Source organism: Methylorubrum thiocyanatum (assembly GCA_014138645.1).
In the GTDB taxonomy this organism is placed as follows: domain Bacteria; phylum Pseudomonadota; class Alphaproteobacteria; order Rhizobiales; family Beijerinckiaceae; genus Methylobacterium; species Methylobacterium thiocyanatum.
This window is the reverse complement of the sequence record JACJIB010000010.1, coordinates 1-54,119: the sequence shown is the minus strand read 5'-3', so window position 1 is coordinate 54,119 and position 54,119 is coordinate 1. Positions and strand designations below refer to the sequence as shown.

At 70.4% G+C, this 54,119-nt stretch carries 55 protein-coding genes and 1 riboswitch (1 of these 56 running past the window's edge); of the genes, 23 read left to right on the top strand and 32 right to left on the bottom strand.

The window, feature by feature from the left end; translation table 11 throughout:
* The 3 genes from flhB to HNR51_RS23535 form a co-directional block, all read left to right on the top strand.
* A protein-coding gene (gene flhB / locus HNR51_RS23545) for a flagellar biosynthesis protein FlhB (protein WP_012452550.1) crosses the window boundary here: on the top strand, nucleotides 1–1,020 show its 3' portion. 45 nt of this gene lie to the left of the window's left edge; 1,020 of the gene's 1,065 nt are visible here — the last part of the coding sequence; its start codon lies beyond the left edge, outside the window; it ends in the stop codon at nucleotides 1,018–1,020.
* Nucleotides 1,017–1,463, top strand: a complete 447-nt coding sequence (locus HNR51_RS23540; RefSeq protein ID WP_012452549.1) for a BspJ family T4SS effector nucleomodulin — start codon at nucleotides 1,017–1,019, stop codon at nucleotides 1,461–1,463. The genes flhB and HNR51_RS23540 overlap by 4 nt, the downstream gene beginning before the upstream one ends.
* A gap of 210 nt (nucleotides 1,464–1,673) precedes the next feature.
* On the top strand, nucleotides 1,674–2,372 hold the full coding sequence (locus tag HNR51_RS23535) for a response regulator transcription factor (RefSeq protein ID WP_012452548.1): 699 nt from the start codon (nucleotides 1,674–1,676) through the stop codon (nucleotides 2,370–2,372).
* 46 nt (nucleotides 2,373–2,418) lie between these two features.
* On the opposite strand, the gene HNR51_RS23530 is transcribed toward HNR51_RS23535, so the two are convergent.
* Genes HNR51_RS23530 through fliF form a run of 6 tightly spaced genes read right to left on the bottom strand, consistent with a single transcriptional unit; the run spans nucleotide 2,419 to nucleotide 10,014 of the window.
* Nucleotides 2,419–3,012, bottom strand: coding sequence for a transglycosylase SLT domain-containing protein (locus HNR51_RS23530; protein ID WP_182556545.1), 594 nt, complete (start codon nucleotides 3,010–3,012; stop codon nucleotides 2,419–2,421).
* Nucleotides 2,966–4,825: a flagellar hook-length control protein FliK gene (fliK, locus tag HNR51_RS23525; RefSeq protein ID WP_182556544.1), complete on the bottom strand. Its 1,860-nt coding sequence runs from the start codon at nucleotides 4,823–4,825 to the stop codon at nucleotides 2,966–2,968. Before fliK ends, HNR51_RS23530 begins: the two co-directional genes overlap by 47 nt.
* A gap of 39 nt (nucleotides 4,826–4,864) precedes the next feature.
* The gene (locus tag HNR51_RS23520) at nucleotides 4,865–6,154 is read right to left on the bottom strand and encodes a chemotaxis protein (RefSeq protein ID WP_182556543.1); all 1,290 of its coding nucleotides are present in this window, start codon (nucleotides 6,152–6,154) and stop codon (nucleotides 4,865–4,867) included.
* A complete protein-coding gene (locus tag HNR51_RS23515) occupies nucleotides 6,151–7,563 on the bottom strand; it encodes a MotB family protein (RefSeq protein ID WP_182556542.1) in 1,413 nt (470 codons plus the stop codon). The genes HNR51_RS23520 and HNR51_RS23515 overlap by 4 nt, the downstream gene beginning before the upstream one ends.
* Nucleotide 7,564: 1 nt before the next feature.
* Complete coding sequence (locus tag HNR51_RS23510; RefSeq protein WP_182556541.1) at nucleotides 7,565–8,302, bottom strand: hypothetical protein; 738 nt, start codon at nucleotides 8,300–8,302, stop codon at nucleotides 7,565–7,567.
* Nucleotides 8,302–10,014, bottom strand: coding sequence for a flagellar basal-body MS-ring/collar protein FliF (gene fliF / locus HNR51_RS23505; RefSeq protein ID WP_182556540.1), 1,713 nt, complete (start codon nucleotides 10,012–10,014; stop codon nucleotides 8,302–8,304). Before fliF ends, HNR51_RS23510 begins: the two co-directional genes overlap by 1 nt.
* 269 nt (nucleotides 10,015–10,283) lie before the next feature.
* Between fliF and HNR51_RS23500 the strand changes: the two genes are divergently transcribed.
* Together HNR51_RS23500 and HNR51_RS23495 are read left to right on the top strand one after the other, a co-directional pair.
* A complete protein-coding gene (locus HNR51_RS23500; RefSeq protein ID WP_012452541.1) occupies nucleotides 10,284–10,514 on the top strand; it encodes a hypothetical protein in 231 nt (76 codons plus the stop codon).
* Nucleotides 10,511–10,825, top strand: coding sequence for a type II toxin-antitoxin system RelE/ParE family toxin (locus HNR51_RS23495; protein ID WP_182556539.1), 315 nt, complete (start codon nucleotides 10,511–10,513; stop codon nucleotides 10,823–10,825). Before HNR51_RS23500 ends, HNR51_RS23495 begins: the two co-directional genes overlap by 4 nt.
* Here HNR51_RS23495 and fliP read toward each other — a convergent pair.
* From fliP to flgB, 10 genes are read right to left on the bottom strand one after another with little or no spacing between them, the layout of a single operon-like run.
* A complete protein-coding gene (gene fliP, locus HNR51_RS23490; protein WP_012452539.1) occupies nucleotides 10,814–11,575 on the bottom strand; it encodes a flagellar type III secretion system pore protein FliP in 762 nt (253 codons plus the stop codon). The two genes, HNR51_RS23495 and fliP, sit on opposite strands and share 12 nt — an antisense overlap.
* A gap of 8 nt (nucleotides 11,576–11,583) precedes the next feature.
* A complete protein-coding gene (locus HNR51_RS23485) occupies nucleotides 11,584–12,066 on the bottom strand; it encodes a flagellar basal body-associated FliL family protein (RefSeq protein WP_012452538.1) in 483 nt (160 codons plus the stop codon).
* Between the two features lie 11 nt (nucleotides 12,067–12,077).
* Nucleotides 12,078–12,788 (bottom strand): flagellar basal body L-ring protein FlgH, encoded by a 711-nt coding sequence (gene flgH / locus HNR51_RS23480; RefSeq protein ID WP_141950267.1) that lies wholly within the window; start codon nucleotides 12,786–12,788, stop codon nucleotides 12,078–12,080.
* Nucleotides 12,788–13,372, bottom strand: coding sequence for a MotE family protein (locus HNR51_RS23475; protein ID WP_182556538.1), 585 nt, complete (start codon nucleotides 13,370–13,372; stop codon nucleotides 12,788–12,790). Before HNR51_RS23475 ends, flgH begins: the two co-directional genes overlap by 1 nt.
* Nucleotides 13,369–14,502, bottom strand: coding sequence for a flagellar basal body P-ring protein FlgI (gene flgI, locus HNR51_RS23470; protein WP_182556537.1), 1,134 nt, complete (start codon nucleotides 14,500–14,502; stop codon nucleotides 13,369–13,371). The genes HNR51_RS23475 and flgI overlap by 4 nt, the downstream gene beginning before the upstream one ends.
* Complete coding sequence (gene flgA, locus HNR51_RS23465; RefSeq protein ID WP_012452534.1) at nucleotides 14,499–14,987, bottom strand: flagellar basal body P-ring formation chaperone FlgA; 489 nt, start codon at nucleotides 14,985–14,987, stop codon at nucleotides 14,499–14,501. The genes flgI and flgA overlap by 4 nt, the downstream gene beginning before the upstream one ends.
* 38 nt (nucleotides 14,988–15,025) lie before the next feature.
* Nucleotides 15,026–15,814, bottom strand: coding sequence for a flagellar basal-body rod protein FlgG (gene flgG, locus HNR51_RS23460; protein WP_012452533.1), 789 nt, complete (start codon nucleotides 15,812–15,814; stop codon nucleotides 15,026–15,028).
* Between the two features lie 26 nt (nucleotides 15,815–15,840).
* The gene (gene fliE, locus HNR51_RS23455) at nucleotides 15,841–16,194 is read right to left on the bottom strand and encodes a flagellar hook-basal body complex protein FliE (protein WP_012452532.1); all 354 of its coding nucleotides are present in this window, start codon (nucleotides 16,192–16,194) and stop codon (nucleotides 15,841–15,843) included.
* 11 nt (nucleotides 16,195–16,205) lie between these two features.
* Nucleotides 16,206–16,619: a flagellar basal body rod protein FlgC gene (gene flgC, locus HNR51_RS23450; RefSeq protein WP_182556626.1), complete on the bottom strand. Its 414-nt coding sequence runs from the start codon at nucleotides 16,617–16,619 to the stop codon at nucleotides 16,206–16,208.
* A complete protein-coding gene (gene flgB / locus HNR51_RS23445; RefSeq protein ID WP_012452530.1) occupies nucleotides 16,619–17,008 on the bottom strand; it encodes a flagellar basal body rod protein FlgB in 390 nt (129 codons plus the stop codon). The genes flgC and flgB overlap by 1 nt, the downstream gene beginning before the upstream one ends.
* Nucleotides 17,009–17,166: 158 nt before the next feature.
* On the opposite strand from flgB, the gene HNR51_RS23440 reads away from it, so the two are divergent.
* The gene (locus HNR51_RS23440; RefSeq protein ID WP_182556536.1) at nucleotides 17,167–19,833 is read left to right on the top strand and encodes a heparinase II/III domain-containing protein; all 2,667 of its coding nucleotides are present in this window, start codon (nucleotides 17,167–17,169) and stop codon (nucleotides 19,831–19,833) included.
* A 43-nt stretch (nucleotides 19,834–19,876) separates the two neighbouring features.
* Here the strand turns inward: HNR51_RS23440 and HNR51_RS23435 are convergent, their stop codons facing one another.
* Both HNR51_RS23435 and carA read right to left on the bottom strand, forming a co-directional pair.
* Complete coding sequence (locus tag HNR51_RS23435; RefSeq protein ID WP_012452526.1) at nucleotides 19,877–20,251, bottom strand: hypothetical protein; 375 nt, start codon at nucleotides 20,249–20,251, stop codon at nucleotides 19,877–19,879.
* A 141-nt stretch (nucleotides 20,252–20,392) separates the two neighbouring features.
* Nucleotides 20,393–21,643, bottom strand: coding sequence for a glutamine-hydrolyzing carbamoyl-phosphate synthase small subunit (gene carA, locus HNR51_RS23430; RefSeq protein ID WP_012452525.1), 1,251 nt, complete (start codon nucleotides 21,641–21,643; stop codon nucleotides 20,393–20,395).
* Between the two features lie 190 nt (nucleotides 21,644–21,833).
* On the opposite strand from carA, the gene HNR51_RS23425 reads away from it, so the two are divergent.
* Entirely contained in the window at nucleotides 21,834–22,292 is a 459-nt protein-coding gene (locus HNR51_RS23425; RefSeq protein WP_182556535.1) for a GatB/YqeY domain-containing protein, read from the top strand.
* Nucleotides 22,293–22,355: 63 nt separating this feature from the next.
* On the opposite strand, the gene HNR51_RS23420 is transcribed toward HNR51_RS23425, so the two are convergent.
* Nucleotides 22,356–23,522: an L-dopachrome tautomerase-related protein gene (locus tag HNR51_RS23420; protein ID WP_182556534.1), complete on the bottom strand. Its 1,167-nt coding sequence runs from the start codon at nucleotides 23,520–23,522 to the stop codon at nucleotides 22,356–22,358.
* An 11-nt stretch (nucleotides 23,523–23,533) separates the two neighbouring features.
* Nucleotides 23,534–24,505 (bottom strand): SMP-30/gluconolactonase/LRE family protein, encoded by a 972-nt coding sequence (locus HNR51_RS23415; RefSeq protein ID WP_182556533.1) that lies wholly within the window; start codon nucleotides 24,503–24,505, stop codon nucleotides 23,534–23,536.
* Between the two features lie 173 nt (nucleotides 24,506–24,678).
* Between HNR51_RS23415 and dnaG the strand changes: the two genes are divergently transcribed.
* Together dnaG and rpoD are read left to right on the top strand one after the other, a co-directional pair.
* Nucleotides 24,679–26,607 carry a DNA primase gene (gene dnaG / locus HNR51_RS23410; RefSeq protein WP_182556532.1) on the top strand — a complete coding sequence of 643 codons (1,929 nt, stop codon included), beginning with the start codon at nucleotides 24,679–24,681 and terminating at the stop codon, nucleotides 26,605–26,607.
* A gap of 206 nt (nucleotides 26,608–26,813) precedes the next feature.
* On the top strand, nucleotides 26,814–28,817 hold the full coding sequence (gene rpoD / locus HNR51_RS23405) for an RNA polymerase sigma factor RpoD (RefSeq protein WP_012452520.1): 2,004 nt from the start codon (nucleotides 26,814–26,816) through the stop codon (nucleotides 28,815–28,817).
* 44 nt (nucleotides 28,818–28,861) lie between these two features.
* On the opposite strand, the gene HNR51_RS23400 is transcribed toward rpoD, so the two are convergent.
* From HNR51_RS23400 to HNR51_RS23390, 3 genes are all read right to left on the bottom strand, one after another.
* A complete protein-coding gene (locus tag HNR51_RS23400) occupies nucleotides 28,862–30,211 on the bottom strand; it encodes an MFS transporter (RefSeq protein WP_182556531.1) in 1,350 nt (449 codons plus the stop codon).
* Nucleotides 30,212–30,216: 5 nt separating this feature from the next.
* On the bottom strand, nucleotides 30,217–31,227 hold the full coding sequence (locus tag HNR51_RS23395) for a helix-turn-helix domain-containing protein (RefSeq protein WP_182556530.1): 1,011 nt from the start codon (nucleotides 31,225–31,227) through the stop codon (nucleotides 30,217–30,219).
* A 198-nt stretch (nucleotides 31,228–31,425) separates the two neighbouring features.
* Nucleotides 31,426–31,794: a hypothetical protein gene (locus HNR51_RS23390; RefSeq protein ID WP_182556529.1), complete on the bottom strand. Its 369-nt coding sequence runs from the start codon at nucleotides 31,792–31,794 to the stop codon at nucleotides 31,426–31,428.
* Between the two features lie 306 nt (nucleotides 31,795–32,100).
* On the opposite strand from HNR51_RS23390, the gene HNR51_RS23385 reads away from it, so the two are divergent.
* Nucleotides 32,101–33,378 carry an adenylate/guanylate cyclase domain-containing protein gene (locus HNR51_RS23385; RefSeq protein WP_012452516.1) on the top strand — a complete coding sequence of 426 codons (1,278 nt, stop codon included), beginning with the start codon at nucleotides 32,101–32,103 and terminating at the stop codon, nucleotides 33,376–33,378.
* A 19-nt stretch (nucleotides 33,379–33,397) separates the two neighbouring features.
* Here HNR51_RS23385 and HNR51_RS23380 read toward each other — a convergent pair whose 3' ends face one another.
* Nucleotides 33,398–35,086, bottom strand: coding sequence for a methyl-accepting chemotaxis protein (locus tag HNR51_RS23380; RefSeq protein WP_182556528.1), 1,689 nt, complete (start codon nucleotides 35,084–35,086; stop codon nucleotides 33,398–33,400).
* A 241-nt stretch (nucleotides 35,087–35,327) separates the two neighbouring features.
* Nucleotides 35,328–35,450: riboswitch (TPP riboswitch) on the top strand.
* A 76-nt stretch (nucleotides 35,451–35,526) separates the two neighbouring features.
* Here HNR51_RS23380 and thiO point away from each other — a divergent pair.
* From thiO to HNR51_RS23350, 6 genes are all read left to right on the top strand, one after another.
* A complete protein-coding gene (gene thiO, locus HNR51_RS23375) occupies nucleotides 35,527–36,747 on the top strand; it encodes a glycine oxidase ThiO (protein ID WP_182556527.1) in 1,221 nt (406 codons plus the stop codon).
* Nucleotides 36,744–36,956, top strand: coding sequence for a sulfur carrier protein ThiS (gene thiS, locus HNR51_RS23370; RefSeq protein WP_012452513.1), 213 nt, complete (start codon nucleotides 36,744–36,746; stop codon nucleotides 36,954–36,956). The genes thiO and thiS overlap by 4 nt, the downstream gene beginning before the upstream one ends.
* A 4-nt stretch (nucleotides 36,957–36,960) precedes the next feature.
* Nucleotides 36,961–37,770 carry a thiazole synthase gene (locus HNR51_RS23365; protein ID WP_012452512.1) on the top strand — a complete coding sequence of 270 codons (810 nt, stop codon included), beginning with the start codon at nucleotides 36,961–36,963 and terminating at the stop codon, nucleotides 37,768–37,770.
* 9 nt (nucleotides 37,771–37,779) lie between these two features.
* Nucleotides 37,780–38,397, top strand: coding sequence for a thiamine phosphate synthase (locus tag HNR51_RS23360; RefSeq protein WP_182556526.1), 618 nt, complete (start codon nucleotides 37,780–37,782; stop codon nucleotides 38,395–38,397).
* Between the two features lie 131 nt (nucleotides 38,398–38,528).
* Nucleotides 38,529–39,323 (top strand): inositol monophosphatase family protein, encoded by a 795-nt coding sequence (locus tag HNR51_RS23355; RefSeq protein ID WP_012452510.1) that lies wholly within the window; start codon nucleotides 38,529–38,531, stop codon nucleotides 39,321–39,323.
* Nucleotides 39,324–39,400: 77 nt separating this feature from the next.
* Nucleotides 39,401–39,946 (top strand): adenine phosphoribosyltransferase, encoded by a 546-nt coding sequence (locus tag HNR51_RS23350; RefSeq protein ID WP_012452509.1) that lies wholly within the window; start codon nucleotides 39,401–39,403, stop codon nucleotides 39,944–39,946.
* A gap of 66 nt (nucleotides 39,947–40,012) precedes the next feature.
* Here HNR51_RS23350 and purQ read toward each other — a convergent pair whose 3' ends face one another.
* From purQ to HNR51_RS23325, 5 genes are all read right to left on the bottom strand, one after another.
* Nucleotides 40,013–40,693, bottom strand: coding sequence for a phosphoribosylformylglycinamidine synthase subunit PurQ (gene purQ, locus HNR51_RS23345; RefSeq protein ID WP_012452508.1), 681 nt, complete (start codon nucleotides 40,691–40,693; stop codon nucleotides 40,013–40,015).
* On the bottom strand, nucleotides 40,693–40,932 hold the full coding sequence (gene purS / locus HNR51_RS23340; RefSeq protein ID WP_012452507.1) for a phosphoribosylformylglycinamidine synthase subunit PurS: 240 nt from the start codon (nucleotides 40,930–40,932) through the stop codon (nucleotides 40,693–40,695). Before purS ends, purQ begins: the two co-directional genes overlap by 1 nt.
* Before the next feature lie 192 nt (nucleotides 40,933–41,124).
* Entirely contained in the window at nucleotides 41,125–41,349 is a 225-nt protein-coding gene (locus HNR51_RS23335) for a hypothetical protein (RefSeq protein WP_012452506.1), read from the bottom strand.
* Between the two features lie 186 nt (nucleotides 41,350–41,535).
* Nucleotides 41,536–42,138, bottom strand: coding sequence for an ActR/PrrA/RegA family redox response regulator transcription factor (locus tag HNR51_RS23330; RefSeq protein WP_012452505.1), 603 nt, complete (start codon nucleotides 42,136–42,138; stop codon nucleotides 41,536–41,538).
* A gap of 36 nt (nucleotides 42,139–42,174) precedes the next feature.
* Nucleotides 42,175–43,569: an ActS/PrrB/RegB family redox-sensitive histidine kinase gene (locus HNR51_RS23325; RefSeq protein ID WP_182556525.1), complete on the bottom strand. Its 1,395-nt coding sequence runs from the start codon at nucleotides 43,567–43,569 to the stop codon at nucleotides 42,175–42,177.
* A 158-nt stretch (nucleotides 43,570–43,727) separates the two neighbouring features.
* Here HNR51_RS23325 and HNR51_RS23320 point away from each other — a divergent pair, with 158 nt between their 5' ends.
* Nucleotides 43,728–44,972: a polyhydroxyalkanoate depolymerase gene (locus tag HNR51_RS23320; protein WP_012452503.1), complete on the top strand. Its 1,245-nt coding sequence runs from the start codon at nucleotides 43,728–43,730 to the stop codon at nucleotides 44,970–44,972.
* 79 nt (nucleotides 44,973–45,051) lie between these two features.
* Nucleotides 45,052–45,777 carry a M48 family metallopeptidase gene (locus HNR51_RS23315; RefSeq protein ID WP_012452502.1) on the top strand — a complete coding sequence of 242 codons (726 nt, stop codon included), beginning with the start codon at nucleotides 45,052–45,054 and terminating at the stop codon, nucleotides 45,775–45,777.
* A 114-nt stretch (nucleotides 45,778–45,891) separates the two neighbouring features.
* Here the strand turns inward: HNR51_RS23315 and HNR51_RS23310 are convergent, their stop codons facing one another.
* A complete protein-coding gene (locus HNR51_RS23310) occupies nucleotides 45,892–46,311 on the bottom strand; it encodes a hypothetical protein (RefSeq protein WP_012452501.1) in 420 nt (139 codons plus the stop codon).
* Nucleotides 46,312–46,557: 246 nt separating this feature from the next.
* On the opposite strand from HNR51_RS23310, the gene HNR51_RS23305 reads away from it, so the two are divergent.
* The 4 genes from HNR51_RS23305 to HNR51_RS23290 are packed head-to-tail and all read left to right on the top strand — an operon-like array spanning nucleotide 46,558 to nucleotide 51,591.
* Nucleotides 46,558–47,130: an invasion associated locus B family protein gene (locus HNR51_RS23305; RefSeq protein WP_182556524.1), complete on the top strand. Its 573-nt coding sequence runs from the start codon at nucleotides 46,558–46,560 to the stop codon at nucleotides 47,128–47,130.
* 58 nt (nucleotides 47,131–47,188) lie between these two features.
* Complete coding sequence (locus tag HNR51_RS23300; RefSeq protein WP_182556523.1) at nucleotides 47,189–47,830, top strand: hypothetical protein; 642 nt, start codon at nucleotides 47,189–47,191, stop codon at nucleotides 47,828–47,830.
* A 45-nt stretch (nucleotides 47,831–47,875) separates the two neighbouring features.
* Nucleotides 47,876–49,927: a glycosyltransferase family 2 protein gene (locus HNR51_RS23295; protein ID WP_182556624.1), complete on the top strand. Its 2,052-nt coding sequence runs from the start codon at nucleotides 47,876–47,878 to the stop codon at nucleotides 49,925–49,927.
* Entirely contained in the window at nucleotides 49,924–51,591 is a 1,668-nt protein-coding gene (locus HNR51_RS23290) for a glycosyltransferase family 2 protein (RefSeq protein WP_182556522.1), read from the top strand. Before HNR51_RS23295 ends, HNR51_RS23290 begins: the two co-directional genes overlap by 4 nt.
* A 6-nt stretch (nucleotides 51,592–51,597) precedes the next feature.
* Here the strand turns inward: HNR51_RS23290 and purC are convergent, their stop codons facing one another.
* Nucleotides 51,598–52,392: a phosphoribosylaminoimidazolesuccinocarboxamide synthase gene (gene purC, locus HNR51_RS23285; protein WP_012452496.1), complete on the bottom strand. Its 795-nt coding sequence runs from the start codon at nucleotides 52,390–52,392 to the stop codon at nucleotides 51,598–51,600.
* 190 nt (nucleotides 52,393–52,582) lie between these two features.
* Nucleotides 52,583–53,284: an endonuclease III gene (gene nth, locus HNR51_RS23280; RefSeq protein ID WP_182556623.1), complete on the bottom strand. Its 702-nt coding sequence runs from the start codon at nucleotides 53,282–53,284 to the stop codon at nucleotides 52,583–52,585.
* A 131-nt stretch (nucleotides 53,285–53,415) separates the two neighbouring features.
* On the opposite strand from nth, the gene HNR51_RS23275 reads away from it, so the two are divergent.
* Entirely contained in the window at nucleotides 53,416–53,937 is a 522-nt protein-coding gene (locus tag HNR51_RS23275) for a DUF2244 domain-containing protein (protein ID WP_182556521.1), read from the top strand.
* Nucleotides 53,938–54,119 lie beyond the last annotated feature (182 nt).

Genomic DNA, 54,119 nt, shown 5'->3' with positions numbered 1-54,119 from the left:
GAGCGGCGGGTGCGGGAGGCGATCGAGAAGGGCGACATCCCGTTCTCGCGCGAGGCACCGGTCTTCGCCTCGACGCTCGGGCTGCTGATCGCGCTGGCCCTGTTCGCGCGGGGGCAGGCGTCGCAGCTCGCGCGGGACTTCGCGCCGCTTCTCGACGATCCGCGCGGCTTCGCCCTGGAGACCGGCGGCGACGCGATGCTGCTGCTCAGCCGGGTGGCGCTGGCGGCGGGGCGCTTCCTCCTGCCGATCCTGCTCATTCTGGCGGTGTGCAGCCTCACGGCCTCGCTCCTCCAGAACCTGCCGCGCTTCGTCCTCGACCGGATCCAGCCGAAATGGTCGCGGGTCTCGCCGATGGCGGGCCTCTCGCGGATCTTCGGGACGTCGGGTCAGGTCGAGTTCCTGAAATCCCTCGTTAAATTCCTGTCGGTCAGTGTCGTCGCCCTTCTGCTCCTTCGCTCGGAGCGGACCAGAGCCGTGAACGCCATGTTCGTCGATCCGAGCCAACTGCCCGAACTGATCCTGACGGTCTCGATCCGCCTCGTCTCGGCGGTGGCCATCGCCACCATCGTGATCGTCGCGGGCGACCTCGTCTGGGCGCGGCTGCGCTGGCAGCGCTCGCTGCGGATGTCGCGCCAGGACATCAAGGACGAGCACAAGCAGACCGAGGGCGACCCCTCCGTCAAGGCGCGGCTGCGCTCGCTCGCCCAGGACCGCGCCCGCAACCGGATGCTCGCCAACGTCGATCGCGCCACCGTGGTGATCGCCAACCCGACCCATTTCGCGGTGGCCCTGCGCTACGAGCCCTCCGAGAATCCGGCCCCGCTCGTGCTCGCCAAGGGGCAGGACCTCATCGCGCTGCGTATCCGTGCGATCGCCGAGGAAAAAGGCATCGCGGTGATCGAAGACAAGCCTCTGGCAAGGTCGCTGTACGATGCTGTGCAGGTCGATCAAACGATACCGGCAGAATTTTATCGTGCCGTGGCGCAGATCCTTTTCTTCCTTTTCGCGAGAGCCCGATGACCCCTCAGGTCCAACGTTTCGCGCCAGGACCGTCCGCCGTCCCGCACACCTATGCGGCGGCTGAACAGATCTTTGCCGAAGCTTTGCGCGACTTCATCGCCGAGCTGTGCCTCGTCGATGGCGGCGTGCTGATCGGCTGGATCCGCGGCGAGCGGCACGGCAACATCGCCGACGTCGTCGCCTCCTCCGCCGAGCTGTACTTCAAGGAATCGGTGCTGACCTACGCCGACGCGGCCGATGTGTGCCTGGACTGGGGCCGCTCGATGCAGGTGGTCCTCGACCTCGAATTTTCCGCCGAGCCGATGACGGTGTTCTTCAAGCTGGTGCTCGACGAGGTGTTCGCCGGCGTCGCGATCCAGCGCATCGTCGCGGAGGAGACGGGCGCGCTCTCCCTCGAAGGCTTCGCCCACGCCCTCAGCCGAGCGCGCGTCGGGCATGCCTGACGCGGCGCGAAAGCCACGCGTCCACGGCAAAGTTCGTCACTGTCTGGAATTGTACACTTCGCCCGATTGATCCCCCCGCTCTTGCCCTACATCACGCGGATGAGGCGCTGCCGGGGGCGGCGGACGATGGTTTGCCCGGCGACGCCCAAAAGCTGCCCGGATCGCGGCGCAAGGCCGGGACGATCCGGCAGGGCCAGGGGATGGTCGTCGATGTATTTTCTGGTCGATCCGCGCGATACCGTGAACGCGGGTTACAAGGCCAGCTTCGAGCGCGAGGGGATCTCCTCCTTCGCGCTCATGCCTGACGAGTTCCTGAGCTGGCTCCGGACGGCCTCCCGCACCGACCTCGAAGCGATCCAGGGCTTTCTCCTCGGCGATTTCGAGGAGCGGGCCAAATGCGCGGGCGTGATCCGCAAGCAGTCCCGTGCGCCGATCATCGCGCTCGCCGACCTGCGCTCCCTCGAACAGACCGTCGAACTCCTGGAGGCCGGCATCGACGACGTGCTGCCCAAGCCCGTCCATGTCCGCGAGATCCTGGCCCGCTCCGAGGCGATCTGGCGCCGGGTCAACGGTGCCGTGGCGGGCGCCGAGGCGGCGGAGGAGACCGGCGGCGAGACGAGGGCGGACCGGCTGAAGGTCTTCCACGACGGGCGCGATCCCGAGATCGACGGCGTGCCGCTCTCCCTGCCGCGGCGGGAGCGGCACATCCTCGAATATCTCGTGCGCAACCGCGGGCGCCGGCTCACCAAGACCCAGGTCTTCAACGTGGTCTACGGCGTCTACAGCAACGGCGTCGAGGAGAGCGTGATCGAGGGCCATGTGAGCAAGCTGCGCAAGAAGCTCGCCGAGCGTCTCGGCCACGATCCGATCGAGGCCAAGCGCTACATGGGCTACACCTATATCGGCTGAACGGGCGCCCGCCCGCCAACGCTGACCCTGCCCGGGGGACGGCGCCCTACTGGCAGAACGCCTTCGCCCCCGGTGTCCAGTTGCCGAAGCCGCTGGCCACCATGTTGGTGATGACCCGGCAGACATAGATCTTCTGCGCCGGATTGTTGTTGGGGCCGGCATGGTAGCGCGCGACCGCCAGCGTCCAGCTCCCCTCGCGCTCCTTCAGCTCCTTCAGGAAGCGGGTGGCGTATTCGACGTTCTGGGCCGGGTCGATCATCGCCTCCAGCGAGGCGAATTTTTCCCGGTGATAGTGGTGGTTGATCTGCATGCAGCCGAGATCGACCAGCCGCACGCCCTCCCGCTGCGCCTGGGCGAGGCGCTGCATCACGTCGGCGGCGCTGGTGCCGAAATACGCTTTTCCCTGGATGTTCATGGCGTAGGGCTGGAGCGAGCCGCGATTGCCGCTCTCCGTCAGCCCGACGGCGTAGAGCATGCCGAGGGGCACGCCGTGCTTGGCGGCGGCCTGCGCCATCTGGCGCTCGCAGACGCGCGACGTGTCGCCGGGCGTCGCCGCCCCGGCCGTGCCGACGATCCCGCCGAGGATCAGCGCGCTAGAGATACAGGCTGTCGCGATCGCGCCCGCGCGTATCCGATTCATGATCCTGCTCCTCGGTGGATAGGGCGGCCGCGTCCGCGCGCGGGGACGGGCGCCGGCCCGATTGATCGGGCGTCGCCGCGCCCGGCTGTCTGTCAGGCTGCCCGCCCTGGGAGCCGAAGGCGGCGAACCCCTGACCGCGCGCGCCGGACTCGCCCGGCCCGGCGCTGCCTGCCTGGATCGTCACCGCCTCGGGCTCGTAGCCGGCCTCGCGCAGCAGGCCGGAGAGCAGGTCGCCCTCCTTGCGCAGGCGCTCGGCGGTCTCCTCGCGGCTGGTGCGCAGGCTCATCTCCAACCGGCCGTCCTGCAGCCGCATCCGCACCAGCACCGAGCCGAGTTCGGCCGGATGGAGCTGGAGCGTGAGGATCTTCAGCGGCCCGGCCTCGGCGGAGGTCGGGAGCGGCCGGGCCTGCGAAACGGGCGCGGCCGGCAACTGGGCGGCGACCGCGTCGACGATCTGGCGCAGCGGCGAGGCGGGCGGCGGAGCGGGCAGAGGCGCGGTCGCACTCGCCGCCGCGTTCGCCGCGGCCTGCGGGGTCGGATCGGCGTGCGGACGCTCCGGACGCGGCGCTTCGGTCGAATCGGTCCCGGCGCTCGCGCCGCGCGCGGCGTCGGCCTCGACCCGCGGCATCGTCGCGGCAGCCCGCTCCGAGGCCGGTTCGGACCGGGCGAGCCCGGCGGGACGCTCCGCCGGCTCCGGGCCGCGCCGGACCGGGCCCCCGTTGCCCGGTTGGACGACGGCGGCCGGTTCGGTGAGGTCCGCCGACGTGGCCGCCTCGGACGGGGGCAGGGCCGTCGGCGCCGCACCGGCCGGTTCGGCGGGATCGTCGCGCAGAGCGGTGCGCGTCCGGCCCGTGGCGCTGCGATGGGCATCGGCGGCTTGCATCGCGGCGGCAACGGCCGTCGGCTGAGCGGCCGGTTCGGCGGCATGGTTCGGTCCGAGAACGGGCGTCGCCGGCGGCACGGGGGACGCCGCGACCGGATCGCCGGGCGTCGGCGCGCGCGCTGTGTCGGCCGGTGCCGGTGATCCGCTCATGGAGGCCTGGGCGGTTGGGGCGAGCCCGCCGCGGATCGCGACCGGCCGGTCCGATCCGGAGGCCGGTTCGCGGAGGTCGCGTCCCGGCGCCGGGGCCGGCATCGCCCCGGCGCTTGGCGGAAGGAGCCCGTCCGGCTCACCCGCCCGCTCCTGCGTGGCCGTCTCAGCCCGAAGGGCCGTCGCCACCCGCAGGGGCGAGGACGTACCTGCGACGCTCCGGGCCGCCTCAGCGACCGCCTTGCCGCCGGCGTCCTCGGGTGCCGGAAAGGTTGGTCGCGCGGTCGATGCATCCGGTTCGCGCCCGGTGCCCGCCTCGGCCGAGGCAGCGGCCCCACGCGGCCGAACGGGCGCGAAATGGGTCTCCAGCCCGACCATCGACATCGGCACGGCCGCCTCCGGCGGGGCGGTGTCCGGACGCGATCCCGCCCGTGTGACCGCCCGCTGCACCATGGCTTCGAGCCCGGCATCCGGGCCGAGGGCCGCGCCGGGAGACGAGGTGGGTGCCACGGGACCCGCGAGCGCCATCAGCGCCTGCAGCGCCGAGCCGGAGGTGTCGCTGCCGGACGCGATGAGGGTGACGGCCGGCTCCGCAGGCGACGTCTCCGTGCCAGTCTCGGTCGTCTCAGGCGCCGCCGCGCCGCCCGGAGCCGTCCCGCTCTCGAACGCGTCGAGCATCGCGTCGAAGCCGGGGGTGGCGCCGGAGCGATTGTCCTCGCCCGCAGGCGCACGGCCGGACTCGGGCTTCGGCCGCGGCGAGGAGAGGATGTCGAGGGACCGCATCACGGGTCGATCGTCCGGTGGTTGGAGAGCGGGCAGGGTTCAGGGCGTGCCGGTGGTGGCGTCCATGGCGCGTTCGGCCCGGGCCAGGGCCTCCTGCGCCCGCAGGAGCGAGCCGGATTCGGGGATCGGCCGGCTCGGCGAGGGCGGCGGGGCCGGGGCGGTCGCGGCGACCGGAGAGGGCGTGCGGATCTGCCGGGCGGTCGAGAGCGCGGCGTCGAGCAGCTCCGCGTCCGGCGCGGCGAGATCGGCACGGTCGAGGCTGCGCAGGGTCTCGGTGCCCTCCTCGAACCGTCCGTCCGCCACGATCAGCGCCGCGCCGCGATAGAGCCGCGCCTGCGCCGCCGGCCGTGAGTCCGGCGCGGCGAGCCCCATCGCCCGCTCGGCGGCGAACAGGGCGGTTTCCCGGCGGCCCTGTTCGAGCCCGGCCCGCGCCACGAGCAGGTAGAGATCGCGCCGGCTCTCCGGCTCGATCTCGTCGAGCATCCGCTCCAGGCTGGCGATGCGGATGCGGTCGCTGTCGAAATCGAGTCGGGTGAGCGCCCCGGCGAACCGCTGGCGGAAATTGCCGGCATAGACCGAGCGGCGGAACCGGCGCAGGTACTGGATCGCCAGCGCCTCGAAGCGCCGCGCATCCCCGCCCTGGGCGACGACGAAGATCTGGCGGCGCAGCGCCCCCTCTTCCACAAGGGTGCCGGGCGCCAGGAGCCGGGCGAGATCCAGAAGTTCAAGCGATTTGGCCGGCGCCTCGCGCACCATCAGCGCCGATTGCGTCAGCGCGAGCTGCCCGGCCAAGCCGGCGGGCATGGTGCGAGGATCGATGCCGGCGAGCTTGGCCCGCGCCTCCCGTTCGCGCCCTTCCAGATAGGCAAGTGCCCCGAGCGCCAGCGGCTGTTCCGCCTCCGGCGCCTTGCCGGACTTGAGCAACACCCGCAGAGCCGCGGGTCCGCCGCCTGCCAGCGCGAAGGTGACGGCGGCGCGCACGTTCTCCGCCTCGGCCCAGGCCTCGGGGTCGAGCTCGATCAGCCTCTGCTCGATATGGCCGAGGAGCTGGCGCTGCGCGAGATGCGCCTGCGTCGAGCCGCGGGCGATGCGGTCCTGCAGGAGCTGGAGCGTGCGCGTCAGCTCGACCGGCAGGCCAAGCGCCTTCACCGGCAGCGGCTCGATCGGTTTGGCCGGGGCGCCATGGCCGCCATGGTCGTCGGCGGCATGGTTGTCCGCGGGCGGGGCGTGGCCGTCACCGTGATCGGCAGCGGTTGCCGGAGCGGTGAGGAGGGGAAGCGCGAGGAGAGCGGCTGCGAGGGCGCGAGGCCGAAAGTCCCAAGCGGTCATTCCGGCAGGCCCCGCAGCAGGATCTCGATGCGGCGGTTCTCGGCGGCCTTCGGGTCGGCGGCGATGCGCGGCTGGCGGTCGGCGTAGCCCTCGATCCGCTCGATGCGCGCCTCGTCGAGGCCGCCGCGCACGAGCATGTAGGAGGCCATCTGCGCCCGGGCCGAGGACAGGCGCCAGTTGTCGTAGGTCTCCGAGCGGAACGGGCGGCCGTCGGTATGGCCGCGCACGACGATGCGGCCGGGGCGGCTGTTGAGGATCTTGGCGATGCGCTCCAGCGCCTTGACCACTTTCGGCGTCGGCTCGGCGGAGCCGATCCCGAACATGCTGAAATTGATCTCGTCTGTGATGCTGATGAGGACGCCCTCGCCGGTGCGGCGCACCTCGAGATGGGGCGCGGGCGCGCTGTTGGGCAGCGACGGCACGGCCCGGGCGATCTCGGCCTTCAGGGCGGACAGCGCCGCGGTCTCGGCCGCCTTCGCAGGCTGATCGGCGCCGGCCGCCGGCTCCTTCACCGCAGGGACTTCCGCCTTGGCGAGGCGCTGCGGCTCCGGCTGGGTCGGCTTCCCCTCCGTCGGCAGCGCCTTGATCTCCGGTGCCCCCGTTTCCGGAACCGCATCTGCCGCGGGCTTGGTGGGCTCGACGGGGCTGGCAGGCTCGACGGATTTGGGCGCCTCCAGCGGCATCGGCTCGGCGGATGCGAGCTTCACGCCGGCCTGCCGCATGGCCTCGTGCAGGCTCTGCCGGGCGGTGGCCTTCGGGCTCTCCTTGGGCGGCTCCTTCGCCTTAGGGGGCGTGCCGGTCTGGGCACGCGCGTCGAGGCGCGCCTCGGCCGGGGCGGCTGCGACGGTGTCGAGGGCGCCGGGATTGTCGGTGCGCTGGCGCGGCAGGGCGGCGACCTGCCAGTAGAGCGGATCGAACGGATCGCGCCCGGTCTCGCCGCCGGCAACCCCCGGCTGGCCGGCTTCAAGCGCGGCGGCATCCGCGCTCGCGGCCTCCGGACCGGCCTCGGCTTCCGCGGCGAGCTTGGCGAGGACGGCGTAGGGATCCTGGAACAGCGCGGATTCGCGGGCGCGGCTGCCCGGCGCTCCGGCCGCATCCGCCTTGCCCTCGGCGCTACCGCCGTCGCCCTTGCCCTTGCCGCTCGGTGCGGGGTCGTTGGGGGTGTCCTGCGGGTCGTTCACGCCCTTGCGGTCGTGGGTGACCTCGGCGAGCTTCACCGGGTTGAAGTACTCGGCGATGGTCTGCTTCTGCTCCTTGCTGGTGGAGTTGATCAGCCACATCACCAGGAACAGCGCCATCATCGCCGTCATGAAGTCGGCGAGCGCGATCTTCCAGGCGCCGCCGTGATGGCCGTCCTCGTGGTCGCCGTGGCGCTTGATGATGATGATCTCGTGGGCGTGTTCGGACATCTCACGCCTCCGCGACCGCCGCGGCGATCAGGCGGCTCCAGGCCGCGAGTTCGGTCTCGATCACGGTCTCGCCCGCGCTCACGCTCACCTCCGGCCCCGCATCCGCCCCGAAGGCGATGCCGGCCGAGTGCGCGCCGAGCCCTGCTTCGACGGCCGCGATCAGGTCTGCCGGTCCGCGCACCCGCACCGCCGGCCGCTGTGGCTCGGCGAGGATGCGCCGGAGGGCGGCGCCGAGTTCGTCGAGCGCCTGGCGCTGAAGCGCTTGGCCCAGCACCGGCGCGATCAGCCGGGCGACCCGGTCCGACAGGGTGGCGTCGAGCGCCTGCATCGCCGCGGTGAAGCCGGCGGCCAGGTTCTCGCCCTGCGCTTGGGTCCAGTCGCGGCGGGCCTGGGCGAGACCCTCCTCGAACACGGCCTGCTGCGCCTCCCGTTCCTGAGCGGCCTGCGCCTGCGCCTCGGCCCATGCCTCGGCCCGGCCCTGCTCGCGGCCGCGCGCCTCGGCGGCGGCGATCAGCGCCTCGCGGTCCTCCGCCGGCCGCGCGACCGCGGCGGCCGCACGGGGCAGGAACGGCGCGATCTCGGGCTCGGCAGCCGTCGGGGCCGGCGCCGGAGCGGCCACCGGAGCGACGACGGGCGCCCGGAACCACGACCCCGAGAAGTCCGGCTCGTCGGTCGCCGCCGCGGGCGGCGGCGGGGGCGCGGAAAAATCCGGCAGGTAGCGGGCGATCACCGTGTCCATCACGCCGGCTCCTCACGCATGAGCCAGCGCTTGAGCACGGCCGCGACCTGTTCCTCGTCGATGTCGATGAGCTGCTCCAGCCGCTTCTGCGGCGAGCGGGCCATCTTATCCTCCAGCTCCTCCAGCAGGCCGGCGACGCCCGGCGGGGGGAGCTTGGCCGCCTCGCCCGCGCCGATGGCGCCGGGAAGCGCGGTGCCCGGTGCGGCCAGCGCCATGCTGCCGTCGGCGGCCAGACCGGAGGCCATGCCGGCGGCGAGCGCGGGCGCGCCCTCGGGGCCGGCGAGCGCCGCGACCTCGCTCTGGGCGGCCTCCGGCGTCGCGAGGATGGCGCGCAGGGCCGGGCGAAGGCCGAACCAGATCAGCAGGCCCGCCACGACGAGGATCGTCGCCGCGTTGATGAGCGTGCCGGACTGCTTCATCATCACGTCGGTGAGCGAGAGCGGTGGCACCGGCTCCAGCGGCTGGCCGTCGTTGACGAAGCCCACCGCCGCGACCTTGATCGTGTCGCCGCGCTCCTTGCTGAAGCCTGCGGCCGAGCCCACCAGCTCCTCGATCTCGGCGATCTGCTTGTCGAGCGCGGCCTTGTCGTCGGGCCCGGCAAGCGCGGTCAGGCGCGAGCGGTTGACGAGCACCGCGACCGAGAGCCGGCGGATGGCGTAGCCGTCGCTCACCGTCTGAACGGTCTTCTGGGAGATCTCGTAATTGGTGAGATCCTCCTTCTTCGAACTCTCGTTGCTCGACTGGTCGTTGCCGTCCGAGCGGGTGCGCTGGTCGGGCAGGTTCTCCTGGGCGCTGGTCGGGCGCTGGCTGTTGCGGTTCTGCGCGTTCTCGCTCTCGCGCACGGAGCGCACCGAGCGCTCGACCCGCTGATCGGGATTGTAGATCGTCTCGTTGGTCGAGGTCTTGTCGGTGTTGAGCTGGGTCGCGACGCTGACCTCGAAATTGCCGACGCCGAGATAGGGGCTGAGCGTGCGGCGGATGTTGTCCTGCATCTCGCGGCTCACCGACTTCTCCAGCGTCGCCATCTTGCCGGTCGGCGCCGTGCCGGCATCGTCGCCCGCGAGCAGCACCGTGCCCTCCGAGCCGATCACGGTGACGCGGTCGGGCTTCATGCCGGGGATCGCCGAGGCGACGAGCTGGCGGATCGCCTGCGCGCCCGACACGTCGTCGGCGGGCTCGGTGCGCACCACCACGGAGGCCGAGGCCGGCTGCTGGTCGCGGCGGAACGAACCGCGGTCGGGAAGCACGAGGTGGACGCGGGCGGCGCGTACGCCTTTCATGCCCTGGATGGTGCGGGCGATCTCGCCTTCCAGCGCTCGCACGCGGGTCACCTCCTGCATGAAGGAGGTCATGCCGAGCGAGCCGAGATCGTTGAACAGCTCGTAGCCGGATTTCGAACTCTGCGGCAGGCCCTTCTCGGCGAGCAGCATCCGCGCCTGCGCGGTGTGGCCGAAGGAGACGAGCACCGCGGTGCCGTCGGAGGACACGTCGAAGGGGATGCCGTTGTCCTTGAGCACGCCGCCGATGCGCGAGACATCCTCACGCGACAGGCCGGTGTAGAGCGTCTCCTGCGCCGGGCGGCTGAGATAGTAGGCGCCGATCCCGACCCCGAGGAACACCAAGAGGCCGACCAGCCCGAGGGCGATCAGCCGCCTCGCGCCGAGATCGACGATGTTGCTCCACAATCTCTCGGCTTGCTCGCGACCGAACATCCCCGAACCGATCCCGTTGGCGACCTGACATGTGTCGCCGGCCTGTCTGAGGGCTCAGCCTTGCGCGGGGGTTGCGACGCGAAGGGGGGGGCGGCATCCGGGGACGTCGCTCCGTCGCCGTCTCCGTCTGGCAGTGACGACCGACCTGCTGGGTCGCACGGCGACCCCGGCCGATCTTCACGAGATGGAGTCGGGTTTCCGCTTGAAAGTTGCGCTCCATTCTGCACGCTCTGGATCGGTTCGGTTCGCCGATCACGCGAGGCAGATCCATGACGAAGCTGCTCGAACAGGCCATGGAGCGTGCGCAGGCTCTTCCGGCCTCCGTGCAGGATGAAATCGCCCGTCTCGTCCTCGCCTACACGGGCGAGGACGATGAGGTTCTCACATTGACGCCGGCCGAGGAGGCCGACCTTCTCGAAGCCCGAGCCGAGATGGAGCGGGGCGATTTCGCCACGGATTCGGAGGTCAGCGCGGTCTTTCTTAAGTACCGGGCATCGTGAGCGAGCCGCTGCCCCTGCCGCTCCGATTCCAGAGGCGGGCGCTTTCGCTAATCGACGCAGCGCTCGGCTACGTTCGGGATCGATCGCCCCAAGGTGCCGCGCGGATCGAGGCGCGCCTGACGCATCTGCTCCGGCTGCTTCAGGAGCAGCCCCATCTCGGTGTCAGAACCTCGGTGCGCGGCGTGCGCCGGGTCTTTCTCACCCCGTACCCTTACTCGATCGACTACTATCTCGGCGATGAGATCATCGTTCAGCGGTTCCGCCACACGGCACGGCGACCGCTCGACCAAGGATCGTCTTCAGAAGAATGACCGCACCAGCCCGCTCACCAGCAGATTCCAGCCGTCGATCAGGATGAAGAACAGCACCTTGAACGGCAGCGAGATCACGGTCGGCGGCAGCATCATCATGCCCATCGACATCACGATGGTGGAGACGATGATGTCGATGACGAGGAAGGGCAGCACGATCAGGAAGCCGATCTCGAAGCCCCGGCGCAGCTCCGAGATCATGAAGGCCGGGATCAGGATGCGCAGGTCGATCTTCTCCCCGGCTTCCGCCTTCGGGAAGTTGCGGCTCGCCAAGTCCGTAAACGTCTGAAGATCCTTCGGGCGCACGTGCTGGGTCATGAATTCCCGGAACGGCTCGACGATCTTCCCGAACGCCTCCTCCTCGCCGATGCGGTTTTCCTGCAGCGGCTTCACGCCCTCGTTCCAGGCCCGGTCGAAGGTCGGCGCCATGACGTAGAAGGTCATGAACAGGGCGAGCGAGACGAGGAACAGGTTGGCCGGCGTGCTCTGCAGGCCGAGCCCCGAGCGCAGGAACGAGAAGGCGACGGCAAAGCGCGTGAAGCTCGTCATCATCACGAGCAGGCCCGGCGCCAGCGACAGCACCGTCAGCAGCGCGACTAGCTGGATGATGCGCCCGGAGGCCGCTCCGTTGCCGGGCGGCAGCAGCGCGTCGAGGCCAGGCACGCCGGTGACGCCGCCCGCGCCCTGCGCCACGGCGGCGGTGGCGGTGAGGCCCAGGACGATCGCGGCCAGGGACAGGCGCCGAATCATCCGTCCGCTCATTGCACCACCAGCGATTCGACGATGAGTTCGCGCACCGCGCCCTTGGTGCGGATCGCGACGCGCTCGTTGAGATCCTCGCGCAGGTGCTGAAGGCCGCTCGCGCCCTCGATCTGCGCCATCGACAGCGTGCGCAGATAGGCGAGCGCGTCGGCGCGGATCTCGGCGAGCGTCACGTCGGGGTTGGGCAGCGTCCCGGTCTTGAACACGACCGAGGACTCGATCCGCACCCAGGAATCGGTCGGCTCGGCGAGGTTGGCCACCACGGAGCCGACGCTGCGCAGGGACAGCTCGCCGGTGTAGTTGAGCACCTTCACCGCCTTGTCGGCCTCCTCGCGCTTCTTGAGGTCCACCGACTTCTCGACGCTGCCGAGCAGGTAGACGCCGAGCCCGCCCCCGGTGCCGACGGCGACCAGCGTCACCAGGGCGAGCGCCCCGATCCAGCCCTTGCCGCCCTTCTTACTGTCCTTGGCGTCCGCCATGATCGCCCCCGTCAGAACGGCGCCACGGTCTCGAAGACCCGCTGGCCGAGCGTCGGCCCCTGCACGTCGGTGATGCGTCCGCGCCCGCCGTAGGAGATGCGGGCCTCGGCGATCTTGTCGTAGTCGATGGTGTTCTTGCGCGAGATGTCCCGCGGGCGGACGATGCCGGCGACTTCGAGCACGCGCACCTCGTTGTTGACCCGCACCTCCTGCGAGCCCGAGATCACCACGTTGCCGTTGGGCAGCACCTCGGTGACCACCGCCGCGACGGAGAGGCTGAGCGACTCCTTGCGGTCGATCGAACCCTGGCCCTTGGTCTCGGTGCCGGAGCGGATGCCGGTATCCGCCGTGGCCGTGTCCTTCAGTGCCGAGACGCCGTAGCCGAAATCGAAGCCGAGGCTGCTCTTCTGGCTGCGGGCGCGCTCGCTCGCGTTGTCGAACTGCGCCTTGTCGTTGATGGCGATGCTCACCGTGATGACGTCGCCGACATCGCGAGCCCGCGGATCCTGGTAGAGCGCCGCGCTCGCCGGGCTCCAGGTCGAATGGTAGCTGTGGCGGGCGCCGAGCGCACCGAAGGTCGTCGGCAGAGGCTCGCGCGGCGCGTTGAGCCCGGTGCCGATCGGCGTCAGCACGGGCGGGCGGCTGATCTGGGCGATGTCGCTCTGGCATGCGCCGAGGCAGAGGGCGAGCAGGGCCGCCGCGACGGAGGGAGCAGGGCGCATCACGACCTCTGGTTCTTCTTCGGGGCCGGAGCGGCGGCGTCCTTGCGGCCGGATTCCGACATTGCGCGGGCGAGGTTCGCCGCCCGCGCCGCCTCCATCTCCGAGAGGATGGCGCTGGCCGTGCGGGCGTTGAGCTTGGTCAGCAGGGCGGCGGCCGCCTCGTCGGGCATGTTGGCGAGCTGGAGCGCGGCCGCGTCGGGCCGCATCTTGGCGTAGACCGCGACCACGCTCTCGTCGGCCTTGGCCAGGAACTCGTTGCGGCGCTTGAGCCACGCTTCGTACTCGGCCCGCTTCTCTTCGAGCAGCTTGATGCGCTCCTCGACCTGCCGCTCCATCGCGGCGAGCTGTTCCTTCTGCCACGCGAAGCGGGCATCCGCCGCGGCATCGGCGATGTTGGCGCAGTAGCCGGTCTTGGCCGGCTCCTTGGCGACGAAGTCCTGGGCGGAGACCTCCTTCGGGGCGTCGCGGGCGGCGAGCGCGCGCATGGCGGCCTCTTTCGCCGGGTCGGCATGCTCGCCGCCGGCCGCCAGCGCGGCGCCGGAGAGGGCGAGCCAGAGGCCGAGGATGCGCGGAAGGGCGCTCATTGCACCACAAGCTCTGCCTGGAGGGCGCCGGCGGTCTTCACCGCCTGCAGGATCGCGATGATGTCGGTGGGCTTCAGCCCGACCTGATTGAGGCCGCGCACCAGCGTCTGGAGATCCGACCCGCCGAGGATGGCGAGCTTGCCGCGCTCCTCCCGCGCCGCCACCTCGGTGCGGGGCACCACGACGGTCTGGCCGTTCGAGAACGGCTCGGGTTGGGACACCTCCGGCGCCTCGGTGACGCGGACCGTGAGGTTGCCGTGGGTCACGGCGACGGTGGAGATCGTCACGTTGCGCCCGATCACGACGGTGCCGGTGCGCTGGTCCACGACGACCCGGGCCGGGGTGTCGGGCTGGATCGTCAGGTCGCCGATCTGCGCGACGAGCCGGGTCTGCGCCATCTGGCGCGAGCGCATCACCACCACGGCACGCTGGTCGCGGGCGCTGGCGATGCGCCGGCCGAAGGTGCCAAGCGACCACGCGTTGATCGCGTCCGAGATCTGGGTCGCGGTCTTGAAGTCGGGGTTCTTCAGCTCGAACACGAGTTCGGGCAGGTCGCGGAAGGTGCCGGGCACCTCGCGCTCGATCAGGGCGCCGTTGGGGATGCGGCCGGCGGTCGGCACCCCTTGCGTCAACTGCTCGGCTTGGCCCTGGACCGTGAATCCGGAGACCGCGAGCGGTCCCTGCGCCGCGGCGTAGACGAGGCCGTCGCCGCCGGTGAGCGGCGTCATCAGCAGCGTGCCGCCGCGCAGCGAGGTGGCGTCGCCCATCGAGGTGACGGTGACGTCGATGCGCGAGCCGGTTCCCGTGTAGGGCGGCAGGTCGGCGGTCACCATCACGGCGGCGATGTTACGGGTGCGCAGGCGTGCGTCGCGCACGTTGATGCCGAGCCGGTCGAGCAGCGATTGCAGCGACTGCTCGGTGAATTGCGCGTTGCGCAGGGTGTCGCCGGTGCCCTGGAGGCCGGTGACGAGACCGTAGCCGAAGATCTGGTTGTCGCGCACGCCCTTCAGCGTCGCGATGTCCTTGATGCGGGTGCCCGCCGCGAAGACCGGGCCGGTCATCACGGCAAAGCCGAGGCCGGTGAGCAGGCCGAGCAGGACGGCCAGGAACAGACGGCGAAAGGGGGTCATTGCGCGCCGATCCGGATGCGGCCGTCGGCGGTCACCGTGCCGAGCACGATGCGGTTGGTGTCGGTGTTGCGAACCCGGATCGTCTCGCCGAGGCCGCCGTTCTGGAGCGGCGCGCCCACCGCCGTGATGACGAGGCCGTTCTCCTCGAAGATCATCTGCGTCGGCGCACCCCGGCTGACGAGGCGGGGATCGTCGACCGCGTTGACCGGCACCGGCTCGCCCGGCAGCAGCATCCGCCGCGCGGTGCGCCCGGCGATCGCGGCGGAGGCGTCGATGACGGCCGTGCGCGCCCGGTAGGTCGCGGGATAGGCCTGCATCCGCAGCATCGAGTCCTTGATCGTGTCGCCGGGATAGATCGTGACGGTCGGCACCGGCAGCATGAGTTCGGCATTCGCCATGCCGTCCACGGCGTGGGCCGGACCCGCCGCGAGGCCGGCAGCGAGGGCGGCGGCGCGGAGGCCGCGGACGAAGGTCTTGCGGAGCATGGGGGATCGCGCCGAAGCAGGAGGGAAGGCGACCGCTGTCAGCGGATGCCCTTGGAGACCGTGCCGGCCATCTCGTCGGCAGCCTGGATCACCTTCGAGTTCATCTCGAAGGCGCGCTGGGCGGTGATCAGGCTGGTGATCTCCTTGACCGGATCGACGTTCGAGCCCTCGAGGTAGCCCTGCTGCAGCTTGCCGTAGCTGACGTCACCGGGATTGCCGACGACCGGCGCGCCGGAGGCCGGGGTCTCGCGGTAGAGGCCGTTGCCCAGCGGTTCCAGGCCCGACTCGTTGGCGAAGTTGGCGAGCGTCAGCTGGCCGATATTCTGCAGCGCCACCTGCCCGTCGGTCTTGGCGAAGACCTGACCTGACTCGTTGATCGTCACCTGAGTCGTGTTGGCCGGGATCAGGATCGCCGGATCGACCGCGTAGCCTTCCATGGTGACGAGCTGGCCGGCGTTGTTCTTGTTGAACGAGCCGGCGCGGGTGTAGTTGATCTCGCCCGCCGGGCTGGTGATCTGGAAGTAGCCGCGCCCGTTCACCGCCAGATCGAGCTGGTTGCCGGTATTGGCGAGCGAGCCCTGCCGGTGGAGGTTGCGGATCGCGGCGGCGCGCACGCCCAGCCCCAGCATCGCGCCTTCCGGCACCGCCTCCTGGCCCGCCTGGTTCGGGGCGCCCTGCTGCCGCTCGGCCTGATAGAGCAGGTCGGTGAACTCGGCCCGCGCGCCCTTGAACCCGGTGGTGTTCAGGTTGGCGATGTTGTTGGCGATGACTTCGAGGTTGAGCTGCTGGGCGGACATGCCCGTGGCGGCGATGGCGAGCGCGCGCATGGCGTCTGGCTTCCTTGACTGGCCGATCAGATCGGCATGCGGCTGAGTTCGAGGTAGGCGGCGACGACCTTGTCGCGGATCGCCACCACGGTCTGGAGGCTCTGCTCGGCGGACATCACCGCTTCGACCACTTGCTGCGCCGTGGCCTTGCCCTGGATGCCGGAGATCGCCGTGGCCTCGCCGCCGCGGATCGCATCGCGGGCGCTGGCTGCGACCTGGGCCATCACGTCGCCGAAATCGGTGGGCGCCGAAGGCGCGGTCCCACTGATGCCGGAGACGGCGGCGGGCGAGAACGCGGCCTTCTGGGCCGGCGCGGTCTCGGCGAACGAAGTGCCGGCGATCTTGTCGAAGGCCGAGAGCGAGGAGAGAGCTTCGATCATCGCGGATACTCTCAGGACTTCAGGAGATCGATGACGCTGGCGACCATGGCCCGGGCCTGTTTGATGACCTGGAGGTTCGCCTCGTAGGAGCGGTTGGCCTCGCGCATGTCGGCCATCTCGACGAGCATGTTCACGTTGGGCAGCTTGACGTTGCCGTTCTCGTCCGCCGCCGGGTTGGCGGGGTCGTGCTCGGTGCGGAACGGCGCGTCGTCGGTGCCGATCTCGCGCAGGCGCACCGAGGCGATGCCCGCCGCGCGGTCGAGTTCGGCCCGGAACGTCACCGTCTTGCGGGCATAGGGGTCGGCGCCGGGGCTCGCGCCGGTCGATTGCGCGTTGGCGAGATTCTCCGAGACGACCCGCATGCGCAGCGACTGCGCTTCGAGGCCGGCGCTGGCGAGCCGGGAGGCGGAGAGCAGCGGGTCGATCATGATCCGCTCTTCACCGCGGCCATCAGCATGCGGTGGAACGACTTCACCACCGCCGTATCGAGGTTGTGCTGGCGCGAGACGTCGCCGGCCTTGAGCATCTCCTGCTCCAGGCTGACCGCGCTCGACGATTGCAGCACCTCCCAGGTCTCGGCGGCCTTCGTCTCCCGCACCGGGATGCGGTTGCCTTCCGTCGCCAGATGGGTGTTGGCCGTCGAGGACATGTCGAGCCCGGTCCGGGCCAGGACCTGGGCGAAGGGCACCACGTCCCGCGCCTTGTAGCCGGGGGTGTTCGCGTTCGCGACGTTGCCGGCGATGGTGGCCTGCCGCGTCGCGAGGTAGCGCGCGTGCTGCGAGGCGAGGTCGAAGAGGTAGACGCCCGTCGTCATGGCAACGCCCCCATCCCAAGGGCCTCTCGGAAACACGCGGGATGCGGGCGCACCCGGACGGTGAAGCCCGCGTCGGATGGGAGGTTTAGGTAGGCAATCTTGCACGAGGCTGGCTCTCACCTTGACAGGGCCGGCCGCCTCGGTAGCGCCTGCGGGCGATGGACCAGATCGATGAGCGGGCCGGCACCGAGGCCTCCGACCAAGACGGCGGCGCGGCCGGTCTCCGGCCGGCCGCGTTCCGCTATGCCGGGGGCGCCGGGCCGGGCGGCGGCGAGGGGCTGCACCGGATCGCACCGAACAACCGTTTCGCGCGGGTGGGATTGAGCTTTGCGCGGCTCCGCCCCGGCGCCTGGGCCTGCCTGCAGTTCGGCCTCGCCTTCGACGAGGACGAGGCCGCGGCGCTCGCCCTCGATTGTGCCGCCGCCGGTTTCGACTTCCTGGCCGCGGACGGGTCCAGCCTCGACCTCGACCATGTGCCGGGGCTGGCCCGCAGCCTGCTCGACCCGCAGGTCGCCTGGATTCCCGGCCCGGCCCTCCTCGGCGCAGCGTCGTTCCGCATCGCCTTTCGCGTGCCCGATCAGGCGAGCGGTCTCGTCGTCACCCTGCGCTCCTGGCGCAATTCCCGCGACTTCACCGTCGCCGATCCCGTCCTCCGGCAGGGGGAGCCGGATCGCGGGCCGGCGCCCCTCCGGCGCCGCCTGGGCGGAAAGGGGCTGAGATTCGTCTACGCCCTCGCCGAGGACATCGCCCTGGTGCTGCGCGGCCAGATCTACGCCGCGCGGGCGGACGAGCACGCCGCACGGGTCCGGCTGGTCTACCGGAACGGGGAGGGGGGAGACATCGCGCCGCCCTATGCCGGTGCCGTCTCCGTGCCGGGGCTCGGCGCGGTCATCAACCTCTCCGCCCAGCCGCAGGCCCGCCGCTTCACCCTGACCCTGCGCCCGCCGCCGGGTGCCGCCTCCATCGAACTCGATTTCGGCGTCTGGGAGGATGCGGAGGCCCCACCGGAGGTCGAGCTGATCGGCCTGCCCGAACTCGCCCTTGAAGACGCGTTCCGGCTGGAGAGCCTGTGCGACGACGACGTCCTCGATGCGCCGGCTTTCCTCGCCCGCCTCGCCGACCGGCTCGGCCTGCCCGAGGGCGTGCCGGCGTCCTGGCTGGCAAGCCCCGGCGCCAGCACTGCGCCGATCCTCGCCCCGGCCCGCGAGCTGCGGTCCGGGCCGGACCGGAGCGCCCGCATCGAGGGCGACCGCGTGATCCTGAGCCTTGCCGGCCTGCCCGATTGGACGTTGCCCGATGGGCCGGACTGGCGCGAGGATCCGTTCCGCTCCGTGGCGTGGCGCCTTGTCTACCAGTCGCTGTCGTGGCTGCTCCCGCTCGCGGCGTCTCCCGGCGATGCAGACCATGTCCGAAGCATCGCCACGGCGTGGTCGCGGGCCAATCCCTGGGGGCAGCCGGCGGACGGCTTGAGCCTGCACCCGGCGGCTCTGGCGCCCCGCGGCGAGGTGCTGGCGCGCCTGAGTACGGAGGGCGCCGTTACTGAGGCCGCCGTGGCCGCCCGCAGCGCGCTCGCGGCCGAGGCCGCGCGGCACGGCTTTGCGCTCGCTGAAATCGTCGGGCAGAACACGCTCGCCCGCGCCCTGCACGGTCTCCAGGCGGCGGCCGCCCTTCTCGCCGTCGCGCGGGCGCTGCCCGGATTCGCCTTCGCCCCGCACTGGGACACACTCGCCCGCGACAGCCTCACCCACGGCTTCGATGCGCTGCTGCCCGAGGACGGGGCCTTCACAGAGGCCTCCCCCGTGCGCCGCCTCGACCTCCTGAGCCACGGGCAGGCGATCGCTGCCGCCCTCGGCGAGACCGAGCCCGGCCCGACGATCGGCCGCCGCACCGAGGCGGCACTGCCGGGGCTTGCCGGGCTGCTCGACCCCAGCGGCCGGCTCCCGCCCTTCGGCGATGCGCCCGCGGATCTCGACCCTGCCGCCTGGATCGCCCGGCTCGCTGCGCCGGACCGGGATCTCGTCGCGGAGCGCGACACGGCACCGAGCCCCGAGGCCCGCACCGCCGGCATGCTCGCGATGCGCCACGACGGGATGGAGCGTGGCTGGGGCCACTTCGCGCTCACCTATGCCGCGCAATCACCGCAGGGGCATCGCGATTGCACCTCGTTCACCTTCGCCACGGGCTCGCGGCGCTGGATCGTGGAGGGCGGTGGCGCCGAGGGCGTCGAGGTCGGTGCGGCGCGCCATCACCTGCTCTCGGCTCGCGCACACAACGTGGCGATCCCCGATGGGCGCGAGCCGGTGGTCGGTACGGGGGATGTGACGGCGCGCCTCGCGCTCGAGGGAGCCACAGCCCTCAGGCTCTCCACCACCGTGCACGGACCCGACTACGCCCATGCCCGCCTCTTTCTCGTCCTCGACGACCTGAGCGGGATGGCGGTGATCGACCGGTTCGCGTGGGCGGGACGCACGATCGCCTTCGAGGGGCTGCTTCATCTCCCCCCCGACGCCCTGGTCGCCCTCACGGGCGCGCGCCGGGCCCTGGCCCAGCAGGACGGACGGCGCCTGGACTTTGTCGCGGTGCCGCTGAAGGGGCAGGCGGCCGGGCTGGACCTCACCATCGGCCGCAATGACCGGCCGCACGCCATGCAGGGCTTCTGTGCGACGGGAGCGGGCGGTCTGAGGCCAGCGCCGGTGCTGCGCTACGCCTTCACCGGCCGCGACGCCGTCTGCGGCGGTGTGGTCCTCGCCGCCGATGCGGCGGCCGAGCAGCGGCTGGTGCGGCTGCTCGGCGAGGGTGAGGTGGGGCGGCTGTTGGAGACATGAGAGGCGGCGTGATCCCGCCGACCCCAGCGACAAGCTGTCGGCTTCAGAACCCGGCGCTGATGACAGCGACTGCCCGATCGATCGACAGATAGAACACGCCGAAGGCCACCATCGCCGCAGCGGCGAATTCGAGCGTCTGGTTCGGCAGGGTCTGGAAGCGGCGCATGGTCTCGCGGCCGAAATAGGCGGAGGCCCAGGCGAGCGTCAGCACGGCCGGCATCACGAACAGGTAGGAGAGCGTGCTCTCGATCCGCATCGGATCGGTGGGGTCGATTAGGGCGCGGATGTTGCGCACCCACGGCGCGGAGGCCGCTGCGTAGAGCGTCGTCAGCCAAGCGAGGCCGACCGCCACGCCGAGGTGGAAGGTGAACAGGCGATGCAGGCGCGAGAAGTCGTCGCGCGCGTCGTCGAGCGTCATCCGGCAAGCCCCCAATGTGTCCGGCCGCTGATTCTTGTCCGATCCGGCCATGAACCACGGGATGGGGGGCAAGGTGGGGTTTTTTGTGACGCGGGGACGGCGGCGCCTGGGCCGCCCGTCCCCGCGGAACGCGCTTGAACGTCAGGCCACCGTTTCGGGCCGGTTCTCGCGCATCAGCTTCACGAAGCGCTCGAACAGATAGTGGCTGTCGCGCGGACCCGGCGAGGCTTCCGGATGGTGCTGCACCGAGAAGGCCGGGCGATCCGTCAGCGACAGGCCGCAATTCGAGCCGTCGAACAGCGAGACGTGGGTCTCGACCGCGGTCTCCGGCAGGCTCTTGGGATCGACCGCGAAGCCGTGGTTCATCGAGACGATCTCGACCTTGCCGGTGGTGTGGTCCTTCACCGGATGGTTCGCGCCGTGATGGCCCTGGCCCATCTTCACCGTGCGTCCGCCGAGCGCGAGGCCCATGAGCTGGTGGCCGAGGCAGATGCCGAAGGTCGGCACCCGTTCGTCGAGCAGCTTGCGGATGACCGGCACGGCGTATTCGCCGGTCGCGGCCGGATCGCCGGGGCCGTTGGAGAGGAACACGCCGTCCGGCTTCAGGGCCAGGATGTCCTCGGCCTTGGTGGTGGCGGGCACCACGGTGACGTCGCAGCCGGCCTCGGCCAGCAGGCGCAGGATGTTGCGCTTCACGCCGTAATCGATCGCCACGACCTTGAGCCCCTGGCCGGGTGCCCGCGAGCCGTAGCCGCCCTTCACCGCCCAGACGGTCTCGGTCCAGGCGGTGGTCTCGCGGGAGGTCACCGGCGGCACGAGGTCGAGCCCTTCCATCGGCGCCAGCGCGGCGGCGCGGGCCTTCAGGGCCTCGCGGTCGAACCGGCCCTCGGGGTCGTTGGCGATGACGGCGTTCGGCATGCCGCGGTCGCGGATCAGCGCGGTCAGCGCCCGCGTGTCGATCCCGGTGATGCCGAGGATGCCGCGGGCCTTCAGCCAGCCGTCGAGATGCGACGAGGAGCGCCAGTTCGACGGCTTGGTGACGGCGGACGCGATCACCGCGCCGCGCACGCCGGAAGCCGGGGCCTGATCCAGGCTCTCGAGATCCTCGTCGTTGGTGCCGACATTGCCGATATGCGGAAAGGTGAAGGTGACGATCTGCCCGGCATAGGACGGATCGGTCAGGATCTCCTGGTAGCCGGTCATCGCCGTGTTGAAGCAGACCTCGCCATCGGCGACCCCGGTCTGGCCGATGCCGAAGCCTTCGAGCACGGTGCCGTCGGCGAGCACGAGCAGAGCCGTCACCAGCGGCTCATTCCAAGGTTCGGGCGTCTTGGGTTCCGGGTTCGTGCGCGCGGGATCGGCGCGCAGGGTCGCGGGTTCGTCTTGCAGCATGGGTCCGATCCGGCTTATGTCCGCCGCCTCGCGCGGCCGCATAGTCGGGCCGCGGGGCAAGGCGATATCTCGCGGGGCTCATAGCGAGCCGGCCGCGCCCGGGTCAATCTGGGCGCGGATGCAGCCCTGCGCAATGCCCTGGACAAACAGGGCGGCCACGCCGAAACATTTTGACTGGAGTTCGATCATCATGCTGCGCGAGCGCATCACCGCCGAGATGAAGGCGGCCATGAAGGCCGGCGAGAAGCAGAAGCTCTCGACCGTGCGCATGATTCAGGCCGCGCTCAAGGATCGCGACATCGCCGCGCGCGGCGAGGGCAAGGGCGAGACGAGCGAGGAGGAGATCCTCGCGCTCCTGCAGAAGATGATCAAGCAGCGTGAGGAAGCCGCGGGCGTCTACGAGCAGGGCGGCCGTCCCGAACTCGCCGAGAGCGAGCGCGCCGAGGCCGAGATCATCCAGGGCTTCCTGCCGCAGCAGCTCGACGAGGCCGAGACCCGCACCGCCATCGCCGACGCCATCGCCGAGACGGGCGCGGCAGGGCCGAAGGACATGGGCAAGGTGATCGGTGCCCTGAAGGGCAAATATACCGGCCGCATGGATTTCGGCCGCGCCAGCGCGCTGGTGAAGGACGCGCTCGCCGGGAAGTGATTTTTTCCCGGTCACGAGCTTGGGGCTGATGTGCGCGGCTCTCCCCGTCGCGCTCTTAGCGCCTCACGCCGGCCCGGCATCGATCCGCATCCGGAAGATCGCGTAGGGCGGCTCCTGCCGGTCGATCCCGCCGTTATGCTCGGGACGGCGGTTGGCCTGGGCCGAGGAGAGATAGAGCCAGCCCTCGTCGGTGATCCAGAACGTGTCCGGCCAGATCAGCCGCGGGTCGGTGGCTAGAACCTCGAGGGTCCCGTCCGGGTCGCGCCGGCCGATCGCGTTGAATTCCTGAAGGCTGAGGTAGATCCGGTCGCGCGCGTCGGCGCTCAATCCGCCCGTCAGCCCCTTCTCGCCGAGATCCTCAACGGTCCGCGCCACCGCCGCGTCGTCCTGCGCCGCGTCGAGCAGGGCGTTCGTCGCCACCGCGTAGAGCCTCCGGCTCATCAGCGGGGTGTAGTAGAGCCGTGCCCCGTCGGGACTCAGCGCGATGCCGTTGGCACCGCCCTTGATCGGGCTCGTCGTGCCGTCCTCGGCCCGTTTCCGCAGCACCCGGCCCTCCACGATCTTGAGGACACCCTCCTCGGATCGCGTGCTGGCGTGGTCGGCCAGCCGCCGCACCGCCCGGCCGCTGGCGAGATCGACGGCGATCAGCGCGCCCTCGCCGGTCTGGCCCTGATCGGTGATGTAGGCGACCTCACGCCCCGGCCGGACATCGACCCGCAGGTCGTTGAGCGAGGAGGTCTCGGTCACGACCGATTGCAGGGGGATCGTGCGAGTGATCCGGTTCGTTCCCGGATCGACGCAGACGAGCTTGGCTGCGCCCGGCACCGGCGCACCCGAGGAGGCCATCAGCCCGGCATCGAGCAGCCACAGCCGGTTTGTCCGGTCGAACACCCCGTTGGGGACGTGGAACAGCGTCGCCTCCGGGCGCGCCGGGTCGGGCCGGTTCGCGGCCTCGCTCGGGTAGGGCACGACCCGCCCGTCGGGAAACAGCTCGCCCGCCGTGAACACGGTCTTCTCGTCGAACCGGGGCATGAACAGGAACATCCGGCCGTCGCCCGAGAGCGTCAGACCCGTCGGCGTCGTCGGCGCCCGCGCGGCCACCACGAGGTCCAGGGCGCCGTGCGGCCCGGTCGATGGCTGGGCCAGCGCCCGCCCGGCCGCGATGGCTGGCGCGGCGGCGAGGGACGCGGTGCCGGCTAGCAGCGTGCGTCGGGCCAATCGAAACGTCATCGTCGGTTCCCTCACCCGCGCACGGCCGCGCCGCGCACCTTCGTCTCGACCGCGAGCACTCGCCGGCCTGCGCAGAGGAACAGCCGCCGCCCGTCGGCTCCGCCGAAGGCGATGTTGGCGCAGGGTCCTTCCGTCGGAATGTGCCCGACGGGTCGCCCGTCGGCGGCCCAGATCCGCACGCCGTCGCCGGTTCCGGCGTAGACCCGCCCGTCGGTATCGACCTTCACCCCGTCCGGAACGCCGGTGGGCACGGCGGTGAAGACGCGCTCGTTCGAGAGCCTCCCGTCGGCGACGTCGAAGGCGCGGATCTCGCGCGGCGCGCCCTGGTGGACACCCGATTCCGATATGTAGAGGATCCGCTCGTCGGGCGAGAAGGCGAGGCCGTTGGGCTGCACGAACCGATCCGTCACCGCCGTGAGAGTGCCATCGGGAGCGAGGCGGAAGACGTGGCGGCCCTTCTGCTCGGAGGGACGCGGCCGGCCCTCCTCCGCCTGCTCGATGCCGTAGGTCGGATCGGTGAACCAGATTGCGCCGTCGCCGGTCACCACCACGTCGTTGGGCGCGTTGAGGCGGCCGCCGTCGTAGCGTTCGGCGAGCACGGTGATGGCGCCGTCCGCCTCCCGCCGCACGACGCGGGAGGTGCGGTGCTCGCAGGTGATCAGCCGGCCCTGCGCATCGACGGCGTTGCCGTTGGCATTGTTGGAGGGCGCGCGAAAAACCTCGGCGCGGCCGTCCTCGCGGATCAGCATCATCCGGTTGCGCCGCACGTCGCTGAACACGAGGCCGCCGAGCGCGGGTGCCCAGACCGGCCCCTCGCACCATTCGCCCGCATCGTAGAGCGTCTCGACCTTCGCCGATGGATCGAGCACGGCCGAGAGGTCGTCGGCTGCCCGCGCCTTCAGCGCAAGCGGGGCGAGCAGGACGAGGCCGAGGAGCGGGCGGCGGCCGATGCCGCGGCGGGGAGAGACGAGGGATCCGGTCATCGCGCCGCCAACGCGTGGCTGCCATGAAGGCTCCGGCGGGCCAGCCCTTAAGACTCCGGCAGGCCCCCTGGACTACACTGGGCGGCCGAGGCCGGTCCTCGTCGTCCAAGTGATCTGTCACCTGGTGATCTGTCACCTGAACTGTCACCCGATCCGCTTCCGGCAGAGCCCCCGTGCGCTACCCGCCCCACATCCTCGAAGAGATCCGTGCTCGGGTGCCCGCCTCCGAGGTGGTCGGCCGGCGGGTGCGGCTGAAAAAGGCCGGGCGCGAGTGGCGCGGCCTGTCGCCGTTCAACTCGGAGAAGACACCGTCCTTCTACGTGAACGACCAGAAGCAGTTCTATCACTGCTTCTCCTCGGGCAAGCACGGCGATATCTTCAAGTTCTTGATGGAAACGGAGGGGCTTAGCTTCCCCGAGGCCGTCGAGCGGCTGGCGAGCGAGGCGGGCGTGACCCTGCCGAAGATGACGGTGGAGAGCGAGCAGGCCGAGGAGCGGCGCAAGGGCGCCATCGAGGTCATGGAACTGGCCGCCGCCTATTTCGAGGAGCAGTTGCGCGGGCAGGCCGCGGGCGAGGCGCGGGCCTATCTCGACCGCCGGGCCCTGAGCGAGGCCACGCGCCAGAAGTTCCGGCTCGGCTATTCGCTGCCCGGGCGCTATGCCCTGCGCGACTTCCTCGCGGGCAAGGGCGTCGATCGCGACCTGATGCTCGAACTCGGACTGCTCACGGCGCCCGAGGGGGTGAGCGTCCCCTACGACAAGTTCCGCGACCGGATCATGTTTCCGATCCTCGACATCCGCGGCCGGGTCGTCGCCTTCGGCGGTCGGGCGATGCAGGCGGACGCCAAGGCGAAGTACATGAATTCGCCGGAGACGCCGCTCTTCCACAAGGGGCGGATGCTCTACAACCTCCACGCCGCCCGCAAGAGCGCGCACGACCGCAGCCGGATCATCGCAGTGGAGGGCTATGTCGACGTCATCGCCATGACGCTCGCCGGCTATCCGGAGACGGTGGCGCCGCTCGGCACGGCCCTGACGGAAGATCAGCTCGCTCTGCTCTGGCGGCATGCCGACGAGCCGATCCTGTGTTTCGACGGCGACGGGGCGGGCCAGCGCGCCGCCTTCCGGGCGCTCGATGTCGCCCTGCCGATGCTGGAGCCGGGCAAGTCCCTGCGCATCGCCATGCTGCCACAGGGGCAGGACCCGGACGACTTGATGCGCGCCAGCGGCCCCGCGGCGATCGAGGCGGTGCTGTCGGGCGCACGCCCCCTCGTCGAGATGCTGTGGGCGCGCGAGGCCGAGGCGGCCACCCTCGACACGCCGGAGCGCCGGGCCGGCCTCGCCCGGACCCTGCGCGAGGCGGTGGCCGGCATCCGCGACGAGACCGTGCGGCGGTTCTACCGCGACGACATCGAGGATCGCCTGCGGAGCTTGTCCGGAGGATCGGGGGGCGGGTTCGCCGGCGGGCGGTCGGAGCGTGCGGCGGGGGGGCGGCCTCCGTCCCCGCGCGGCGCGCCGTTCCAGCGCCGCCCCCGGCCCGGCGATCCGCCGCCGTCGCCGCGCATCACCACCGGTTTCAATCCGCTCCTGAAGGCGGCAGCGCCGGTGCCCACGGCCGGCGGACGCGCGGCCAAGCGCGAGGCGATGATCGTCATGAGCCTGCTCGCGCATCCGGAACTGCTCGGTATCGAGGAAGAGGCGCTCGCTGCCCTCGAACTCGTCAACCCGGATGCCAGCGCGCTGCGCACCCTGCTGCTCGACCGGGCGGCGGAGGCCGGCACGCCGGAACCCGAACTGATGGAGGCGCGGCTGCGCCGGGCCGGTCTGGAGGAGGCGCATGCCCGGCTGCTCACGCTCGTGAACCCGGGCGACCGCTGGATGCTCGATCCGAACGCCGATCCGCAGCGCCTGGAACACACCCTGCATCAGGCCGTGATCTTGCACCGGCAAACGGGAGCGCTACATAGCGAACTTCACCAAGCCGAACGCGCTCTTGCCGAGGATGGCTCCGAAGCCAACTTCGCTTGGCTGTGCGACGTGCAGCAGCAATTGGCGGTGATCGCGGCGGCCGAAGCGGAAGCGGAGGCCTCCATCGACGACTGAATTCGTGCCGGTGTGACCGAAGGGTGACGGCGGCGAAAAAACCGGTTTGGTTAACGGTCGGTCAACGCACGGCAGTTAAGAGCGGAAGCAACGAGAATCGGCGTGGGCACTCGACAAGCGCGCCATTCCACTACATTGCGACGGGTCTTTCGCGGGATGCGCGCGGGCTCAGCCTGCGCCGCCGCCACGAGAACAATAGGCTGAGCATGGCAACGAAGGCAACCGAGCGGGACGATGCGGACGCCGCCCAGGATCAACCGACGGACGGCCCCCTCCTTGACCTGACGGATGCTGCCGTCAAGCGGATGGTCAAGCTCGCCAAGAAGCGCGGCTACGTCACCTACGAAGAGATCAACGAGGTCCTGCCCGACGGTCAGGTCGACGGCGACCAGATCGAGGACGTCCTCGCCCAGCTCGACGACATGGGCATCCGCGTCGTCGAGGCCGAGGAATCCGAGGAGACCGCGACCGAGGCCAAGGCCAACGGCGAAGCGGCCGAGGAGGAGGAGAGTGCGGAGGGCGGCGAGGTCGCCGAGACCGCCGGCTCCCGCGCCGTCGCGGTGGCGACGCCCACCACCCGCGAGCCCACCGACCGCACGGACGATCCCGTGCGCATGTACCTGCGCGAGATGGGCTCGGTGGAGCTGCTCTCGCGCGAGGGCGAGATCGCGATCGCCAAGCGCATCGAGGCCGGCCGCGAGGCGATGATCGCGGGTCTGTGCGAGAGCCCGCTGACCTTCCAGGCGATCATCATCTGGCGCGACGAACTCGTCGACGGCAAGGTTCTCCTGCGCGACATCATCGATCTCGAGGCCACCTATGCCGGCCCCGACGCCCGCGGCGCGCCGCAGGGCGGCGAGGCCGAGGAGGGCGAGGAGTCCGAGGATGGCGACGGCGCCGTCCCGCCGGAAGGCGGCGACGACGAGGACGACATGGAGAACAACGTGTCGCTCGCGGCCATGGAGGCCGAGATCAAGCCGCGCGTTCTCGAGACCTTCGACAACATCGCCTCGAACTACCGCAAGCTGCGCAAGCTCCAGAACGAGGAGACGGATCTCAAGGCCGGCGGCGGCACGGTCACGTCCGCCCAGACCAAGAAGCAGGCCGAGCTGAAGGACATCGTCGTCACCGACGTGAAGTCGCTCTCGCTCAACGCCAACCGCATCGAGGCGCTGGTCGAGCAGCTCTACGACATCAACAAGCGCCTCATCTCGCATGAGGGCCGCCTGATGCGCGCCGCCGAGCACCACGGTGTCGCCCGCGACGAGTTCCTGCGCCACTACCAGGGCTACGAGCTCGACCCGAACTGGATGGACCGCGTCGCCACGCTCGGCGGCAAGGGCTGGAAGAACTTCGTCGAGCGCGGCGGCCGGCAGGTCGCGGATCTGCGCGAGCAGATCCTCACGCTCGCCTCCGAGACCGGCCTGCAGATCGGCGAGTATCGCAAGATCGTCGCCATGGTGCAGAAGGGCGAGCGCGAGGCCCGCCAGGCGAAGAAGGAGATGATCGAGGCCAACCTCCGCCTCGTGATCTCGATCGCCAAGAAATACACCAACCGCGGCCTGCAATTCCTGGACCTGATCCAGGAGGGCAATATCGGCCTGATGAAGGCGGTCGATAAGTTCGAGTACCGCCGCGGCTACAAGTTCTCGACCTACGCCACGTGGTGGATCCGGCAGGCGATCACCCGCTCGATCGCCGACCAGGCCCGCACGATCCGCATCCCGGTGCACATGATCGAGACGATCAACAAGATCGTCCGGACCTCGCGCCAGATGCTGCACGAGATCGGCCGCGAGCCGACACCCGAGGAACTGGCCGAGAAGTTGGCCATGCCCTTGGAAAAAGTGCGAAAAGTTTTGAAGATCGCCAAGGAGCCGATCTCCCTCGAAACGCCGATCGGCGACGAGGAGGACAGCCATCTGGGCGACTTCATCGAGGACAAGAACGTGGTCCTGCCGATCGATGCGGCGATCCAGTCGAACCTGCGCGAGACCACGACCCGGGTGCTCGCCTCGCTGACGCCGCGCGAGGAGCGCGTGCTGCGCATGCGCTTCGGCATCGGCATGAACACCGACCACACCCTCGAAGAGGTCGGCCAGCAGTTCTCGGTGACCCGCGAGCGCATCCGCCAGATCGAGGCGAAGGCGCTGCGCAAGCTGAAGCACCCGAGCCGGTCGCGGAAGCTCAGGAGCTTCCTCGACAACTGATCCGGACGACGGACCGGCCGCCCCTCGGGGCGGCCGTTCTCGTTTCAGAGGGATATCCGGCGGGCCGGGCGCCAGGCGCGGCGCGCCAACAGGGCGGCCAGGGCGCCGGCTGCGCCGACGGGCGCAAACACGGCCAGCAGAGCAAGCCCGAGCCCCGCCTCCCCGAACAGGTGGTCGCTGAGAAGACCGACCAGGGGCGGTCCGAGGCCGAAGCCCGCTAGGGAGACAGCCGCGAGGAAGACGGCCGTGACGCGGCCGCGCAGGCCCCGCGGCGTCAGGATCTGGATGCCGGCAAGCCCCGGCGGAGAGGTGAAGCCGAGGAGCGCGACGAGCCCGGCGAAGCCGAGAAGCGACAGGGACAGGTCGGGGCTCAGGCTCGCCAGGGCGGTGAGCGGCACCGCCAGGATCAGCCCGAGAGCCAGGAGGAGCGGCGCGGCACCTGCGTGCCCGGCGCCGCGCAGACGGTCCAGGGCGAAGCCCCCCGCCGCGTGACCGAGGGGGGCGGCGATCAGGACGAGGAGCCCGAGGCGCAGGCCGCTCTCCGCCGGGCTGAAGCCGAAGGCGCGGACGTAGAAGGTCGGCGCCCAGGCGGTCAGAGTCTGCGTCATCAGCACCGCGGCCGTGGCGGCGGCGGCATGCGGCAGGTACGCCCTCCGACGCCGCCCGATCCAGGCCAGAGCCTCGGCAAGCGACGATCCGCGATGCCTGCGCGATGCCTCGGGCTGCGGGGCCGCGCCGGAGCGCGGGCTGGGCCGGATGCGCAGGACGAGGAGGGCCAGCGCGAGATTCGGCAGAGCGGCGAGGACGAGCAGGGCCTGCCAGGGTGCCAGCGGCGTGCTCCCGGGCCAATCGAGCCCGCCCCGGGCCGTCAGCCAAGCCAGCACGGCGCCGCCCGCGAGCAGGGCGAAGCTGCGGCCGAGCGTGGCGCTGGCGGTCAGCGAGGCGATGCCCCGGCCGAGGCGGTTCCGGCGCAGGTGCCGGGTCATCAGTGACAGGGCCGCCGGTCCGAACCCCGCCTGACCGAGCCCCAGGGCGAGGCGTGCGGCGAGCAGCCCGGCAAATCCCCCCGCGAGCCCGCTGGCGAAGGTCGCCGCACTCCACAGCAGGAGGCCCGCGAGGATCAGGCCGCGCTGGTATCCGCGGTCGGCGACGCTGCCGAGCAGCGGCAGGGCGAGCGCGTAGGGCAGAGCGAAGGCCGAGCCCTGGATCAGGCCGAGCTGGGTATCGCTCAGCGCCAGCGCCTGCTTGAGCGGCGTCGCGACGAGGGTGAGCAGGAAGCGGTCGCTGAAGGCCGCGAACTGGATCGTCGCCAGCAACGCCACGAGCGGCCAGCCCGCGAGACCGGACGGCGCCGCCGCCGTTCCCGCAGACGGCTCCGGTGGATCGTGCGGCATCGTGCTCAGGTCAGGCCGCGCGACCAAGCCGACATCAGGCTCGCGGCACTCTCGCCGGGCAGCGGCTCGCCCCGGCTGCCCGCGCGCGGATGGCGCATCTCGGCGCGGTAGCGGCCCGGCGGCAGGCCGAAGGTGCCGCGGAACGCGCGGCTGCAATGGCTCTCGCTGGCGAAGCCGTGGTCGAAGGTGAGGGTGGTGATCGAGCGCCCTTCCGCAGGGTTGCGCAGCGCCGCGCTCAGCCGTTCGAGGCGGCGGGCGAGGATGTGCTGCGCCACGCCGCCGGTCGGCTCGAACAGGCGATAGAGCGCGCTGCGCGACAGGGCGGCCCCGCGCGCCACCGTCATGACGTCCAGACCGGGATCGTGCAGCCGCGCCTCGATGAACGCCTCCGCCCGGCGCCGCCGCAGGTCGGCGATGAGGGCGCCGGCGGCCTCGTCGTCGGGTTTGATCTGGCCGAGGGCACCGGCCAGCAATTCGGTGAGGGCACGGGCGGTGCTCGCGGCGGTCTCCGGCGTCGCCGCGGCGGCGCGCCGGGCAAGCGAGCCCATCAGGTCGCCGAGCAGCCCCGACACCGCCTCCGGCAGGATCTGCCCGTGATAGCGGCCGGCATCCGGGGCCGCCGCCTCGACCAGTTCCCGGGCGAGACTCACCGTGACGGTGCGCGCCCCATCGAGGCGCGTGCGTTGCGGGCGGGTGAGGTCGAACAGGATGATGTCGCCGGGGGTCAGTCGGCGCTCCGCATCGAGGGCGCCGCCGTAGAACGTGCCGCTGCGCAGATACTGGAGCGTGAAGTGGTCGAAGCCGTCGCGGCGGACGCGGGTCCGGTCACGCCGATGCTCGATGCCGCTCAGGGCACGCTCGAAGACGTTCATCCGGCCGAAGCGGTGCGCCTCCACATGGGCGTTGAAGGGCGCATCCGTCAGCGCGACGTCGGCTCCGCTCGCGTAGAGCGCCCGGTAGCCGTCGAAACCGTCGGCCTCGGTCGCCGCGGTGAAGGTGAAGGACTGGATCGCCACGCGGATGAGGGCCGATGCATTCGTGCTCCCGCCTCGGGACGGCAAGCCTCGCCTTTATCGGGTTCATTGCGCGCAACCGCAAGCGGCCGGCTCTGCCCGAGCCTCGCGATCGATGGTCTTCGCGCAAAAACCGGTTCGGCTGCGATGATGCGGGACGGTTCCTTCCAAGGCCCGTCCCGCGCGGCATGGCGCCGGAGGCTAATCCACGACGAAGCGCGTCTCGCCAGCCTTGCGGTTCCAGAACAGGGTGACCCGGCTGATGCTGCACAGGTTGACGCTGCGGAATTCCGATTCGTCGCCATCGTTGTAGACGACCCGGATGTCCCACTTGCAGGCGTTCGAGCCGCCGTTGAAGGTGATGGTGGCGCTCTCGCCGTCGCCGATGGCGTCCTTGCCCATCACGTCCTCGCCCCAGTGGGACTGGTTGACGGGTCCGACATAAACCTCGTCGATCTGATAGCCGGTGCGGTTGACGAGCTCGAAGTCCTGCTTGCCCTGCGCGACGGCAGGGGTGAGGGGCGAGGTGAAGGCAGCCAGGAGGCCGAGGCGGAAGGCAATTCTCAACATGGGGGTCGTCCTGGGCCGATCGATCGGCAGATCCGGCAGGCACGGTGCTGCCGCCCCCAAGGCTCTAGGGCAGGGATCCGGTCCCGGCTTTGACCCCGCGTCCCGCTCGCTTGATCCGACGTCTCAATCCGATGCATGCTCGGCGGCCCGCACCCCATCCCGCGGCCTTCCGTCACGATGCGGCCAAGCTGATCCCTTACGCGGCCCGGCAAGGGGAGAATCGTCCCCCGGCACCGGCCGCGGAGCGGGGCTTGCGCGTCCGGCGCGAAGCCTTGCTTTGGCGACCCGAGAACCCACCTTCCCCCGATGCACGACGCGGACGCCCCGAGACCAGTGCCGACGGCTCTCGCCGACGGATCGGAAGCCGAGGACGTCCCGTTCGGGGCTCTGCAATCCTGCGTTGGCATCCGCGACTGGCTGCTCGGTGAAGGTGCCCGGCTGCCCAAGGCCGACGATCTGCTCGCCGGACTCGCCGAGCGCCTCAACGCCATCGGCGTGCCGATCGACCGCGCTTCCACCGCCATCGACACGCTGCACTCGGAATATTCGGGCGTCGGCCGCGTCTGGACCCGCGGCGGCGGCTCGACCGTGCGCCTGTTTCCCCATGGCGAGGGCACGGCGAAGGCGTATCAGGCGAGCCCGTTCTACGCCGTGCACGAGACCGGCGAGTGGCTGAGCCTCGACCTGTCGGAGACCGACGAGGACGCCTACGCGATCATCCCCGAACTGAAGGCCGACGGCTACACGCATTACGTCATCGCGCCGCTGATCTTCACCAACGGCACCAAGAACGGCATCACCTTCGCCACACGGGCCGAGGGCGGGTTTCGCGACGAGGATATTGCGATCCTGCGTTTCGTCATGCCTGCGCTCGCCGCGGTGATGGAGATGCGGCTGCTCAACAAGCAGCTCGATACGGTCCTGCGCATCTATGTCGGCGACGAGCCGCACCGGGCGATTCTTTCAGGCGACATCCGGCGCGGGCAGGTGCGCCGCATCCGCTCGGCGATCCTGTTCGCGGATATGCGCGACTACACGCGCCTGTCCGCCGACCGGACCCCGGAGGGCGCGGTCGATCTCCTGAACGCCTTCTTCGACTGCCTCGTCCCGCCGATCGAGCGGGAGGGCGGCGAGGTGCTGAAATATCTCGGTGACGGCCTGCTCGCGATCTTCCGCGAGCCCGGTGACGACCTCGGCGGTGCCGCCAAGAGCGCGCTGATGGCGGCGGAATCGGCGCTTGCCGCGCTCGCCGAGGCGAATGCGGTCGGGCGCTTCGGCGAGGGCAAGCCCGCGGTCGATGCCGGCATCGCCCTGCATCACGGCGAGGCGGCCTACGGCAATGTCGGCTCCGGCACCCGGCTCGACTTCACCGTGATCGGCCGCGACGTGAACCTCGCGAGCCGCCTCGCGCGGCTCAACCGCACGCTTCAGGAACCGCTCCTGATGTCGAAGCCCTTCGTGGACTTCCTCTGGGGCGACCCCGAGCCCTTGGGCGTGCATGCCCTCGACGGGTTCGAGGAGCCGATGGCAGTCTTCAGGCCGATGCGCCACCCGGTGACCGTGAAGCGGGCGGCTTCGGCCTGACGACCGCCCGCGTCGCGCCTCAGGCCGCTCGGACGGTCGCCAGGAAGCGGCTGACTTCGCTGGAGAGGTGCTCCGACTGGCGTGACAGCTCGGAGGCCGCGCCGAGCACCTGGGAGGCGGCCGCGCCTGTCTCCTCCGCCGCGCTCGCCACGCCCGTGATGTTGCCCGTCACCTCGCCGGTGCCGGCGGCCGCCTCGGCGACATTGCGCACGATCTCCTGGGTCGCCATGCCCTGCTCCTCGACCGCGGCGGCAATCGCCGTCGCCGTGCGGCTGATCTCCTGAATACGGTCGCCGATGCTGCTGATCGAAGCGACCGCCTGATTGGTTGAGCCCTGGATGCGGCCGATCTGGGCCGAAATCTGCTCGGTGGCCCGGGCCGTCTGGCCCGCGAGCTCCTTCACCTCCGTCGCGACCACAGCGAAGCCGCGGCCGGCCTCGCCGGCCCGGGCGGCCTCGATGGTGGCATTGAGGGCGAGCAGGTTGGTCTGGCCGGCGATGGTCGAGATCATCGTCACGACGTCGCCGATCTGCGCCACGGAGCTGCTCAGTTCCTCCACCAGGGCGGCCGAGCGCGAGGCCTCGTTCACGGCAAGCTGAGCGAGGCTCGCCGAGCCGTCCACCTGCCGGCCGATCTCTTGGACCGAGCTTCCCAGTTCCTCGGCAGCCGTCGCGACCGTGCCGACATTCGTCGCGGCCTGCTGGGCGGCCGCAGCCACCGTCGTCGATTGTCCCGCCGTCTTGGTGGCGAGGCCAGCCATGCTCTGGGCCGTCGCCTGGAGTTCGGTGGCGGAGGACGAGACCAAGCCGATGATGCCTCCGACCGCTGCCTCGAAGCCGTCCGCCAGCTCCCGCATCGCTCGCTTGCGCTGCGCCTCGGTACCGGCCCGTGCCGAGGCGGCTTCCTCCTCCATCGACCGCATGCGGATGAGGCCGTCCTTGAACACCTGCACCGCGTCGGCGATCGTGCCGATCTCGGTCCTGGCGCCGCGATGCGGGATTTCGGCCGTCAGATCGCCCGAAGCGAGCCGCTTCATCGGCTCGACCACGGAGTGGATGCCCCGCGTGACGCCGACGACGATGAGGGTGGCCAGGGCGATGGCCAGAAGAATCGCGCCGCAGCCGATGGCGAGCATCAGATTCTTGGCCGAGCGCGCACTCGCGTCCGAGCGGGCGACGACGATCTCGCCGGCCTTGTTGTTCAGGACGATGATGTCGTCGAGCGCCTGGGCTGCGACCTTGATCCGCGGGCGGACGTTCCGCGCGCTCTCGTCCTGCGCGAGATCCTTGCGGCCGTTGCGCGAATGCGCGAGCACGCCCTGGACGGCTTCGAGATAGGCTGCCCATTCCGTCTTGAACCGATCGAACAGTTCCTGCTCGCCGGACAGGCTGATGAGCGGCTCGTACCCCCGCATCGCTTTCGCGACAGCCGCCGTCTTCGCTTCCAGGGACTTCTCCTCGGCCTGCATGCGCTCCAATTCCTGATAGAGGAGGTGGTTGATAACACTCACGCGAACATCGATCACGTTGCCGCGCAATTCGCCAGCATAACGGATGCTGGGAATGCTATTTTGCCCGAGATGCTCGTTCTCGTTGCTGAGGTTGTTGATGCTGGTCATCGCAATGGCCGACACGACGATGAGGCAAAGAACCATGGCCGTGAAGGCTGAAATGAGCTTTGACTTAATAGATAGGCTGTGTAGACTCATGATTATTTGAGACCTCGTGAATTGCTGTTGAATCCTCTAATATAGACAAGATATTAATTTCACGCCAAAGCCATAGCTGGCGAAAAACTCTCGACATATGTTCATCCATCACAATTTCGTGATCGCGTAGGATTGTGAGGCTCGCCGTGGGAGCGATGGCGCGAGGCTCGCTTTTGCGGCCGCCGCGGCCTCTTCGGCGGCCGACGGGGATTGACCGGGCGGGTTCGCGGGCCCACATCCGGTCTGTTCCAGGGAGATCCCCGGCAAGGGGCTGAGAAACCGCTATTGCCGTCACCGGCAGCGCGGAAATCCTTCGAACCTGATCCGGCTCATACCGGCGTAGGGATTGGACCTGAGGGTCGCTCATTGGGGCGGACCCGCTTCTTTCGAAGCACATGGTGCCGGTTCCTGCGGGCAGACCCGTGGAAGGCCCATTTCCGATGTCAGACCTGCTGACCTCCCCGATCGGCCAGAGACGCGCCCTCGCGATGCGTCCGCGCGCCGCCGACCTGCCGCAGCGTGCCGACATCGCCGTAGTCGGAGCGGGGCTGATCGGCCTGTCGATCGCGTGGCGCCTGGCACAGGCCGGCCGTTCCGTCGTCGTTGTGGAGCGTGGGCGCGTCGGCAGCGGGGCGAGCCTTGCCGCCACCGGCATGCTCGCGCCGGCCGCCGAGCACGAACCCGGCTCCGACCTGCTGCTGCCGCTGGCGCTCGAATCCCTGCGCCGCTGGCCGGCCTTCCGCGACGCGCTCCAGGCGGCCTCCGGCACGACCATCGATTACCGCGAGGACGGCACCCTCGTGATCGCCATCGGCCGCGACGAGGTCGAACGCCTGCGCTTCCGCCACGACCTGCAACGGCGCTCGAATGTTGCCGCCGAATGGCTCTCCGGCCCGGAGGTACGCGCCCGCGAGCCGCTGCTGCGCCCCAACGTCACCGCCGGCATCCTCTGTCCCCTCGACGCGCAGGTCGATCCCCGCCTCGTGATGGAGGCGCTGCTCGGCGCCTGCGAGGCGGTGGGGGTTACCATCGTCGAGGACGTCGCCGTCGAGGGGCTGGAGCACGAAGGCGGGCGCGTCGCCGGCCTGCGCGCTGCCGGCCGCGTGCTGGCGGCCGAGACGGTGATCCTCGCCGCCGGTGCCTGGAGCGGGGCGGCGGGGCTGCTGCCCGACGACCTCGCCCTGCCGGTGCGGCCGCTCAAGGGGCAGTCGCTGGCGCTGCGCACCACCAAGCGCACGGGCACGCTCTCCCGCATGGTCTGGACCGACGCGGTGCACATGGCGCCCAAGGGCGACGGGCATCTCATCGTCGGCGCGACGGTGGAGGATTGCGGCTTCAACAGCGGCGTCACCGCGGGCGGGTTGTTCGCCCTGCTGGAGGGCGCGCGGCGCGTCCTGCCCGGCATCGAGGAAATGGAGATCGACGCGGTCTGGAGCGGTTTCCGCCCGACCTCGGACGACGACGCGCCGATCATCGAGGAGGCGGCACCCGGCCTCGTCGTCGCCACCGGCCATCACCGCAACGGCTATCTGCTCGCCCCCGCCACCGCCGATGCGGTCGCCGCGCTCGTCGGCGAGGGCATGCTGCCGGATTTCGCCCGCGGCTTCGGCCGGGCGCGCTTCACATCGCCGAACGAGAGCCGGGGGAGGGCCGTGGCATGAGGCTGACCGTCAACGGAGAGACGTCCGAGCGCGAGGCCTCCGACCTCGCCGCCCTGTTCGCGGCGGAGGCCGAGGAGCGGGGCATCGAGAGTTCTGAGGGCATCGCCATCGCCGTCAACGGTCGTGTGGTGCGGAAGTCCGCCTGGGGCGAGACGGCCCTCAACGAGGGCGACCGCATCGAGATCGTCCGCGCCATGCAGGGAGGCTGAGCGCATGAACCATCACGACACCACCCTCACGCAGACATCCGCGGCCGGGGACGACCCGCTGGAGATCGCCGGCATCCGGCTCTCCTCGCGGCTGTTCATCGGCACGGCGGGCTATCCGAGCCAGGAGATCATGGCCCAGTCGGTCCGTGCGTCCGGCGCCGAGGTCGTCACTGCCTCGATCCGCCGGGTCTCGCTCCAGGGCCACGGCTCGGACACCTTCCAGAAGCTCAAGGGCGCCCGTTTCCTGCCCAACACCGCCGGCTGCGAGACGGCCCGCGACGCGATCATGACCGCCGAACTCGCCCGCGAGGCGCTCGGCACCGACTGGATCAAGGTCGAGGTGATCGGCGACCGCGAGACGCTCTACCCGGACGTGACCGAACTGCTCGAAGCCTGCCGCCATCTCGTCGATGACGGCTTCACGGTGCTGCCCTATTGCAACGACGATCCCGTCATCTGCGAGCGGCTGGCCGATCTCGGCTGCGCCGCGGTGATGCCGATGGGCTCTCTGATCGGCTCCGGCATGGGCATCGCCAACCCGGCCAATATCGAACTGATCTGCCGCCGGGCCAAGGTGCCGGTGATCGTCGATGCCGGCATCGGCACCGCCTCGGACGCGGTGGTCGCCATGGAACTCGGCGCCGCCGCCTGCCTCATCAACACGGCGGTGGCCAAGGCCGACGACCCGGTGCGGATGGCGGGCGCCATGCGCCATGCCGTCGAGGCGGGCCGCCTCGCGCATCTTGCCGGGCGCATCCCGCGCCGCGGCCGGGCCGAGCCGTCGAGCCCGCAGCTCGGCCTCGTCGGCTCGTGAGGGCAGGGGGTGCTTCCGCCCCTGCTCCTCGTCACCGATCGCCACGGCACGGACCGGCCGCTCGCTGAGACCGTCCGCGCGGCGGTGGCGGGCGGCGCCCGGTTCGTCTGGCTGCGCGACCGCGACCTCGACGCGGAGTTGCGGCGGGCGCTCGCCCGCGACCTGATCGCGATCCTGGCGCCGGTCGGCGGCCGCCTCATCGTCGGCGGCGATCCGGACCTCGCCTCGGAGGTCGGCGCGCAAGGCGTGCATCTGCCGGGCTCCGCCGGGATCGACGGCGTCCGCGCCCTGCGAGAAAAGCTCGGCGCCGCGGCGCTGATCGGGTTCTCGGCCCATTCGGTGGCCGAGATCGCAGCGGCCGAGGCGGCGGGCGCCGATTACGCGACGCTCAGCCCGATCTTTCCGAGCGCGAGCAAGCCCGGCTACGGTCCCGCCCTCGGCCTCGAGGCCCTGCGCGCCGCTGGCTCCGTCTCGCGCCTCCCGGTCTTTGCCCTCGGCGGGATCGATGCGGGGAACGCCCGCGCCTGCCGCGAGGCGGGGGCGGCGGGCGTCGCCGTGATGGGGGGTGTCATGCGCAGCCTCGACCCGCGATCGGAGACCGCCCGGTTCGTCGCGGCGATCGCCTGAAGCGCTGCGGCGGCCCGGACGGATAGCGCCCTTGCGCCGATCACCCCTGGCGCTGCGGCGTCAGGCGTATAGAAGCCCTGACAGATTCCTCTTCCAGCAAGGCGCCCGGCCAGGGCTGCGAGCTCGACCACATGATCAACTCTCCCCTCATGACCGTCATGGTCGATGCCGTGCGCAAGGCCGCCCGCGGGCTCAAGCGCGATTTCGGCGAGATCGAGAACCTCCAGGTCTCGCGCAAAGGCCCCGGCAACTTCGTCTCCGCCGCCGACAAGAAGGCGGAAGAGGTCTTACGCGACGCGCTGATGAAGGCGCGGCCGGGCTACGGCCTCATCATGGAGGAGAGCGGCAACATCGAGGGTACCGACAAGAGCCATACCTGGCACGTCGATCCCCTCGACGGCACCACCAACTTCCTGCACGGCATCCCGCATTTCGCGATCTCGGTCGGGCTCGAGCGCGACGGCCAGATCGTCGCCGGCGTGATCTACGACCCGGCCAAGGACGAGCTGTTCATCGCCGAGCGCGGCAAGGGGGCCTTCCTCAACAACCGGCGCCTGCGCGTCTCCGGTCGCCAGGACTTCGCCGATGCCCTGGTCGCCTACGGCACGCCCTATCTCGGGCGCGGCAGCCACGGCCGGCTGCTCAAGGAGGTCGCCGCGGTGATGGCGGTCTCCGGCGGCACCCGCCGCCTCGGCTCGGCCGCGCTCGACCTCGCCTACGTCGCCTGCGGCCGGACCGACCTGTACTGGGAGCGCGACCTCCAGACCTGGGACATCGCGGCGGGCATCATCCTCGTGCGCGAGGCCGGCGGCTTCGTCACCAGCGCCGATGGCGGCGCCGAGCCGCTCGCCGCCCGCTCCGTCGCCTGCGGCAACGAGGTGCTGCACCGCGAACTGATCGGCCTGCTGCGCAAGGCCGCCGCGTAACGGAGCCGGGGCTCGGCCCAGCGCCGGGCCCTCCGTTCCAACCTCCGCGAACCCTTGAGAAGAATCGAGCGCCCCGCATGGAAGCCCGCCGCCACTCCGCCCTGAAGGACTCGATCCGCTCGATTCCCGACTACCCGAAGCCGGGCATCATCTTTCGCGACATCACCACCCTTCTCAGCGATCCGCGCTCGTTTCGCCGGGCGGTCGATTCGCTGGTGCATCCCTATGCAGGCGGGCGGATCGATCAGGTCGCGGGCATCGAGGCGCGGGGCTTCATCCTCGGCGGCGCGGTGGCGCACCAGCTCTCCTCGGGCTTCGTGCCGATCCGCAAGAAGGGCAAGCTGCCCCACAAGACTGTCTCGACGGCCTATGCGCTCGAATACGGCACCGACGAGATCGAGATCCACGTCGATGCGATCAAGCCGGGGGACCGGGTGATCCTGGTCGACGACCTCATCGCCACCGGCGGCACCGCGACGGCGGCGGTGAACCTGCTGCGCCAGCTCGGCGCGGAGGTGATCGCCGCCTGCTTCGTGATCGACCTGCCGGAGATCGGCGGCGCCCAGCGCCTGCGCGACCTCGGCGTCACTGTGCGCACGCTGATGGAATTCGAGGGGCATTGATGCCCCTCGCGATGCCGTTCGGCTGGCTCGATCCGGCGGCGTGAGGCCGCCGGAAGGGGCGGACGCTCAGGCCGCCAAGCTGTCGAACAGGCCCTTCCCGTCGGTGCCGCCGACGAGGCCGTCCACGAAGTTTTCCGGGTGGGGCATCATGCCGAGCACGTTGCGCTGTTCGGAATAGATCCCGGCAATGGAGTTGAGCGAGCCGTTGCGGTTCGCATCCTCCGTCAAAGCGCCGGCGGCGTCGCAATAGCGGAACGCGACCCGGCCCTCGCCCTCGAGCCGCTGGACCGTCTCGGAATCGGCGAAGTAGTTGCCCTCACCATGGGCCACGCAGACGTCGATGACCTGACCCTCGGCATAGGCCGAGGTGAAGCGCGTGTCGGTGCGCTCGACCCGCAGGAACTGCCGGTGGCAGATGAAGCGGCGGTTGACGTTGCGCATCAGCACGCCGGGCAGGAGTCCCGACTCGCACAGGATCTGGAAGCCGTTGCAGATGCCGAGCACGAGGCCGCCGCGGGCGGCGTGCGCGCGCACCGCGTCCATGGCCGCCGCCCGGCCGGCGATGGCGCCGCAGCGCAGGTAATCGCCGTAGGAGAAGCCGCCCGGCACCACCGCGAGGTCCGTACCCGCTGGCAATTCGGTGTCGGCGTGCCAGACGCTGACGACCTCCGCGCCGGAGCGGCGCAGCGCCCGAGCCACGTCGCCGTCGCGATTCGAGCCCGGAAAGACGACGACGGCGGCGCGCATCAGGCGATCTCGACGGTGTAGTTCTCGACGACGGTGTTCGCGAGCAGCTTCTCGCAGGCGGATTTCAGCACCGCCTCGGCCTGCTCACGATTCTCGGAGGCGACCTCGAGGTCGAACACCTTGCCCTGGCGCACCCCGGAAATCTCTTCGATTCCGAACGACTTCAGGGCGGCCTCGATCGCCTTCCCTTGCGGATCGAGAACGCCGGTCTTCAAGGTGACGACGATGCGGGCTTTCATGTCAGGCACTCGTTTCGGAAATCGGCGGATCGCGCCAACACGGGCGAGGAGGCCGGGGACGAAGGGGGCTGCGCTCGTCCGGGTGCGAATGAGCCGGACTTGTCGAGGCCATCCGAGAGCAGGCGATACACCGACCGCCGGAGGCGCGAGTTGTATCGCGGTTTCTTGAAGACGTCACCGCGGGAAATGCCCCTACCGGGGCTTGGCCGACCCGATCGGCTCCGCTTCGGTGGCCCGGCGCCAGAGCTGAACCATGATCCAGGCGGCGACGAGACTGAACAGACCCATGAGCACGTGACCGACGCGGTCGCCGAGATCAAGCAGTCCGGCGAGCGCCCAACCCGCTGCGATGGCCGCAGCGAACACTTCCGTGCCCACCAGCACCATCAGCCCGATTATCGTGATGAGGTTCCGCATTCCCGCGTAAGCCCGTTCAACCCTTTGAACGGCGAACTAGCCTGAGGCCGGTGTCCGGCGCAACCGTTCCGAACCGGTCGCGCCCCTCCATCCAGGGCCGAAGAGCGCACCGTTGCCCAGAAAAGGGAAAGGGCCGGCGGTGCGAGCCGCCGACCCCTCGATCATTCCCCGGTGATCCGCCGTCCGTCAGCGCGGGGCGCGCTTGGCGAGGATACGCTGGAGCGTGCGCCGGTGCATGTTGAGGCGCCGGGCCGTCTCGGAGACGTTGCGCCCGCACAACTCGTAGACCCGCTGGATATGCTCCCACCGCACCCGGTCCGCCGACATCGGATTCTCCGGCGGGTCGGCCCGCTCGCCCGGCTGCGCCATCAGCGTGCCGTGGATCTCGTCGGCATCGGCCGGCTTCGCGAGATAGTCGAAAGCGCCGAGCTTCACCGCGGTCACCGCCGTGGCGATGTTGCCGTAGCCGGTCAGGATCACGCCGCGGGCCTCGGGCCGGCGCTCCTTCAAGCGGGCGATCACGTCGAGCCCGTTGCCGTCGCCGAGCCGCATGTCGATCACGGCGAAGGCCGGAGCCTTCGCCTCGACGGCGGCGACGCCTTCGCTCACGCTCTCGGCCACATGCACCTCGTAGCCGCGCGACTCCATGGCCCGAGCCAAGCGGGTCGAGAACGGCTTGTCGTCGTCAACGATCAGCAGGCTGCGATCGCTGAAGGCGGAGAGAGGATCGGCATCGGAAAGAAAAGCGGTGTCCGAGCCCTGCACCGTCGTCCCGCTCTGCGTCAGCATGCGGCGCTCCTCGTCGGTTGGTGTGATCTGTAGGCACTATATGGGTGCGGCATCGCGTTCCGTTAGGGGTCGCAGAGAATTGTGCGCAACGCGATGGGGCACAATCGCTTCCCTCTCGAAAATGTGACGAGCCCAGGTCACCCGAACCAGGGCGCCGTGCTGCCCCGCTTCAGTGATGTTCGAAAGAAGAAGCTGCGCGCCGGAGCGTTCGATGAGCGTCTTGGCAATGAACAGCCCAAGTCCGAGACCGCCGCCCGCCTCGTCGGGGTTGCGCGAGCGGTCGCGGCTGCGGGTCGTGACGTAGGGTTCGCCGGCCCGCAGCAGCACCTCGCTGGGGAAGCCCGGCCCGTCGTCGCAGATCGTCAGCGTGACCCGCTCGGCGGTCCAGCGGGCCTCGACCGAAACTCGCGTCTCGGCGAAGTCGACGGCGTTATCGAGGATGTTGGCGAGCCCGAACATCACGCCGGGATTGCGGCGGCAGACCGGCTCCGGCCCCTCGCCCTGCCTCGACACCTCGACGGCGATGCCGAGTGCGCGCTGGGGCGCGACCAACTCCTCGATGAGGTGGCCGAAGGTGACCGTCTGGAGGAAGCTCTCGCCCTCCTCCGTCTCCTCGCCCATGGAGGTGAGCTTCGAGAGGATGCCGCGGCAGCGGTCCACCTGATCGCGCAGCAGGCTCAGATCCTCGGCGATGGCGGGCGAGGCGGTGGGACCGAGCTGCCGGTCGAGTTCCTTGGCCACGAGCATGATGGTGCCGAGCGGCGTGCCGAGTTCGTGGGCCGCCGCCGCGGCGAGCCCGTCGAGCTGCGACAGGTGCTGCTCACGGGCGAGCACCAGCTCGGTCGCCGCGAGCGCCCGGGCGAGCTGGCGCGTCTCCTCCGCCACCCGCCACGCGTAGACGCCGGTGAAGGCGGTGCCGAGCAGGATCGCGGTCCAGACCCCGGAGACGTAGAGGAAGGGCAGCTCGATCCGCCCGTCGGCAAACCAGGGGAGGGGGCGGTGGACGAGGGCGAGCAGGGTGGCGAGCCCCACCGCCAGCAGGCCGAGCGCCAGGGTCCGCTCCGGCGGCAGGGCGGTGGCGGAGATCAGCACCGGGGCCAGGAACAGGAGCGAGAACGGGTTCTGCAACCCGCCGGTGAGGAACAGCAGCCCCGCGAGCTGGACGATGTCGAAGGCGAGCAGGAGCGCCGCCGAGTCGTCGCTCAGGCGGTAGCTCGCAGGGAAGCGGACCCGCAGCGCAAGGTTGAGCCAGCACGAGGCGGCGATGACGAGGAAGCACCAGCCGAAGGGCAGGTTGAGCCCGAGCCCGAACTGGGCGCCGACCACCGCCGCGCTCTGCCCCGTGAGCGCGAGCCAGCGCAGGCGCACGAAGGTGTCGAGCCGCAGATGGCGGCCCGTGGGTGTGAAGGTTTCATGGGCCGCTTCCATCATCGTGCCGGTACGATAGGGCCGCGCGGGGACACGTCCACCGGCTTGTCCACAATCGCATTGGCCGCAAGGCGCGGTTTTGACGGATGTCGCTGCCAGCAACATTCGATAGGATCGGTACGATCGCGGCGAGCCTGCGGGCCGAGTCGGGGAGTGCCGAGATGGATCTGGCCTATGTCTGGTACGAGACGGCGCGCGCGATGCTGACGCCGGCCCGGCTCGCGGCGGATGCCGCACGGCACAGTCTCGGAAATCCGGGCAACCCGCTCGCCTACGGTCCCTATGCCCGCTCGACGGCCGCCGCATTGGAGATGTTCGAGCGCGTGACCCGCCGCTACGGCAAGCCGGCCTTCGGACTGCCGACGACGGTGATCGACGGCCAGTCCGTCCCGGTCTCGGAGCGGGTCGTGTGGGAGCGGCCCTTCGCCCGGGTGATCGCCTTCGACCGGGCGCTGCCCGTCGGCCCGGCGGAACCGCAACCGAAGCTCCTGATCGTGGCACCAATGTCGGGCCATTACGCGACGCTCCTGCGCGGCACCGTGGAGGCGATGCTGCCCAATCACAGGGTCTTCATCACGGACTGGTCCGATGCGCGCATGGTGCCGCTGTTCGACGGCCGCTTCGACCTCGACACGTATATCGACTACCTGCAGGCGATGTTCCGTGACCTGGGGCCGGACCTGCACGTGATGGCCGTGTGTCAGCCCGCCGTGCCGGTCTTCGCCGCGGTGGCGCTGATGGAAGCGGCCGGCTCGGCCGACGTGCCGGTCTCGATGACGCTGATGGGCGGGCCGATCGACACCCGCCGCTCGCCGACCGCGGTGAACTGCCTCGCGCAGGAGCGCGGCATGGGCTGGTTCGAGAAGAACTGCATCACGGTGGTGCCGCCGCTCTATCCGGGGGCGATGCGCCGGGTCTATCCCGGCTTCCTGCAGCTCTCGGGCTTCATGGCGATGAATCTCGACCGGCACGTCACCGCCCATACTGATATGTTCCACCACCTCGTGACCGGGGACGGCGACTCGGCGGAGAAGCACCGCGACTTCTACGACGAGTACCTCGCGGTGATGGACCTGACGGCGGAGTTCTACCTGCAGACGGTCCAGACCGTATTCGTCGACCACGCCCTGCCGCGCGGGCGGATGCGCCATGCCGGCCGGCCGGTCGATCCCTCGGCGATCCGGCGCTGCGCCATCCTCGCCGTCGAGGGCGAGAACGACGACATTTCCGGCGTCGGCCAGACCAAGGCTGCCCTCGACCTGACGCCGAACCTGCCGGATTCCCGCAAGGCCTATCACCTGCAGGACAAGGTGGGCCATTACGGCGTGTTCAACGGCTCGCGCTTCCGCTCCACCATCGCGCCGCGCATCGCCCGGTTCGTGCGCGAGATGGAGGCCGGCGCCTGACCGAGAGCCGCGTGAATTTCCGGTGAGGGACGTGTTGCCGGGATGGCTGAGCCGGCCGGCTGCGGCTAGGTTCGCGGCCATGACGCGCGCCCTGCTGCGACGGCCGGATCCGGATCACATCGAGATCGCCCATGAGGGTCAGACCTTCCGCATCGCCATCCTGCGGCGGCCGACCGCGCGCCGGCTGACCCTGCGGGTCTCCAGCGCGACCGGTGCCGTGGTCCTCACCCTGCCCACGCGCTCATCCCTCGCCACGGCCCAGAAGTTCGCGCAGAGCCATGGCGGCTGGATCGCCACCCGCCTCGCCAAGCTGCCGGAGCGGGTGCCGTTCGCGGTGGATTCGGTCATTCCCCTGCGGGGCGTGCCGCACCGGATCGTGCCGCGGGACGGCCGCGGCACCGCCGAGGCCGATCCCGCCAGCGCGACCCTCGGCGTGCCGGGCGATCCGGCCCACATGTCGCGCCGTGTCCGCGAATTCCTGATGCGGGAGGCGCGGCGCGACCTGTCGCACGCGGTGGCGGTCTACGCGGCGCGGCTCGGCCGGAGGCCGGCGCGAGTGACGCTGCGCGACACCCGCAGCCGCTGGGGCTCCTGCACGGCCCGGGGCGAGCTGAACTTTTCCTGGCGCCTGATCCTCGCGCCGCCGGTGGTGCTCGATTATCTCGTCGCGCACGAGATGGCGCATCTGCGGGAGATGAACCACTCCCCCCGCTTCTGGGCGCTCACCCATGAACTGTGCCCGCATGTCGACGAGGCGGAACGCTGGCTGAAGCGGCACGGCTCGGAACTGCACCGCTACGGCTGATACGGTTCCCGCTTGGTTCAAGCGGGAACCGTATCAGCAAGCCCGCGCGGCACTTGAGCGAAGCCCAAATCCGCCATCCCGAAGGGATCAACCGGATTTGGTGTTGAGAGCGCCCTAGTACTTCGTGACGATCGCCCGGCTGCGGACGGCGGCCCGTTCCGCTGGCCAGGTCGGGCGCGGATCGACATGGCCGGGCCACAGGGTACGGGGGGCGACGTTGTCGCAGACCTCGCGCTGGCGCAGGTAGGTCGGGCGGCCCATCTCGTCGCGGCGCAGGATCGTCCCTCCGTCCCGGCAGAAGCCGGCGATGGCGGCAGCGTCGCCGCGGCGCCGGCCCCGCGGATTCCGCTCGACCGGCGGGTGCTCGATGGTGAGCGGCGCCTGATGGTTGAGGGAACGCTCGACATAGGTCGTCGTCGCCTCGGGCGGCAGGTAATCCGATTCCTCGAACGGCAGGGAGAGGGCGGAAGCACCCCCGCACCCCATCGCGGCGAAGAGCGTCGCGAGGGCAAGGGAGGAGGCGAGGCGGCGCATGGCGGTTTCCTCGGATGATGGGAAGCTTGGCCTTATCTTAGGGCAGCGGAGCGGCGAGGGGTAGCCGTCCGGCCTCATTCCCGCCACATCCGCGCCGGGATTGCTTGACACCGGGGTACCCGCATGGTCCCAACGCCCCGGCCCGCACGGTGTTCGAAACGCCCTTGCCGCGGACCGGCGAGGGCGGTGCGAGGACGCTCCGCACGCGCCGGACGCCGCCTCACGAAGCGATCGATCGGAGTTCGTATGAGTCTGTTTGCGGGCGTGGTTCGGGCGATGCGTTCGGGAGCCGGCCGCCGTCTTGCGCTGAGCGCCGTGGCCGCCACGGTGCTGGCAGGGAATGCAGCCGCTCAGACCCAGACACCCGCCGCACAGGCCCCGTCCCCCGGTCAGGCCGCCGTGCGCAAGACCTTCGACGATTGGCAGCTGCGCTGCGAGACTCCGGCCGGCGCCAAGGCCGAGCAATGCGCCCTGGTGCAGAACGTGGCGGCGGAGGATCGGCCGAACCTCACCCTCGTCGTCATCGTGCTGAAGACGGCCGACAACCGCGGCTACCTGCTGCGGGTGGTCGCCCCGCTCGGCGTCCTCCTGCCGTCCGGTCTCGGCCTCAAGATCGATCAGACCGATATCGGCCGCGCGAGCTTCGTGCGCTGCCTGACGGCGGGCTGCGTCGCCGAGGTGGTGATGGATGACGGCCTGATCAAATCGCTGCGCAACGGCTCGCAAGCGACCTTCATCATCTTCCAGACGCCGGAGGAGGGCGTCGGCATCCCGGTTTCGATGAAGGGGTTCGGCCCCGGTTTCGACGCGCTCAAGTAACGGTGTGCGGCGGCTGAGCCGAGGGAACCGCCAGGAGAGGGCAGGGAGCGGTCAGACGATGCGAAGGGCGTTGATCATCTTCGGCGGACTGATGCTCGCCGTCACCGGCACGGCGCGGGCCGAGCCGGGCAGTTTCTTCAAGAACATGTTCGGCGGCGGTGGCGGCAGCGAGGGCGGCACGCCCTCTATCACTACCCCCCGGGCCCAGGATCCCGACGACGTCTACTGCCCGCCGGTCTTCGTGCCCGACGGGGGCGCCGCGATCCAGGCCTTCGCCGGCGCCGCAGGCGACAACCGGCGCCTGCGCCACCAGATCGTGTTCGGCCGGCTCAGCCGGGAGTGCAAGGCGCGGCCCGACGGCTCGGTCGCCGTGCGGGTCGGCGTCGAACTGCGCGCCTTGCTCGGACCGGCCGGGGCCGCCGGCCGCTTCGAGGCCCCGGTGACCATCGCCGTGAAGTCCAACGAGCAGCCCGTCATGTCGCGGACCCACCGCGTCGCGGTGGCGGTGCCGGCCGGCGCCGCGCAGGGCGAGGCGACGGTGATCGAGAACGATCTCGTCGTCCCCGCCGACAAGGCGATCGGCTACGACATCGAGGTGACTCTTGCCGGCACGCCGGCGCGGGCGAAGCCGGCCGCGCGCCGCCGCAAGCCTGCACCCGCCGCCGCGGCGGAGCCCGGCGAGGCGGCCCCCGGGCAATGATGGGCCTGCCCGCGCAGCACGGCTCGCGACGCGCCGGAGGACGGCATCGCCACTCCTGATGCACGGCGCGGGTCGTGGCGGGACGTATGGGCAGGACGGGCGACACCGTTCTCCCTCGTTCCCACCGACGATCCCCTGTTCGACCGCCGCCTCGTCCTGCCGGTTTCGCCCCGCTCCGGGCAGGGCCGGTGGATCGTCCTGACCTATACGCTGCCGGCGCGCGCCCGGCCGCAGCGTCCGTTGCTGCGCCTGCTTCGCGGCGCCGGCCGACGCGACAGCTTTGTGCTGCCCGGGCTCGCCCTCGGCTCTGCACGCTGGCTCGGCTACCTGCCGGAAGACTGCGAGGGCATCGAGATCGCCGCGGAGCCGGGCTTCGTCCTGACGCGCGTCGGGCTGCGCGGCAGCGGGAGCGTCTTCGCGGAAGCGCTGCTGAAGCGGCCGGGACGTGCCGCGGCGGCCCTGCGCGCCGGGCTCGCCCGCGACGAGCGGCGCTGGCGCGACAGCCTGCGCGGGGCCTGTGCCGTGACGCCGCTCCGCCGTTACCCGGCCTGGAAGGCGGTGCGGCTGTCCCGGTCGGAGCCGGGCGAGCCCGCATCCGGCGCCCATATCCGGCTCGTCCTCCCCGCCGCCTTCGCGCAGGCCGATGCCGTGGCCCGCAGCGTGGCCAGCCTGCGCGCCCAGACCCATCGAAACTGGTCCCTTCTCGTCGCCTGGACGGAGGGCGCGCCGCCAGCAAGACCGGCTGGCGACCCGCGGGTGGCCTCGGCCGAATGGGATCCGACGGTTACGTTGCAGGATCTTTGCGCGGGGGCCGACCTCTTCGGCCTGCTCCGCCCCGGTGACATCCTCGCTCCAGAGGCACTGAGCCTTCTCCTTGAGAGCGCTGCGGCCGAGGCGGCCGAGATGATCTACGCCGATGAGGAGACCGGCGGCCGGCGCATCACGCCCTGCCTCAAGCCGGACTGGAGCCCCGACCTCGCTCTCGTCACCGGCTATGTCGGCGCGCCCGCCCTCCTCGCGGGCGCCTTCCTCGCGGGGTTGCCTGCGGCGCCGGTGGGAGCACCCGAGGAGGCCGCTCTCGCCCTCGATCTCGCAGCCGCGACCGCCACCCGCGTCGTCCATCTTCCGCGGATCCTCTGCCGTCGCGCGCCCCGGACGGCCGCCCCGGCCGATCGCGCCCCGCGCCTCGACGCTTACTTGCGGGCCGCGGGCTCTCCCGCGCGCACGGTTCTTCAAGAGGGCCGCCTCGACCTGCATTGGCCGCGTCCCGAGCCGGCGCCGCTGGTGAGCATCGTCATCCCCTCGCGTGACCGGCTCGACTTGATCGCGCGGGTTACCGAGGGCGTCCTCGGGAAGACCGACTATCCCAGCCTCGAACTGGTGATCGTCGATAACGGCTCGATGGAACCGGCGGTGCTCGCGCTGTACGAGCGGCTGCGGGCCGATCCGAGGGTGCGGATCGCGCCCTATCCTCACCCGTTCAATTTTTCCGCGATGGTCAATGCCGGCGCGCGGGCGGCGCGCGGCGACATTCTCGTCCTGCTCAACAACGACGTGGCGGTGCTGCGGCCGGACTGGCTCGATGTCCTCGTCGCCCAGGCCGTCCGGCCGGAGGTCGGCGCGGTCGGCGCGAAACTGCTCTACGAGGACGGACGCCTCCAGCACGCCGGTGTCGTGGTCGGGCTCGGCGGCGAGGCCGGGCACATCCTGCGCCGCCGCCCCGCCGACACGCCCGGCCATCTCGATCGCTTGAAGGTGGCGCACGAGGTCTCCGGCGTCACCGCCGCCTGTCTCGCCGTGGCGCGGGAGAAGTACCGGGCCGTCGGCGGTTTCGACGAAGAGACCTTTCCGATCGACTTCAACGACATCGACTTCTGCCTGCGCCTCGGCGCGCGGGGCTGGAAGACGTTATGGACGCCGCATGCCGTCCTCTCCCACCTCGAATCGGTGAGCCGCGGCCGGCCGGTCGGCGCGGCGCGAGCCCGCTTCGAGCGCGAGGCCGCCGCTTTCACCGAGCGCTGGCGTGCCGTGATCCGGCACGATCCGTTCTATCACCCGGCCCTCTCGCTCACGACCTTCGGCGAGGAACTGGAATGAGCGCCGGGGGTGCGCCCGATCTGCTGCCCGACGCGCTGCGCTTCGCCGCCGAGCCCGTACCGGGACGCCTCGCGCTCATCCTCCGGGCCTCGCGCCGTCCGCTTCAGGCCCTCTCGCTTCTGCTGACCCGCCTCTCGGGGCGCCGGCTCCGGGCGGCGCAGCGCTTCATCGCTCTGACCGGCGCCCGTCACGGGCTGGACTGGCCCGCCGACCGCGTACCGCCCGGTGAGCCGCCCGCCGCTCTCGCCGCGGCCGGGATCGAGTTTATCGAAGCGGATGCCGGCGGCGCGGTCCGCCTCGCATCGGAGGGGCCTGCGATCGTTCTGCTGTCGGCTCGGGGCCAGCAGATCGCGGCGGGCGCCTCCGCCGCCATCGCCGCCGCCTTCGCCGATCCGGATTTCCACGCCCTCTACGGCGACGCCGTGTTCCGCCCGTCCTCGCGCGGTCCCTGGCTTCCGGTGCTGCGCCCGGCCTTCGACCGCGACTATATGCGCGCGGTCGATTACCTCGGACCCGTCATCGCCCTCCGCCGCGCGAGCGTGCTCGACGCGAACCCCATCGTCGGCGCTGCCGCCCTCGACCTGACGCTGGGCGTCGCGGCTCGTTTCGGTCCCGCCGCCGTGCGCCACCTCCCGCGCATCCTCTCGTTCGGAGAACTCGAAGGGGGAGGGGAGGGGCGGCAGGCGTCCCGGCCTGCCCGGCTGAAGGCCGTCGAGCGCGATCTCGCCCGGGCGGGGGAGGGCGGCACGCGTGTGCTTCTCCAGGACGACGGGGTGATCCGCCTCGCCAGACCGCTGCCGGAGCCGCGCCCCCTCGTCAGCCTGATCGTCCCGACCCGCGACCGCCTCGACCTCCTCCGGCCCTGCATCGAGAGCCTGCGCCGCCGCACCGATTGGCCGGCCAAGGAGATCCTGATCTGCGACAACGGCAGCCGCGACCCCGCGACGCTTGCCTATTTCCGCGCCCTCGAGGCGGACGGCGCGGCGCGGGTCGTCGCCTGTCCCGGGCCGTTCAACTTCGCCGCCATCAACAACCGCGTCGCGGCCGAGGCGCGCGGACGCCTGCTCGCCTTCATCAACAACGACGTCGAGGCCGAGGCGCCGGACTGGCTGGAGCGCATGATCGGCGAGGCTCTGCGCCCCGAGATCGGCGCTGTCGGCGCCCGGCTGATCGATGGCGAGGGTCGCATCCAGCACGGCGGCATCGTGCTCGGCACCGGCGGTCTCGTCACCCACGGCCACCGGCACTTCCCCGGCGCGGCGGCCGGCTATCTCGGCGCCCTGCGCGCCACGCGCAGCGTCTCGGCCGTGACCGCCGCCTGCCTCGTCGTCGAGACCGAGAAATTCTTCCGCGTGGAAGGCTTCGACGCATCGACCTTCGCCATCGATTTCAACGATGTCGATCTCTGCCTCAGGCTGAACGCGATCGGCCTGCGCACGCTCTATGTCGGCTGCGCCGTGCTGTATCACCGGGAATCGGCGAGCCGCCGCCCCTCGCCGGAATCCGCCGCCCGTCACCGCGGCGAGGTCGAGGCGCTGAAAAAGCGATGGGGGCCGCTGCTGGCGCAGGACCCCCATTATCACCCGGGCTTCGACCCGAATCTCTCGACGCATCTGCGCCTGCGCCGCGGCTGGACCGGCTTGGAGCCGGCCGAGCCGCGCTGAGGACGTTTACTGCACCAGGCGCGGACCGCCGGCCTGGACCTTCTCGTTCTCGGACATGATGCCGAGGCGCTTGGCCACTTCCGTGTAGGCCTCGATCAGCCCGCCGAGATCCTTGCGGAAGCGGTCCTTGTCGAGCTTGTCCGACGACTTGATGTCCCACAGCCGGCAGGAATCCGGAGAAATCTCGTCGGCGACGACGATGCGCATCAGGTCGCCTTCCCAGAGGCGGCCGGTTTCCATCTTGAAGTCGACGAGGCGGATGCCGACGCCGAGGAAGAGACCGGACAGGAAGTCGTTGACGCGGATGGCGAGCGCCATGATGTCGTCGATCTCCTGGGGCGTCGCCCAGCCGAACGCGGTGATGTGCTCCTCCGACACCATCGGGTCGTTGAGCTGGTCGTTCTTGTAGTAGAACTCGATGATCGAGCGCGGAAGCTGCGTGCCTTCCTCGAGCCCGAGCCGCTGGGCGAGCGAGCCGGCGGCCACGTTGCGCACCACCACTTCGAGCGGGATGATCTCGACCTCGCGGATCAACTGCTCGCGCATGTTGAGCCGGCGGATAAAGTGCGTCGGCACGCCGATATCGTTGAGGTGCTGAAAGACGAATTCGGAGATCCGGTTGTTCAGCACGCCCTTGCCGTCGATCACCTCATGCTTCTTCGCGTTGAAGGCGGTCGCGTCGTCCTTGAAGTGCTGGATGAGCGTCCCCGGCTCGGGTCCCTCGTAGAGGACCTTCGCCTTGCCCTCGTAGATGCGACGGCGGCGGTTCATAGGCGTGTACCGTGGTTTGAGGAAGTCCATGGGGCCGTGGCTCCTTCGGAACTGGCACGTGAAGCGAAATCCGCGGCGCGGCGACCCGTCTGGCGGGCAGGCGGCACGGTTATGCCCGGAGAGCCATTCCCGGCCGCCATAGCATCAATCTACCGGAACGCCGTTTGCAGCACAACGCGTTGGCCGGACAACGCATTGCCGCCGCCGCTGCAGACCTCGCCTAATCCCCGACGGAGATGGGGGTGAGGGCCAGCGTCTTCGAGGGATAGCGGCAGAGATCGGCAAGGGCGCAGCGCGGGCAGTCGGGCCGGCGCGCCTTGCAGGTGTAGCGCCCGTGCAGGATGAGCCAGTGGTGGGCGTTGAGGCGGAACGGCTCCGGCACCCGCGCCTCCAGCCCGGCCTGAACCTTGTCGGTGGTCGGCGCGACGAACAGCGGGATGCGGTTCGAAACGCGGAAGATGTGAGTGTCGACCGCGATCCGCGGCACGCCGAAGGCCACGTTGAGGACGACGCTCGCCGTCTTGGTGCCGACGCCCGGCAGCACCTCCAGGGCCTCGGCCTCGCGCGGCACCGCGCCGCCGTGCCGATCCACCAGGATCTGCGAGAGCGCGATGACGTTCTTCGCCTTGGTGTTGAACAGGCCGATGGTGCGGATGAAGTGGCGCACCCGCTCCTCGCCGAGGGCCAGCATCTTCTCCGGCGTGTCGGCGATGGCGAAGAGGGGCGCGGTCGCGAGGTTCACGCTCTTGTCGGTGGCCTGGGCCGAGAGCACCACGGCGACGAGCAGCGTATAGGGGTTGATGTATTCGAGTTCCGAGCGGGGCTCCGGATCCGCCGCCTGCAGCCGCGAAAAGATCTCGACCAGCGTCGCGTCGTCGACAGGTTCGGGCGCGGTTTCGACGCCTGCGGCGAGCGTCGGCAGTAGCTTGGCCTTCGGCTTTGCCGGCTTTGTTCTCGTTTCGGCAGACTTCGCCGCCTGACTTTTTACCGCACCTGTGGCGGAAGAGCGGGAAGACGGCTTTTTCACGGACATCGCCGCGTTATATTCGGCCCATGGCGAGCGGCAACATCTCTGCGCATCCCGATGGGCTCGACCCAGCGACGATGGATCGGCCGGTCTATTCGGCCGTGATCCGGCCACACCAATCCCTGAGCCAGGACGGCTTCCGGATCGTGATGGGGCTCTGCTGCCTCGTCTCGCTCGTCACATCGATTGCCTGCTGGCGTGCCGGCTTCTGGCCGATCGCCGGCTTCTTCGGCCTCGACATGCTCGCGCTCTACGTTGCGCTGAAGGTGAGTTTTCGCCGCGGACGTTCCTTCGAGGAGGTCGCGATCTCGCCCATCGAGGTCTTTCTTGCCCGCATCGATCCTCGGGGTGTGCGCCGCGAGTGGCGCTTCAATCCGCTCTGGACCAAGCTGAGTCGGGTCGATGACGAGGAATTCGGCTTGCGGACGCTGACGCTGACCTCGCGCCGCGAGCATGTCGTCGTCGCCCGGGATGCCTCGCCGGACCAGCGTGCCGTCATCGCCGACGGCCTCACGCGCGCCCTGGAACAGGTGAAGAAGGGGTTCTGATCGCTGTTTCGAAAAGCGCGGCATGAACCCTTTGCGTGGCAGGCCCTTGGCGTGCCTTCAGGAGGCCCGTGGCGGGCTTCCGCGCACTTTTTGCGTTTTTTCGATTGACGGGCGGTGCCGGGCTCCCTATACCCACTTTCACCGACGGGGCGCCGCGGTCCACCACTTGGTGGGGCGGGGTT

Excerpts from the sequence above, each read along its gene's own strand:
- HNR51_RS23335 (WP_012452506.1), bottom strand. The coding sequence starts at position 41,349 with ATGCGGAACCTCATCACGATAATCGGGCTGATGGTGCTGGTGGGCACG.
- HNR51_RS23365 (WP_012452512.1), top strand. The coding sequence starts at position 36,961 with ATGAACCATCACGACACCACCCTCACGCAGACATCCGCGGCCGGGGAC.
- HNR51_RS23415 (WP_182556533.1), bottom strand. The coding sequence starts at position 24,505 with ATGACCGGATCCCTCGTCTCTCCCCGCCGCGGCATCGGCCGCCGCCCG.
- thiO (WP_182556527.1), top strand. The coding sequence starts at position 35,527 with ATGTCAGACCTGCTGACCTCCCCGATCGGCCAGAGACGCGCCCTCGCG.
- HNR51_RS23385 (WP_012452516.1), top strand. The coding sequence starts at position 32,101 with ATGCACGACGCGGACGCCCCGAGACCAGTGCCGACGGCTCTCGCCGAC.
- HNR51_RS23380 (WP_182556528.1), bottom strand. The coding sequence starts at position 35,086 with ATGAGTCTACACAGCCTATCTATTAAGTCAAAGCTCATTTCAGCCTTC.
- HNR51_RS23420 (WP_182556534.1), bottom strand. The coding sequence starts at position 23,522 with ATGACGTTTCGATTGGCCCGACGCACGCTGCTAGCCGGCACCGCGTCC.
- HNR51_RS23325 (WP_182556525.1), bottom strand. The coding sequence starts at position 43,569 with ATGATGGAAGCGGCCCATGAAACCTTCACACCCACGGGCCGCCATCTG.
- HNR51_RS23400 (WP_182556531.1), bottom strand. The coding sequence starts at position 30,211 with ATGCCGCACGATCCACCGGAGCCGTCTGCGGGAACGGCGGCGGCGCCG.
- HNR51_RS23500 (WP_012452541.1), top strand. The coding sequence starts at position 10,284 with ATGACGAAGCTGCTCGAACAGGCCATGGAGCGTGCGCAGGCTCTTCCG.
- HNR51_RS23350 (WP_012452509.1), top strand. The coding sequence starts at position 39,401 with ATGGAAGCCCGCCGCCACTCCGCCCTGAAGGACTCGATCCGCTCGATT.
- flgG (WP_012452533.1), bottom strand. The coding sequence starts at position 15,814 with ATGCGCGCGCTCGCCATCGCCGCCACGGGCATGTCCGCCCAGCAGCTC.
- rpoD (WP_012452520.1), top strand. The coding sequence starts at position 26,814 with ATGGCAACGAAGGCAACCGAGCGGGACGATGCGGACGCCGCCCAGGAT.
- HNR51_RS23355 (WP_012452510.1), top strand. The coding sequence starts at position 38,529 with ATGATCAACTCTCCCCTCATGACCGTCATGGTCGATGCCGTGCGCAAG.
- HNR51_RS23540 (WP_012452549.1), top strand. The coding sequence starts at position 1,017 with ATGACCCCTCAGGTCCAACGTTTCGCGCCAGGACCGTCCGCCGTCCCG.
- HNR51_RS23435 (WP_012452526.1), bottom strand. The coding sequence starts at position 20,251 with ATGACGCTCGACGACGCGCGCGACGACTTCTCGCGCCTGCATCGCCTG.
- purC (WP_012452496.1), bottom strand. The coding sequence starts at position 52,392 with ATGGACTTCCTCAAACCACGGTACACGCCTATGAACCGCCGCCGTCGC.
- fliK (WP_182556544.1), bottom strand. The coding sequence starts at position 4,825 with ATGCGGTCCCTCGACATCCTCTCCTCGCCGCGGCCGAAGCCCGAGTCC.
- HNR51_RS23320 (WP_012452503.1), top strand. The coding sequence starts at position 43,728 with ATGGATCTGGCCTATGTCTGGTACGAGACGGCGCGCGCGATGCTGACG.
- fliP (WP_012452539.1), bottom strand. The coding sequence starts at position 11,575 with ATGATTCGGCGCCTGTCCCTGGCCGCGATCGTCCTGGGCCTCACCGCC.
- HNR51_RS23475 (WP_182556538.1), bottom strand. The coding sequence starts at position 13,372 with ATGAGCGCCCTTCCGCGCATCCTCGGCCTCTGGCTCGCCCTCTCCGGC.
- fliE (WP_012452532.1), bottom strand. The coding sequence starts at position 16,194 with ATGATCGAAGCTCTCTCCTCGCTCTCGGCCTTCGACAAGATCGCCGGC.
- flgI (WP_182556537.1), bottom strand. The coding sequence starts at position 14,502 with ATGACCCCCTTTCGCCGTCTGTTCCTGGCCGTCCTGCTCGGCCTGCTC.
- HNR51_RS23520 (WP_182556543.1), bottom strand. The coding sequence starts at position 6,154 with ATGACCGCTTGGGACTTTCGGCCTCGCGCCCTCGCAGCCGCTCTCCTC.
- HNR51_RS23515 (WP_182556542.1), bottom strand. The coding sequence starts at position 7,563 with ATGTCCGAACACGCCCACGAGATCATCATCATCAAGCGCCACGGCGAC.
- HNR51_RS23305 (WP_182556524.1), top strand. The coding sequence starts at position 46,558 with ATGAGTCTGTTTGCGGGCGTGGTTCGGGCGATGCGTTCGGGAGCCGGC.
- fliF (WP_182556540.1), bottom strand. The coding sequence starts at position 10,014 with ATGTTCGGTCGCGAGCAAGCCGAGAGATTGTGGAGCAACATCGTCGAT.
- HNR51_RS23535 (WP_012452548.1), top strand. The coding sequence starts at position 1,674 with ATGTATTTTCTGGTCGATCCGCGCGATACCGTGAACGCGGGTTACAAG.
- HNR51_RS23310 (WP_012452501.1), bottom strand. The coding sequence starts at position 46,311 with ATGCGCCGCCTCGCCTCCTCCCTTGCCCTCGCGACGCTCTTCGCCGCG.
- carA (WP_012452525.1), bottom strand. The coding sequence starts at position 21,643 with ATGCTGCAAGACGAACCCGCGACCCTGCGCGCCGATCCCGCGCGCACG.
- HNR51_RS23315 (WP_012452502.1), top strand. The coding sequence starts at position 45,052 with ATGACGCGCGCCCTGCTGCGACGGCCGGATCCGGATCACATCGAGATC.
- HNR51_RS23275 (WP_182556521.1), top strand. The coding sequence starts at position 53,416 with ATGGCGAGCGGCAACATCTCTGCGCATCCCGATGGGCTCGACCCAGCG.
- HNR51_RS23290 (WP_182556522.1), top strand. The coding sequence starts at position 49,924 with ATGAGCGCCGGGGGTGCGCCCGATCTGCTGCCCGACGCGCTGCGCTTC.
- HNR51_RS23485 (WP_012452538.1), bottom strand. The coding sequence starts at position 12,066 with ATGGCGGACGCCAAGGACAGTAAGAAGGGCGGCAAGGGCTGGATCGGG.
- flgB (WP_012452530.1), bottom strand. The coding sequence starts at position 17,008 with ATGACGACGGGCGTCTACCTCTTCGACCTCGCCTCGCAGCACGCGCGC.
- HNR51_RS23530 (WP_182556545.1), bottom strand. The coding sequence starts at position 3,012 with ATGAATCGGATACGCGCGGGCGCGATCGCGACAGCCTGTATCTCTAGC.
- flgH (WP_141950267.1), bottom strand. The coding sequence starts at position 12,788 with ATGCGCCCTGCTCCCTCCGTCGCGGCGGCCCTGCTCGCCCTCTGCCTC.
- HNR51_RS23390 (WP_182556529.1), bottom strand. The coding sequence starts at position 31,794 with ATGTTGAGAATTGCCTTCCGCCTCGGCCTCCTGGCTGCCTTCACCTCG.
- purS (WP_012452507.1), bottom strand. The coding sequence starts at position 40,932 with ATGAAAGCCCGCATCGTCGTCACCTTGAAGACCGGCGTTCTCGATCCG.
- HNR51_RS23425 (WP_182556535.1), top strand. The coding sequence starts at position 21,834 with ATGCTGCGCGAGCGCATCACCGCCGAGATGAAGGCGGCCATGAAGGCC.
- flgA (WP_012452534.1), bottom strand. The coding sequence starts at position 14,987 with ATGCTCCGCAAGACCTTCGTCCGCGGCCTCCGCGCCGCCGCCCTCGCT.
- HNR51_RS23330 (WP_012452505.1), bottom strand. The coding sequence starts at position 42,138 with ATGCTGACGCAGAGCGGGACGACGGTGCAGGGCTCGGACACCGCTTTT.
- HNR51_RS23300 (WP_182556523.1), top strand. The coding sequence starts at position 47,189 with ATGCGAAGGGCGTTGATCATCTTCGGCGGACTGATGCTCGCCGTCACC.
- thiS (WP_012452513.1), top strand. The coding sequence starts at position 36,744 with ATGAGGCTGACCGTCAACGGAGAGACGTCCGAGCGCGAGGCCTCCGAC.
- purQ (WP_012452508.1), bottom strand. The coding sequence starts at position 40,693 with ATGCGCGCCGCCGTCGTCGTCTTTCCGGGCTCGAATCGCGACGGCGAC.
- HNR51_RS23510 (WP_182556541.1), bottom strand. The coding sequence starts at position 8,302 with ATGGACACGGTGATCGCCCGCTACCTGCCGGATTTTTCCGCGCCCCCG.
- HNR51_RS23440 (WP_182556536.1), top strand. The coding sequence starts at position 17,167 with ATGGACCAGATCGATGAGCGGGCCGGCACCGAGGCCTCCGACCAAGAC.